The sequence below is a fragment of the Paenibacillus brasilensis genome (genome assembly GCF_009363115.1).
Lineage (GTDB): Bacteria > Bacillota > Bacilli > Paenibacillales > Paenibacillaceae > Paenibacillus > Paenibacillus brasilensis.
Genome location: NZ_CP045298.1, coordinates 1,233,357 through 1,291,027 on the forward strand (window position 1 = coordinate 1,233,357; position 57,671 = coordinate 1,291,027).

The window sequence follows — 57,671 nt, forward strand, 5'->3', positions numbered from 1 at the left end:
CCTGCGCACAGAGTAGACCCAGTTTATACGTCTCTAACGCATCTTCCCAGCTACGGTGACCGCCATATTCACGAGACTGCCAGCGGTTACCAATTTTTTCTTTGAATAACTTGTTTTGCTGATCACTCAGCTGAACGGTAGAATGCTCTGTCGAAGTAAAGCCACAATGAGGACAGACCCGGACAACGTAAAAGTCGGGATTTTCATTTTTGTAATACGCACAAAAGTCTGAGTCAGTACGAATGGCCTTTTTCAGGCTTGGTCTGACCCGGGATGTCTGAAAATCTTGTTCACAATGCGGGCAAACGATTTTAATCTGATATAACGGTTCAAGTTCCAATGTGTTTACAACCCTCTCCAAAATTCGGCAATCCCCGTAAGCTTACGGGGTATTTACAAAATGATGCGCAGGACCAGACAAACGGTTAAGTATAATAGAACGAAGCGGCTCCTCAATGCCCGCATCCGTTAACGCACCCGCCATACAAGACAACCATGCCTCTGCTCGCTCCTCCGTTACGGGAAACTTCATATGTCTAGCACGTAACATCGGATGACCATATGCATCGGAAAACAGTGACGGTCCTCCAAAAAACTGGCTCAGGAACATGAACTGTTTTTCCTTTACAGGTTCCATGTCTTCAGGGAACAGGGGACTTAACAACGGATCTTTATAAACTCTCGGGTAGAAGGCTTCAATAATAGCACGAACGCCTTCCGCTCCCCCAAGGTTGTCATAAATGCTCAGGCTAGGATTCACTTTTCCCCAACTTTCTGTGCTATGGTAATAAATATACACCCGTATTATAACAAAAAACAAAAAATGACGCTAAAATAAGCGCCATCTTATCATTTTTCTCATTCTACTAATAACTTCGCCAATCCTCTTCACCGGGATGAACGCGAGAGACACGAATAACATACACAAAAGCACATACAAGCAAACCGGCAACGATACTCATCCTGATCACTCCATCCTTAAGATTATGGATCGTTGTTTTCCTATTTTAGCATACTCTTTACAAAAATACAGCCTTCCATGAAATCGCTTTCTTTATTTTTTTGTACTCTTTGTCCAGCCCAAACATAGGAATAATAGTACAACTCCAAAGGAGGGGCCTCTATGTCGCTGTACCGTCGTTACTCTCTTCCTCTGCTCATTCTTGCATTGCTATCCCTATTTGTGCTTATGGCCGCGCACCCGCAGTCTTCACTGAATGCCGGACTTCGGGGTCTTGCAATCTGGTGGGACGTGCTTTTCCCTTCTTTATTCCCATTTTTTGTAATTTCCGAGCTACTCCTCGGTTTCGGGATTGTTCATTTCATTGGTGCACTGCTGGACCCGCTAATGCAGCCTTTATTCCGCGTACCTGGCTGCGGAGGTTTTGTTGCTGCTGTCAGCTGTGCATCCGGCTACCCGATTGGGGCCAAACTAACAGCTAAGCTGTGGGAACAAAAATGGATTACCCGCATTGAAGGAGAGCGCTTGGTCGCATTTACGACTTCCTCTGATCCCATCTTTCTGATCGGCGCGGTTTCCGTTGGCTTCTTCCATCAGCCGGAAATTGCACTCGTGCTGGGCGCAGCCCATTACGGTGGTGTGCTGCTCATCGGCCTGCTCATGCGCTTCCACGGTAGCCGTTCAGAGAATGCCGATATTCATAGCAGGCAACCTAAACCAGCGTTCGGCAGCATCTTGGAAATAAAGACAAAAGCTTCTCCGGCACAGCGGCCTGGGCAGATGCGTCAAGCCCTGTATGCCATGCATGCAGCACGCTTGGAAGATGGGCGTCCGTTTGGCGAGCTGCTCCGTCAGGCGATTACTTCCTCACTACGTCTTATTATTGTCGTAGGGGGGCTGGTTGTATTCTTCTGCGTCATTCTGGAGGCTTTGACGAACTCAGGTTTAATGAGCGGGCTTCGTCTGCTTACGGCAGGCTTATTGACTGCATGCGGTCTTCCTCCTACGTTAACGGAGTCCATTGTGGGTGGTATTTTCGAGGTTACGCTAGGGGCACAAGCCGCAGGTGAAGCCACAGGAGCGGCGTTACCGTTCAAGGTAGCCGCAGCAGCCTTTATTCTCTCCTGGGGCGGGCTGTCCGTTCATGCGCAGGTCGCAAGTATTTTAAATATGACGAATCTGCGGTATATGCCGTTCCTGCTGGCTCGGGCTGCGCACGGTGTTATCTCGGCACTGCTGGCTCTCTTGTTATGGCGTCCACTAATGGGCCAAGGAAGCTCGCCTGTGTTTCACCCGATATATGATATCGCATGGTCTCCCGGCTTTTCGTCTGCCATGCTGTTGCAAAGCCTTCTGTTCCTTGCCTGCCTGCTGGCAGGGATGCTGACCCTCTCCTGCTTGAGCGTCGGAACAAGTCACTTATTCGCACGGCTCAGAAGAACATACAGGCAATGAACGATTGTGTTCTTGCTCATAATTGATTATGATCGGTATATATACCCATGACAAAGGAGCTTTTCATCTTGAGATATTATGTTCTGGATCGCGGGGATCAGCACTCCATGGACTTGAGTCAGCAATTTCACCGTCTTGCCCAAGAAAAGAATTTCAAGCTGGATGCCGAATCGCCGGAAATCGTCGTGTCTATTGGAGGCGATGGTACGATGCTTCATGCATTTCATACCTTCATCGACCGAATTCCGGATATTGCCTTTGTTGGTGTACATACCGGTCATCTGGGCTTTTACGCTGATTGGCGTGCGGACGAGCTGGAGGAGCTAATCAACCTCATGAGCCAAAGCGGATCTAAGGGACCGCTTAACCCGAGAATCGTCAAGTATCCGCTGATTGAATTGGAAATTCACAAAAAGTCTGGAAATGCCTCTTTTATCGCCTTGAATGAATTTACGTTAAAAGGCGTAGATGGCACTGTTGTTGCCCAGGTAGATATTAACGATATTACCTTTGAAATGTTCCGTGGTGACGGTATATGCGTTTCTACGCCTTCCGGAACGACCGCCTATAATAAAGCACTCGGCGGAGCGATGGTTCACCCAACCATTGAAGCATTGCAATTAACGGAGATCGCTTCCATTAATAACCGTGTGTATCGCACGCTGGGATCTCCTTTGCTTCTGCCCAAACACCACCATTGTGATATTTTTTCGCGAAAGGATCAGCGTCTTTTATTGACTGTAGATCACTTGAACTTTCCTGTGGACGATCTGATCTCAGTTCGCTGTCAGGTTTCAAGTCAAAAAATCAGCTTTGCCCGTTATCGTCCTTTTCCCTTTTGGGATCGGGTACGCAACGCTTTTCTCAACTAGAACCTGTAAAAGAGCCGACTTCGGCTCTTTTTTTAATCGAGTAGGAGGTTCGGGACTTTCACCCTAAAGATATCGCCCTTACTTACAAACAAAACGGTTCCTGAAACTCAGGAACCGTTTTGTTGTGGAGCTATGAATGTTTTATTCTTTTTGCTAATCTCAGCTTTTTCGACTCTGACAGCAGACTCCGCCTGACGTTGGCCATCGGAATCACGCAAAACACGGGATTGACGCCCCTCCCTGTTTTCCTTGGATTGGCGCTCAAAGCGTGATCCACGGGCTTCCTTCTTATCGAAATTCCCTTGCTGACGCTGTTTCCGTGGCTCCCGAGCCTGCTGGCCTTCTCCCGGATTACGTCCGTCCTTTACTTCACGCGGTTCTCTCGGCTGACGCAATTCACGTGCTTCACGCTGCCGGTTTCCTTCACGACCTTCTCTGGGTAGGCGACTTTCGCGAGCTTCACGTGGATGCTCCGCTCGCAGCTCCTCCGTTATCGTGGAATCCTGCTGCGATGGCGTCCATTCCCGTTCTCCAGCTGTATGCTGCAATATTTCTTGCTGCTCTTCGGCTTCTATCGTTCCCGCTTGTTCCTTTTGAGCATCCACCAGCTGTTGGATATCTGGGGAAATGGATTCTTCATTGCTTTCGTTCTTGTTGAGCACCTCACGGCTTTTTTGCAGCACAAAATAGGCACAGCCGAAATTGCAGTATTCATTAATGTAATCGTCCAGTACCACTATGGATGTATCCTTATTGGCTTTGGGATGCCCATCTCGATAAAAACCCTTCAGACGCAGCTGATTGTAACCCCAATCGCCAATAATATAATCATAACGGTCCAGCACTTCACTATATCGATCACGAAACGCTTCGGGATTCCACCCGTTCTTGTGATCCTGCAACACTTCATAGTTTTTACCACCGATTTGAAACAAGCTAATCTAACCGCCTTTCCCGGATCAAGCCTGCGAAAGGGCGCTTTTTTCCTTATGCTGAGCGGCGGACTTCACCTGCTCATGCGCTTGGTAGGAGCTGCGGACCATCGGACCGGATTCGACGTGGCTGAATCCCCGCTGTAATCCCTCTTCCTTTAACTTCGCAAAATCTTCCGGTGGATAATATTTTTGTACATATAAATGTTTTTCGGTTGGTTGTAGATATTGTCCAATTGTCATAATATCACAATCAACTTTTCGCAGATCATCCATGGTTTGCAGGATCTCGTCCCACTCTTCTCCGACACCCAACATGATGCTTGATTTGGTCGGAATGGACGGATTTAATTGCTTTGCACGTTGGAGCAGTTCCAGAGAGCGATGGTATTTGGCTTTGGCCCGTACTTTGTCGGACATACGCTCCACAGTTTCAATATTATGATTCAAAATATCCGGCTTGGCATCCATAACGATCCGCAGCGATTCAATATCGCCCATAAAATCGGGAATTAATACTTCTACACTGCATAAAGGCAGTCGGCGGCGAATGGCACGAACTGTCTCTGCAAATATAGTGGCGCCCCCATCCTTCAAATCGTCGCGAGCCACACTGGTTACAACACAGTGCTTCAAGTTCATGTTTTCAGCTGCTTCCGCAACACGTTCAGGCTCCTGCAGGTCCAGCTCCGTAGGCATCCCCGTATTCACTGCGCAAAAACGGCACGCACGCGTACAAATATCACCCAAAATCATAAATGTCGCTGTCCTGTTGGCCCAGCATTCATATATATTAGGGCATCGTGCCTCCTCACATACGGTATGTAATGTCTTGGAACGCATCATGCTCTTGATTTCCTGGTAGTTATCGCCTGTCGTAAGTTTAATACGAATCCAGTCGGGTTTTGCTTCCTTCACTTTTTTAGACAATGGTATAGACCTTCTTTCTGGTGAGCTTAAGCTGTCATTGCCTTACATTATAGCATGAAAGCGATGGAAAAACCTCCATTCATTGTTCCCTATTTGATATAACATTGATGCCGGAAAAGTAAATTCTTTATATGGATAAAAGCAGTACATATGGCTCAATCTAAACCAAAGCGCTTCTGCTCATGAATGGATCATAATCAGAATTTACCAGGGTGATCAAACCCTCAATTAGGAGGTTGATTCACGTGCCTTATCTTACGCGGACAGCCCGCACTGTTCGTCTGTTATCACTGCTGTTATGTGCAATTACGCTGACAACATCCCGCCCGCTTCCTGCTTATGCCTATGACGAGCAATTACAACCATCGTCATCTGGAAGTACCCCAAAAGCAACAGTGAATACTCCTCCATCTCAGTCTTCATTGTATACGTCAAGACTTGCCTTATATCAATCCATCGAAGCCCTGACAGGGATTCCTTGGTACAGGCTGGCTGCGGTCGATCAATATGAACGTACACTTACGGTGGCTCATCCCAAAGATCGCAAGCATATGGAACGGATCACGGGTATTTTTATTACAGGACCTATCTGGGCCGGCCTGATGAACCCCGATTCGGATGATCAAAATCCGCGCTCCATTGAAATATTTTCAGGGCTGGGACAAGATGGTTCAGGCGATGGGATTGCTGACCGCGATAATGACAAGGACTTACTGTATAGCATCGCTTCTTATCTCGGAAAATATGGGAACAATGAGGATGAATTTGGTATTGCCGTATGGGAATATTACCATAACAGCCGCGCAGTGCAAAGAGTTCAGCAGTTTGCCAAGCTATATCGGACCTATGGCAGGCTGAATCTGAACAGTCAAGCTTTTCCGCTTCCTTTAAGCAGCCTCTACAGCTATCGCAGTACTTGGGGAAGTCGTCGCAGTTGGGGCGGTTACCGTATACATGAAGGGACTGATCTGTTTGCTGGCTACGGAGTTCCGGTTCGCAGTACCTGCTACGGCGTAGTGGAAATGAAGGGCTGGAATCCATTCGGAGGATGGCGGATCGGTATTCGAGATCTCAACAACCGCTATCACTACTATGCACATCTTTCTGGCTTTGATAAAACTATCCACAAAGGGGATATCGTTGAGCCTGGGCAGACGGTTGGCTGGGTCGGAAGCTCGGGCTACGGAAAGCCGGGTACCCAAGGCAAGTTTCCACCGCATCTGCACTATGGTATATATCGGGACAATGGCTGGAACGATTGGTCCTACGATCCGTATCCGTTATTAAGACAGTGGGAGCAGACCGAGCGCAAAGCACAAACAGGAAAAGTAAAAGGGGCCTCCTCATAAGGCCCCCTCTGCTTTATGGTGTTTGAGACTGACGGATGGAATTTTCCTCTTCCTGTACCGCTGGAACACTCTCTATACCGGAATCTGGAGTGCCGCCGCTCTCTATCGTATGTGGAGGTAGCGCCAGCTGTGGAGCGGATGTATCATTTTTACCAATGGGCTTGCCCTGATTGTCATAGTAATACATCGGAACATTGCCCACCACCAGCAAATAAGATACCGGGATTTCTGTCTCCACAATCTGAGGCTGCATCTCAAACGGGATGACTACAGACACCTCCGTCGTAATCCGAATGTACACCTCCACCAAGATCATGTTAATCCCCGCATCCTGTTGACGCGTGTCTAAATCCACCTTGATTGCTCCATGCGGCTCCACCTTTAGTGGAACCTTCGGGCCATATGTGGCCAGCAGCGGACTGCCCAATGCCTGACCGATTGGAACGCTCTCCTCAAAATGGCTCATGCTGTCCATAGTGGCCTTGACTGCTTTGAGCGTATTTGACGTAATTCTCATATGCTCCGCATAATTCAGAGAAAAACCGGACGTTCTCCCTTGTGCATCCGTTCTCCATTCGATCAGATGATCAGCCGTCTCGCCCTGCTCTACCTGTGCCGTAATCGCTGAATTGATAGCCTCTGTCGCCATTTGCTTGACCCGTACTTTTGCCAAATGCATCATGGGCGGCTTCAAATGCTGCTCCACATAAGCAGCGGCCTGTATGATCACTACCAGCAGCGCCAGTACCACAATAAAAAATCCTCTGCGTCTGCCGCGTCGCCTTCTGTTGGGTCCGCTGTACCATTGCGGTCTTCTCATCATTCGATCCCCCCGCAGCGATGAACTTACCCTACAAGAATATGCGAACGACACACAAAAAAGAAGCCGCCCGTCCGGCAGCTCCTGTGATGGAAAAATATATGCTTGCTGAGAATGTTAATAAGAGTCCAGCCTGTTATTTGAAAATGTGATCAATCTTGTCGATATCTGCCTGACTCAGTTGGACATTCAATGTTTTCAAATTCTCCAGCACCTGCTCCGGCTTTTTCGCCCCTGGAATGAGGGCATCAATCGAGTCGCGCGTCAAATACCATGCGAGCACAACATGAGCCACCTCAGCATGTAATGCATTGGCAATCTGCCGCACCTGCTCCACCTTTTCCAGATTGCGGACAAATGTTTCTCCCTGGAACAATGGATTGTTCACTCTAATATCCGTGAAGGTTGTATCCTTCGTATATTTCCCACCCAGCAAGCCGGCTGCCAACGGGAAATAAGGCACGAATGAAATGCCATTAGCCTTGGTGTAAGGCAGCAGTTCCTTTTCCGCTTCACGTTGGAGCAAATTATATTCGGATTGAAGCACATCTACATAGCCGTCGCTATTGGCATTCTTCAGCTGTTCAATGGAGAAATTAGATACGCCAATCGCTTTAATCTTACCCTCGTCCTTGAGCTTTTTCAGTTCTCCGACCGCTTCTGCCTTCGGCGTTGTTTCGTCCGGGAAATGAATATAAAACAAATCAATATAATCCGTTTGCAATCTTTTCAGACTGGATTCGACTGAGTTACGCAAAAATGCCGGTGAGTTGTCAAAAACAACCTGTCCATTCACAAATTTGTGTGCTCCCTTGGTCGCTATCACCACTTCATCACGATTACCACGTTCTTTCAATACCTCACCAATCAACCGTTCCGAGTGTTCAGGTCCGTAAAAAAAAGCCGTATCCAGAAAATTGATGCCGTTATCCAAAGCTGTGCGAACGACCTCTTTGCCCGTTTCGTCGTTCAGACCGGAAAAAAGATTATGTCCTCCCACTGCATTTGCACCCAAACCGATTGGTTTTACATATAAATCTGTTTTGCCAATACGCACTTGCTCTGCCAATTCACGTCATCTCCTTTTCGAAAGTTACTTCCATTTTAATATTAGATTCCAGAAAAAGCAAAGTGCGTATCCGACTGCTGCTCCTATCCTTTAATCCTATTTTCTTTTTCGCTTCATATTACGAATGATCGTTTTGGTTGCCTGATCCACCCGGTATGATTCTGTGATCTTTTGCAGTGCTTTATTGAACGTAAAATCATCCAATGTACTGTTTTGCAAGTAATTCATCGTAATCTCCGGCAGCTTGATAAAACAGATGGATATCGCCCATGCTACCGCCATTTGTACATAATAATCCTCACGATGTGTCTGATCCAGTAATTCAAGCACCTGGTTAATATACGGTTCCTCAATATAAAAATTGAGAAGCATGACCACGCCAAACCGGATTTCATACTCTTTCTTGGAGAATAAATAGGGCTGTATAAACTCCCATACCCGTTCCTTATGGTTTTTCGTAAACTTCAATCCGGCACAAAAGCTGTCGCATACTGACCAATTGTCAATTTTAGGAACAAACGTGGTAACATAACTTAACGCTTCCTCTATATCCGTTTTCACATAGCCAATAACCATACCTTGCAGCATCACTTCTTCAAAATATTCACTTTCAGCAGTTTTCAGGTAAAGACGCCAATCTTCTTTAGCAATATCCTGAGCCAGCTTACGCAGCACAGGAAGACGTACGCCCAGTACATTATCAATGGTCGGAAGCAATGCAGCCGTGAATTTCTGAAAGTCCGTATCTACGTATGACAGTATTTGTTCTCTGATTGTTTTTTCCAATAATCTCCGCTCCCTGATCCTTAAACTAACGAAATGAAATGCTCCACAAGTAAATCGAGGCTACCGACCCATAGGGCGAATAAACTCTTCTATACTCCTCGAACTGATCCTTGGTAAGCGTATCCAGATTGTACAGCTTCATCATTCCCCGCCGAATAGCGATATCGCCCCAACTGACGACGTCTGGACGCTCCATACAATGAATCAGCATCATTTCAGCCGTCCAAGGGCCTATCCCCTGCAGCGAGGACAGCTTTTGGATCACCTGCGTATCGGAGAGTTCATATAATTCCTGTAAATCCAGTAAGCCCTGCTCTATCGTTTGGGCTATGTTCAGGATACATATGGCCTTTTTCATGGTTATGCCACAGCTTTGAATATCCTGAGCGGCCTGGATGGCTATATTTTGTGAAGTCATCGCGCCTAACTTCTCCTGCATTCTTGCCCATATGGTTTCAACTGCCTTGGCAGAAATAAGCTGTCCAACAATGGCATGAACGAGCGCGGCGAACAGATCGGGAATGACCAACCGTTCCACCTTACCCATTTGCGACATGGCTGCACCAAGTATGGGATCGGCGTTTTGTAAATAATGGATTTCCTTTTGCCCATAGTCAAAGTTTTTGGTCATTACGGTTTGCATCGGTTCCCCCTCTTCAACCCAAATCAGGTATAAATCCTTCCTTGCTCACGTAGAGCTGCTCTTCCCGGAAAACATGAAGAAAACGCTCATACACCGTCTTATAGGCGGCCGGGTGATACCAGTCTTCCAGCCCCAATGACTCGTATAACGCACCGATATTTAAGCTTCGTGTCCGCCTTCCCCCACTGCCGTCTCCCATAAAGTAATCATCAATACAGACACGGTTGACCAGAGGCAAAAGCTTATCGGCAAAATGCTCACTGCTTGGAAGCATCGGAGCGATTGTGGCCTGTGCCGGTACTCCTGCTTCCTTTAACAGCTGCAATGTTTTAAAACGGGCCTGAATGGGAGGCGCATCCGGTGTGAAATGCTTGCGGATATCTTCGCGATCTGTTTCAATCGTCATGCTCACCCGTACGCGGCCTTCTAATCGGTGCAGCAAATCAATATCCCGCCGTACCAGTGGACTGCGCGTCTGCACAAACAGGAAATCCGGCGGATCTTCCACCATCACCTTCAGTAATGAACGGGTCACCTCTTCCTTGTACTCGACAGGTTGGTAAGGGTCTGTGCTGGATGACATAAAAATCGTGACTTTCCCCTTCGATTTGGCCCTGCGAAGCTCTTTGCTAAAAATATCTGCAGCCTGATTTTTGATATCTACCCAAGTCCCCCAAGCCTCCTTCCGGAACGTGGAGACTGGCAACTGGCGCACATAGCAATACGAGCAGCCAAAGGTACAGCCTGTATACGGGTTCAACGAGTGTGTATACCCTGACAGGAAGCCTGTCCCTTTATTCAGAAGCGTCTTGGGATTTTTGTAAAAATACTTATTTTTCATCATTAGCCTTGTTCAAGCTGCAAAAGCTTTACCTTCATGTCCAAACCGCCACGATATCCGGTCAAAGCCCCATTTTTGCCGATAACCCGGTGGCATGGAATGGTAATCAAAATCGGATTAGCACCGATAGCAGCTCCCACCGCACGAACAGAGGCAGGCTTTTGGATCGCATGGGCAATGTCTGAATAGGATTGTGTCTCCCCATACGGAATATTACACAGGGCGTTCCAAACCGCCATTTGGAATGCAGTCCCCTGAAAGTCAAAAGGAATGGTAAAGCTTGTACGCTCTCCTTGGAGATATTCAATCAGCTCCTTGGCGTAGGGCTGTAAGGACGCAACGTCCTCGACTAAAGAACTGCCGGGAAACCGATTCTCTGCCCATGAAATCAATTCAGCTACAGGTTGATTGGGCGAGCCTACATAACATAATCCTCCAGATGTAGCTGCAATATATAAATTCCAATCCTCATGGGTCAACAATGACCAATAGATTGTCTTATTCGTTTTTTGATTTGCCATACTGTATACCTCCATTTTGTGCTTGTTTGGATTGGAGCTGACGATATTGCAAAGGAGTGCAGCCCATGTTCTTTTTAAATAACGTAATAAAGTAAGGAGTATTGGACAAACCTACGCTCTTCCCTACCTCCGCCACGGACTTATCCGAGCCAATGAGCTGCTTCTTCGCTTGCTCCAATCGGGTTTTCTGAATGTATTCCATTGGGGTTTTATGCATAATCCGCTTGAAGGTACGGTGTAAATGATACGGGCTTCCATGACTCATCTCAGCAAGAATGTGCAATGTCAAATTTTCCATATAGTGAGAATTCACATATTCTGTAACCCATACTATCCATTCATGATCAGGCAAACGTTGTCCTGTTGGTTTGCACCTTTTGCATGGTCGAAACTGTTCCGCCAAAGCCTGCTCTGCTGTTTTAAATAAACGAATGTTTTCTCTTTTGGGAGGGCGGGATTTGCAGGAGGGACGACAAAATATTCCTGTTGTCTTCACGGCGTACCAAAATACGCCGTCATAAGACTTGTCATTTTCCACAATAGCTCTCCACTTGTCGTCAGTTATAGACAAATTGGATATTGCCATTAAAATCACCTCTCTCGTGCAATGTGGCCTCCACATATCTATGTCTAAATTATAAACCAAATGGTGAACATATGTACCCCTTTTGGAATGTAAAGGCAAGATAACGAAAAAAGATGACTCCAATGGAGCCACCTTTGACTTGTTTTAGGATGAACATGGGCCATTTGGCCTTATGGTCGGAAACGAGATATGCCATATTTGTTTCAGCGATATAATAATAAGAGATAATGGTTGTGAACGCGAAAAAGAACAATGTAATCGCCAGCAGACTGGAGCCGAAGCCCGGAAATACCGACTCAATAGCAGCTTGCGTATATTGGGTCCCCTCTTCAACACCGGGAAGATTTTGCACAATAAAATGACCGCCGGGTCCCTTTACGTTGTACATACCTGTAAACAAAACCATAAAAGCCGTAGACGTACAGACCAAAAAGGTATCTACGTACACAGAAAATGCCTGAACCAGCCCCTGTTTTGCCGGATGGGAGACTTCCGCAGCGGCCGCGGGATGCGCACCAGAGCCTTGACCGGCTTCGTTAGAATAAATCCCCCGCTTTACGCCCCAAGCAATAGCCGTTCCTACCATACCGCCGAACACAGAATCCACACCAAAGGCACTGCGAAAAATCAGCGAAAATACTTCGGGCAACGCAGTAATATTCGTCATCATAATATAGAAAGAAACGAGAATGTAGCCGAGTGCCATAAACGGAATGACAACCTGAGCGACATTGGCAATCCTTTTTACACCGCCAAAAATAATAAGCGCCAGCAAAATGACCAATAGAACCCCTGAGACTTTCATATTCATTCCAAACGAACTATGGAATGCTACGGCAATTGAGTTCGATTGGGTTCCCGGCAAAAGCAAACACATAGCCACCAACGCGACAACCGCAAAAATGACGGCAAACCATTTTAAGCCTGTTCCTTTTTCGATATAAAAGGCTGGGCCGCCACGGTACAGACCATCGCGCTTTACCTTATATATTTGAGCCAGTGTGGATTCAACAAAGGCTGTAGCCGATCCGATAAAAGCCATGACCCACATCCAAAATATCGCCCCCGGTCCGCCCATGCCGATAGCCAAGGCAATACCTGCTATATTACCCGTCCCTACACGACCCGATAGCGCCATTGTAAAAGCCTGAAAGGAGGATACACCTGCCTCGGAACTCTTTCTTTTGAATACCAAAAGGATCATTTCTTTAAGATGCCTGATTTGAAGGAAGCGAGTCATAATTGAAAATAACAATCCTACTCCCAAACAGACATACACCACTGGATTACTCCAGATGATGCCATTCACTGTCTCTATCCACTTCTCTAGCATTCCTTGCAATTCCCCCCGCTAAATCGATTGCTTTCTAGTCTTTGTTTACATAAAATTTTCATAATTACAAAAAATTATATAGCATGATCACGGGAACAAATCAAGGGCAATTACATATGGTTTGATTTGGAAAATACCGGTCATCAATTTTTTCAATTATGGTTTATAAATCTTGAGACACATGCACCAGAATGCGACCAAGAGTTTTAGATTTCAAAATATCGGAAAACGCCTCAGGCAGTTCCTGCAGAGATACCTCACGATCCACCAGCGTTTCCAACCGCTCCGGTTTTAAATCTTGCGCCATGAGTTTCCATAAGTTGGTTCTTCGTTCTGCAGAGCAGTAAACGGAGTCGATACCTAAAAGATTAACTCTACGTAAGATGAACGGCAGAACAGTTGTCGGCACTTCTGTCCCTCCTGTCAAGCCACTAACAGCAACGGAACCTCCATACTCGATTTTGCTCAAAATAGTAGCGAGCATATTACCGCCTACAGAGTCAACAGCAGCTTGCCATTGCTGTTTATTGAGCGGCTTGCCGCTGTTTTCGACAACATCTTCGCGAGAGATAACATCGCTTGCTCCGAGCGATTTCAAATAATCAGTAGCATCCAATTTCCCTGTGCTGGCGACTACTTGATAGCCTTTCTTATGCAGCATGGACACAGCTGCACCGCCAACACCACCAGTTGCTCCCGTAACCAAAATCTTTCCTTTGTCGGGTGATACTCCATTATCCTCCAGACGCATAATGGATAAAGCCGCAGTAAAACCAGCCGTTCCGTAAATCATGGCTTCTTTTAATGTCAATCCAGCTGGAAGGGGCACAATCCAATCTGCTGGAATACGCGCATATTCGCTAAATCCACCGTAGTGTGATACACCTACTTCGTAACCGGTGACCAAAACCTGCTGTCCCTCTTGAAATCTAGGGTCAGAGGAGGAAACTACGTAACCTGACAAATCAATACCTGGTATGAAAGGATACGACCGAACAATTTTTCCTTCCGGAATACTTGCCAAACCATCTTTATAATTTACACTGGAATATGCTACTTTTATCAAAACTTCTCCTGCAGGCAATTGCTCGAATGAAACTTTTTTGACACCGACTGAGAATGTGTCGTTTTTTTCAACAACTAATGCTTGAAACGTTGCAGTCATAAAATCGTCTCCTTTGTATAAATTGCATTAACTTAGTTATACAAAATTTATTCTGACCGGTCAACTTTTATTTGTAGTATAATAAGACTAGACACATAGAAAGGAACCGATTTCGGAAATGAACAAACACTCAAAATGCTTTCAAATGATGGGGACAATTATTAATTTGTGCATTTATCATGAAGATGGGGATTACTTGCTAAATCAAGCTCTAAATATATTAAGAAAATTTGAATCTCGTTATACCATCAACAAAACTTACTCTGAACTGATTGAAGTAAATCAAAACTCTGGCATTCAAGCTGTAACAGTTGGTGAAGATTTATACGATTTAGTTAAATTAGGAAAAGAGGTAAGTATTAATTCTGATGGTATTTTTAATATTGCTATTGGTCCTTTAGTAAAGTTATGGAATATTGGATTTAAAAATGCAAGGTTACCCAGCAAAGAAGAAGTTCGTGATTGTTTATCACTAATAAATCCCCAAAAAATTGAACTGAACGATTCCCAACACTCCATTTATTTAATGGAAAAAGGTATGGTTATTGATTTAGGCGCTATTGCTAAAGGATATTTTGCTGATCAACTAAAAAGATACTTTATTGAACACGGAGTTAAAAATGGGCTTATTGATTTAGGCGGTAATGTCCTATCCATCGGATCTTCACCGGTACAGAGAGATGGTTATTGGCATGTAGGCATTCAAAATCCCTTCAAAAGTAGAGGGAATATTATTGGAGCTGTACTAACTAAGGATCGATCCGTGGTCACTTCAGGTATCTACGAACGTTACTTTCATCAAGAAAATAATAAGTATCACCATATCCTTGATTCAAAAACTGGTTATCCATTAGAGAATGACATTGCAAGCGTAACAATCATCTCCGACAATTCTGTTGCCGGCGAGATTTGGACAACGCTGGGATTTGCCGATTCAGCCAATATAAGCATAAAACGATTGAATGCCGAAAAAAATATTGAAGGAATTATCATAGCAAAAGACGGAAAAATGTTTGTCACTTCGGGATTAATAGCTGATCATTCAGTTGATACTGAGCAGGCTTCTAAATTTTTGTATATTTAGTGTCTGATGAATCATCCTTTCAAAAAGATAAACCGCAAAGCAGCCTGACCAGGATTAGCTGCTTACGCGGTTTGTTTTGTATTGAATGAGTTTATTTTAAATCTGCCGCATTTTCACCGGCAATACGCCCATACGTAAAGATATCAATTAAAGCGTTCCCTCCGAGACGATTCCCGGCATGTATCCCGCCAGCAACTTCGCCAGCAGCATATAACCCAGGAATAACATCTCCATCCTTATTAATGACATGAGCTGCTGTATCAATTTTCAGCCCGCCCATAGTATGATGGACAGCCGGCTTCCGTGGCGTTGCATAGAAAGGAGCCTTTTCAACTTTTAAATCAAAGGCGCTTTTATGAAATTCCGGATCATGACCAAAATCGACATATTGATTATACCTCTTGATCGTCTCGACCAGAGCCTCACCAGGCACGCCAATTTGAACGGCCAGCTCTTCCAGCGTATCTGCTTGATAGATAACGCCTTCCTGTATTTCACGCTCTATTTTCTCATCAGAAGTGTTGGCCGCTGTCTTGCGGATTTGTTCATCGGCAATCATGTAGACCAATCCGCCATGATCTATGAAAGCTTTTGACAAAACATCTCTGCTTTCGCATTCGTCCACAAAACGTTTACCCTCGTGATTAACAAAGACAAAATTGGCTGGTGGAACAATCAGTCCTGTCAGCAAAGCCCCTGACTTTGGATCAGAAACAGGCATTAGTTGGGCAAAGCCCATACCAACCAAATCAGCACCAACTTCTTCCCCCATCCGTATCCCATCCCCCGTAATAGCCGGAGAATTTGTCGTTTTAATTTCAGCAGGGATATCCTCCCAATAGGTATTGTATTGTTGAAGCATTTTTATATTGGCGCCAAAACCGCCGGATGTTAAAACCACAGCATTATTTACATGCAGAATCACTTTTGTTCCATTTGATTTGCTAGCTTCAACGCCCACTACTTTTCCAGCTTCAACGATTAAGTGTTCGGCCTTGGTATCGGTCATGATTCGTCCATTTTTTTCAACTACATTTCTCTGCAATACCTCAATAAATTCAGCACCTTTGGGCCGTTTTGGCTTGTGACTGCGACGCCATAATGCTCCGACAGGGATGTCAACAACGCTTGTGTTGAAGTCAACGCCCTTATCGGATAACCAGTTCACAGACTCCATGGCGCGATTCGTTAAATTTTCCACCAGATCGTATTGACCACTTATTGTATTTCCTTTTAAATCCGTTCGTTTCCCACCAAGGTAGGTTTGGATTCGATGCAATTCTACTGAATCAAACAAGTAATTGCGACCTTGTTCTACGTCAGCCAAATAGCTCGCGATTTGTTGCTGCAGCACTTTGAAATCACCTAAATATCGTCCGTTGAACTCAGAATAAGGGGTGTTAGCCAATGCTGCTAATGTTTCTTTTTCGCCGTCCAGACTTGGAAAAGTTTTTTGCCATTCAGGTTGCGCAGCATTCACCCAACCGCCAGTACGAACCGTATTTCCACCAATGGCTGGAAATTTCTCTAACAAAACAACAGATTTTCCTTTGTCCAAAGCCGCCACAGCTGCGCTTAGTCCAGCACCACCTCCGCCTACAATAACAATATCCGCCATTTCTTCAATGACTTCATCTGAGTGCTCAACAGCAGGTTTTGGTCGGTAACGTAATACTTCAGAATTTCCACCAGCTTTGTTTACTGCTTCGGCAACGCCATCAATCACCCCCTGACTGGTTACAGTAGCTCCAGAAATCACATCCACATTTAAGGTTTGTCCATCAACAATCAATTGCGGCAATCGTTCAAAGGCAGGGTTCGCAATTCCTTCTGATTCTTGACGGTCATCAACCACGATACTCATAATTTTATCTTCAGAAAAAGTCACTTCCATAGGTAAACTACCATTGTGTCCCCGAGCCGATACGAAATAAGTACCCGGAACAAAACTTACTTTGACATTTTGCAGTTCTTTCATGCGTTGGCGCTTTCGCTCTTCTTCTTGACTGTCAATGATCAAACCATCCATAATATCCCATAAAGGTGCCGGGATTTTCAGTTTCTCCCGCTCAGTAATATCAGCATAAATCTTACATTCTTCATTATTTCTTACTTTCGTAGCCCATGCAGGTTCAACCAAATAAGCCTTTCCAAGGCTAACTACATCATACCCATCCTCTAATGCTTTTTCTGCATCAGCTTTCTGATGAATACCCCCAACTCCATAAACAGGTATTTTAGCCAGATTTGCAGTTTGTTGTTTACGATACTTATGAATTAATAATTCTTTGTCTTCTGTATCTACAATAGATGATCTTTGCCAGTTATTCATAGAGAAATGGAAATAATCAGGAGTGTAGGCTGCTAAGGTATTTAATAGATACATTGTATCTGCAAAGCGAATACCCGGTTCTTCAATTTCTTCGGGCGAAAAGCGATACCCAATAATAAAATTGTCAGCCCGCATTTCTTTTACTACTTTTTGAACCTCTTCCAATACAGCAATCGGAAATGCCGTGCGTTTTTCACGACTACCGCCCCACTTATCCTGACGACGATTGGAATGTGGTGAAAAGAATTGCTGGATTAAGTACGTGTTTGCTCCATGGATCTCCACACCATCAAATCCGGCCACGATCGCCCGTTTCGTTGCAGCTCCAAAACGATAGATCATCTCCTCAATTTCTTCAGCAGACATTTCCAACGGAGTAACCGCTCCATCGCGCAGCGCCGCTACCGAACTTGCGGAAATAGGCTGGGCTCCGCCATTAAGTTCCGGACTTCCCATTCGGCCTGCATGATAGATTTGCAGGATAGCCTTGGATCCTTTTTCCTGAATCGCACTCGAAAGCTTACTTAACCCTTCGATTTTAGCATCGGTATCAACACCGAGGGCTCCGTGAAAACCACGCCCATGATTCTCAACAAACGCGCTTTCTACAATGATTGCCGCAGCATCCCCTGAGCGCAGTTCATAATACTCTATCATTTCATTCGTCACCCGACCGTCGTAAAACGCTGATTGAATCGTCATCGGCGACATGACTATACGATTTTTTAAAACAGCCCCATGATGTAACGTTAAGGTACTAAACAAATTACTCATATAAATCCTCCTCGAAAATAGTTTGTACATGATTTCATAACTCTGGATTGTGAAAAAAATCACGTAAATTTCAAAAAAAATAATATCTAAACTTCTCTTATGAAACATTCAATCACCATTACGACCGAACACTCTTTCCTTCTGGGATACGTTTGAAACGTCGCAGTCATAAAATAATCATCTCCTTATGTATGAAATTGCTTCAACTCATTTATACAAAATATATTCTGACTGGTCAACTTTTTTTGTGAATACTTAACGAAGCATAACCCTATTGGGTCAGCAAAAAAGAGCTAAGAAATAAGTTTTTCTTAACTCTAGATAATATATTTATGCCTTAGGCCAGTCATTAAAATTCAAAATTTTTGAACCAAAATGATTCCTCCAATCACCAAAAGCGCTCCTAATAATCGAGGAAAGCTCAGAGCATGCGTATGTGCACCAATTAAACCAAAGTGATCAATTAAAATGGAGGCCACTACTTGCCCTGCCAGAATATATCCAACTGTTGCAGCCGCGCCTATTCTAGGCATAAGTATAGTGGTTGCCAGCACATAGGAAGCGCCCAACAATCCTCCTGTCCACATCCACCAAGGTGCTTCAAACCATTCTTTCTTAATATAAATTCCTTTTCCAAATAACGATACGATGATTAAAGCCACGGCTCCAACCATAAATGAAATAGCAGAAGCTATAATTGGCGAGCCCACTACAGTTCTTAATTGTGCATTAACGCTAAATTGGGTGGGGAGAGCCATCCCTGCCAATATTGCAAATAACATTAATAAAATAGCCATACATAATCTATCTCCTTATAAAAATTAAAGTAGTATCTCCTTCTTATACAGCAATTATTCTGACTGGTCAATATTTTTTCAGCTCAATGAAGTGAGCATGATGAATGTTCGAAATTTTGTGATATACTTAGATTATATTCAATACAGGAGTTTCTGGAGGTTGTATGGTTCGCTATAAAAAATCTGAAGAAAAACAAAAAATGATCCTTTATGCTGCCTTTCAAGCGGTTTCTGAGCTTGGATTTGATTCCGTAACGCTTCAGGTTATCGCTGATTATGCAAAGGTGAGTAAAGGAGTTGTTCATTATTATTTCGAGAGTAAAGAAACGGTTCTTATTGAACTGTTGAAATGGCTAACAGCGAAAATTTATAAAAAGGAATGTGCTTCTATAGAGCTTGAAAAATCCGCCGTCAAGAAGCTTCATGCGTATATCAGCTCTGCATTTGTTTCTCCCGAGAAGAATCGCACATTTTATCGGGTGTATTTGGACTTTCTAGCCAAAGCAAGCCGAAATCCGGTTTATCGTGAAATTAATCAACAGTTTTATGATAATTGCAACGCTATAGGGAAGGAAATCATCCAATTGGGCCAAAAGGAAGGGATTTTTGATATAAATCTCTCTGCTGAGCAGACAGCTCCGAAGATTCGTGCAGTTATTGACGGCTACCTGATCCAATGGCTAATGATGGATCGGGATGATCTTCATAAGTTCTATCGGGAAGCATGTCTGCAAACAGTCATAAGCATGCTGAACAATTCCAGTTTCTTTGAACTAAGGAAGTAAAATTCTCCCCCCTTGAGCCTCCCTCTCATACGGAGCAATCCGAGGAGGAAAATTAAAATCACAGAAGAACAAGCACTTTAAAAACGCTCGAACCTTTTAGGTCGATAAGAGCGTTTTTCTTTTTATCCGCTTTAATCAGTAACTATAAAAATTCTGAATTCCGTAGTATTTAATAACTTGCTTCACCCTAAAAAATGTTGACCGGACAGAATATTTATTGTATAAAAAGAGAGTTTGAGGATTTTTTAAGATACACTCTCCTACTGCCTTTATTTCAACATCATTTTACTGAGAAATCCATTATTCAAGCAATATTTTAGGGAGTGAGCAATATGAGCAATAGACTGGGAAAGACCGGTGCATTCTCGGAACTGATGGCAATTCGTTCTGGTGATAAGCTTGACCCAAACGAGGTTTTTCTGGTAAAAATCCGTTGTTTAAATCCCCCTTTCGTATCGGTGAGACGCTGGCCGATGCATTAGCAGCAAGAGCCGTTGCCGCTAATGATCTGTGGCAACTTCGCATGGGCCGACGGCAAACCATCAATGTTGATGTGAGAGCTGCTGCCGCAACATGTCTGGGCGGTGAAGACATGACGCTCATACGTGATGCAGATGGACAGTATCGTCCTGCCCCGATCTCGGAATCTGTAGAGCATATGGTCGCTTTAACCCAGCCTTGGCAGACAGCAGATCATCGCTGGTTTGTGCCACACTTCAACCTCCCGCATCTTGAGCGTCGGGTCTTGGATGTGTTGAAATGTGAAAATACGCCGGAGTCCGTTGCTCAGGCCGTACGTCGCTGGAAGGCAGACGACCTTGAAGAGGCTTTGGCGGCCGTAAACGCATGTGGCGGGGTTGTTCGCACGCCGGAAGAATGGCTGGCACATCCTCATGGGGCCTACTTGGCATCGCGTCCCGTAGTAGAGATTACAAAAATTGCTGACAGCGCCCCAGAACCGCTTCCTCCTGGAGCTCAGCCATTATCCGGAGTGAGAGTATTGGATTTAACCCGCATTTTGGCTGGGCCGACGGCGGGAATCGGAATGGCTGAGCACGGTGCGGATGTTCTAATGGTCACCGCTCCTCATCTACCTCAGGTGCCTCCTTTCGTCCGCGACACTAGTCACGGCAAACGTAGTTGCTTCCTTGATTTTAATCTTGCTGATGAAGCGGCCCAACTTAGAGATTTAGTACGGGAAGCTGATGTGTTCATTGAGGGATATCGCCCACACCGTCTCGAAGCTCATGGCTTTGGAGCCGATGATCTAGTAAAACTGCGTCCGGGATTGGTATACGTAAGCGTGAACTGTTATGGTTCTGGCGGACCATTTGCTTCGCGCGCTGGTTGGGATCAGGTCGCTCAGGCGGTGACTGGGGTAAGTTTTACGCAGGGAATTGCGGATAAGGCCGGTCAACCTAAGTTGACACCCGTATACTTGTGTGACTTCCTTACTGGATTTCTCGCAAGTTTTGGAGCCATGATTGCGTTGGCACGTCGTGCCCGTGAGGGAGGAAGCTATCGAGTACAGGTTTCGCTGTGCCAATCCGCAATGCTCCTTCAAAGACAGGGATTGCTGGAGAACTTTGAACACGCCCCAGGCCGGCTGTCCGATGCAGAGTTTGAATCTTATGCAGTATGCGACAATAATACAATCTACGGCGATCTGAAGAGTTTAGGCCCAGTAATCCGTATGTCGGAAACTCCTCCGCGCTGGTCTAATACAACGCCCGAGCTTGGCAGTGACAAGGCTGAATGGTTGCCACGATAAAGACACTTTCCCCACTGAAAGTGAAAATAACGGTTGCTTGCTGCAGGATTTTGTCCTTCAGCAGCCGCCAATTCTTGTTACCGTTCGGTTTCAATTTGTGGCTTAAACAGACAAACTTCCTTCACCACTTTTAAGTAGTAAAGGAGGTTTTTTTACTTAATAAGCACAGATTCAAAACATCTTTTATTGATCATACCACCGGGTGAGATCGAAGCGACGAACAGCTAGAATGAACTGCAAAATCAATTGTTGTCTGCAATCTTTATTGAGTTTGCCGTCTTGTCTTGAATACTTGTTGATTAACGGTTCGTAAGGCTCATCAACTCAGCTTCTGCCTGTCTATCTCCACTTTGAGCTAGCTGAATCAAATCAATTACTTACGCTTAATCCAGCGATCTAGAGCCGAGGCTGTGAGGCCATATTCTTCCACCAAATCTGCTCTGGACTTTCCGTTCTCGTATAATTGCACCATTTGCTTCTTACATGTGCGTATTCCTCTTACGAAAGTGCACACTTAGGAGTTTCCAGTTGTACATCTACTCTTGTAGGCATCGTCACCAACTCTTTTTACGATTGTTTCTACGATGTCAAAAAGACATTTGTTATGGCGTCCTGATTGTAATTAAGACGGATGTATCTGCGGATTACCACTAGCCAATTCGAACCCTACGCTTCCCGATGGCCTACAAATTAACTAAAAAGGGGCTAAGAGATTATAAACATTATATAGTAACTTTATAGCGTCCACTGAGTTTACACAAGTTGTTTTCCCCATAATCCCTTTTTCACCAAATGTTCAGACACGATCTTATTTTTCACAATATTCATCCGGAAGAAAACTGCAAATCGTTCGTTTCTTTTCCTCTAATTCCTACCGCTACGAACCTTCTACAGATGCGGATCGGTGTACGACAACAAATTTTTTCCGGTGACTCATTATCTCATTCAGAGACATTAGAAAAACTGACCATATCCTGTATAGCATTGATATTTATTAATTCACGTGGCTTTATGTCCCCAGACCTCCGCCATTTAGCGCTAACTTTGTCTGCAGACGGTTACTTAAATCTTCAGAACGTCATCTATGACTTGACTCAGTTTTTCCTGCATGGTCTGGATATTCCGATTCCTGACGATTTTACATCAATAACTTCTATTAACTTATGTAATACTCCCAATGTCACGTAAGATTGATGGCGTACGCCATTTCCGGAACTTTTCCGGTTGATTTCTTCAATCATCGACGCGTCTTCGAGTAATGCGCACCATCGATTGTTTGGACATGACATGAAGTTCACACCTGGATTGTTAAGGGCTAATTTCGGCTAGCTTGATATCCTTGGGCAAGAAATGCTACCGAAATAGCTTTACCAACCAGAAGGGAAATCACAGGATGTCCTGCTAGACAAGCCATGCATATACGTTAACTGCGGGTGCACAAGCAAGTGGAGTACCGAACAACTTCTTCAAAAACCATACACTTGGCTTGGGACATCGACAATAGCAACAATTCTATTTTTATCTTACTCGATCACTTAACGGATGCATTTTGCAATCGCCAACCTTCCTCTAGTCCGACTTCACCATTACGTACTCGAGGAAAACGATTATATGGATTAGGAACAACTGAATGTAACGGACCTGAGACTCTCCTAATTGAACGTCTAAAAATAGAACAGAAAGAAGTTCCGTTTTTGGTTTATCCACTCCGGTTAAAGCTGTAAACCAGATTCTGAGGAAAAATAGAACTCTCTATTCTTTCTCTCCCGTTTCTTATCAAACTGTGCGATATAATCAACGATACCCATTTTGCTCGCAGTGCCGATAATTTCGGATTGAATTTTCATTCTGACCTCATTTTTCATAAATTGAACAATGTCTGCTGGAAAGCAGCCATAGAAAATAATGCAATTAAATAAAAAAAGAAAAATAATCTTATATTTTGCTTTTATTGGATATTCCCACTCTGATCTATCTATTCATTCCATATTTCAATTAACATGAAATGAAACCACTCACTGGTCATACCATCTTTCAGTCTATTCTTTTTCAATATCTTCATTTTGCTTTAAATAATAAGTCTCTGAGCACCACTTAATTTGAGGCTCTCTATTCTTTTCATAAATTTTTATTAGTTGATTTAAAACAAAAATCTTTTGTACAATATTTTCACTAAAAAAATTAAGCTGTCGATAATAAAAATTAATATCCTTTTGATAAGGATGGCGATCCTTTTGGTTCCTCTCATATACATCAAGAAGCTGAATATGTAAATTATATATATCTTTATAATTAATCTTAATCTCCTCCCTTTTTATTTTCATAACCAGCATAGCCATATAGCAAACGAAATAGACATATGATATCTGTTCGGTGAAAATAAAGTATTAGACGCCCATGCCGCTAACGCAGCACCAACAGATGATGAAAATGGTAGGTATGCGATATAATTTACTTACGGCTGGCGAAGGCAGGTCGGCAGTCAATGGTGCTTCGAGCCCGAGTATTAGACTGACCCTAACGACCAGGTGCACCACAGATTGTTGCTCCGAATTTGGAAGCACGCAGGATAGAATAACCATATGTGGTTGTTGCACCAGCCCCTTCAATCTTGCTGCCGTAAGGAGAAGGCTACGAATGGACGTTGTTTACAGTCATGTGTGCGGACTTGACGTTCATAAAAAGAACATCGTTGCCTGCACCATCACGCCTGAAGGTAAAGAAATCCGTACGTTTGGCACGATGACCGACGATTTAATTTTGCTTGTAGATTGGCTCAAAGTCAAGGAATGCACTCATGTAGCGATGGAAAGCACTGGAGCATATTGGAAACCAATCTACAACCTGTTGGAGCTTGAGGAGATTGAGACTCTTGTTGTGAATGCCCAGCACATCAAGAATGTTCCGGGACGCAAGACTGACGTCAAAGACGCGGAATGGATTGCTGGATTGCTCCGGCATGGTCTATTGAAGGGTAGCTTTATCCCAAATCGCGAGCAAAGAGAGCTGAGGGAATTGATTCGCTACCGCCGTAGTCTCATCGAAGAGCGAGCTCGGGAAGTCAGCCGCATTCAAAAGGTGCTGGAAGGAGCAAACATCAAGCTTTCCTCGGTTGCCAGCAATGTGCTTGGGAAATCAGGACGTGCAATGATTGAGGCGATGATTGCTGGCGAAACCAATCCTGAAGCTTTATCTGATCTTGCAAAACGAAAGTTGAAAAGCAAAAAAGCGGATTTGAAGCGAGCATTGAACGGCTTAATGGGCCCTCATCAGAAACTGATGCTGGGAGCTCAGCTCCGTCACGTCGATTATTTGGACGAAGAGATTGGCAGGTTGGATGAGGAAATTAAAAAGCGCATGCTCCCTTTTGATGAAGACTTGGAACTGCTTGACACCATCCCAGGTGTGGCACGAAGAACAGCAGAGACTATTCTAGCCGAAATTGGCTCTAATATGAATCAGTATCCTTCCGCCGCCCATTTATGTTCTTGGGCAGGGCTGTGTCCGGGTCAGAATGAAAGCGCCGGAAAACGATTGTCCGGCAAGACGCGAAAAGGAAATAAGAAACTCCGAAGTACGCTTGTAGAAGCTGCGAAGGCTGCGGCTAGAACAAAAGAAACGTATTTATCCAGCCAGTATCATCGGATTTCCGCGCGTCGGGGAGCTAACCGAGCGACGGTTGCAGTAGCACACAGTATATTATCTATGGTTTACTATATTCTTAAGCGGAAACAACCCTACATCGAGCTAGGTCCAACCTACTACGAGGAACGAAAACGGGATGTGATCATCAAGCATTCCATTAAGAAACTGGAGTCATTAGGTGTATCAATTACTGTGAATACGGCAGCTTCCTGATCGTTATGCAAACCATACATTACTAATGCCCCTGGCTATTTTTTGTTTGCCGGAGGGTCGCTTTCTTGTTGCCTTTTTTAGGTGTTCTACGGAGCGATATTTTCAGGATAGACTAGAGTTGTTGATTTAGCGAGGTTTTTGAACTGAAGAATCGTCAGCTTTTGAAAAATAAGTTTTCGACTGAACAATTAATATAAAGCAGCGGCAGACCAAGACTTGATAAATAAAGCCTTAGACTGCCGCTGTTGTCATTCAACTAACAACCACCTATTCTGAATTATCAGCTACCAATAACTTTTCGATTCCATCCTCTTGTAAATGTCGGATTAGACAAATGCACAATCAGCTGGACATCCCAGGTTCTCGAAAACTGTGCGCGCAGCAGAATCTACCGGCAGGAAAACCTCAATTTGCGGATATAAGCGGCCGCCTGCGGAAATCGAAACCTGTCTGTAGCGTACGGGAATAAGGTCTCCGGAGCTGTCCATTCTGGCTAGAATTGTTTGTATTTGATCAACATTTCCCCCTACATCCGGCACACTCAGATATTCGCACGCGTTATATTTCTGAACTCTATCCAGCAATTTTTGATACCACGCATCATAACGCGAGAGCATGTGCTCACTCTCAAAGGCTTGTATTCCGTTTATGATGTGCTCCTCCCACTGCTTAAACGACGCCTTGTCAAACGTGGAGCGGGACCGGATAGGAAAACCAGAATTAAAATGTAAATCGACCCTATTCATTAAACCGTCATATGAACGGTCGAGAGGGATTTCGAACAATTGATGAAACGGCTCATTTAATCCCTTGATGTCCTGAGTATGTGTTACGACCATGGCGGGAAAAGGAATACTCCTCATCGTTTGCTGAGCCCACTCTAATGCACGCTCTAACGACCGTCCATACAATTCGGTCTGAATTGGAAGAAAACCGGCTGCCAAAAGCAAATCGTTACGCTCTTCGGATGTACACTCAAGATATTCTGCAATATTTATTATCGTCTGGCGGGTCGGTATACGGCGGGTACGTCCAACCAGCAAATTTTTATACGAAGGAAAAGCCTCGTCGTTTAGCTCTTGTTGAGTAAATCGTTTCAAGGACGGTTGAGGTTGATCGACAAGCTTTTGCTGGCGTTTTATCCGCAGGGCTTCAATTTCTCCCATTACGATTCTATGTCTGGAATTCTCCGTATCTATATCCATCTTCTCTTCCCTTCTCTTATGAAGTGTAGTTCTACACTTGGGCCGAACCTTTATCTAAAGTATACTCCTCATTGAAATGAAGGTCATCTAATGACCATAACCAACATGGAGGAAAACCGATATGATTCGTACTATTGTTGTTGATCCGCATGCCCCGTCTCTTTTGGCCTTCAAGGAAGTTGACGCCCCGCAGCCTAAGCCATGGGAAGCGCTTGTGCAAGTGAAGGCCGTCTCACTCAACCGCGGTGAAGTGAGTGACGCTAAAAATCAGGAAATATCTAGCCGTCCTGGCTGGGATTTCGCCGGGATTGTCATCGAGCCGGCAGAGAACGGCGCAGGACCGCAAAAAGGGGCCAGGGTTGTTGGTTTGCTCCCGATGGGAGCCTGGAGCGAGCAAGTGGCTGCTCCCGTATCGTTGTTGGCCGAAATCCCAGACAAACTCACTTTTACGGAGGCGGCTACCCTCCCCGTAGCAGGGCTCACGGCTCTTTATGCACTTCGAAAAGGCGGCATGCTGCTTGGCAAACGGATTTTCATTACAGGCTCTAGCGGCGGAGTTGGGTTATTCGCCCATCAGCTTGCAGTCCAATCCGGCGCATACGTTGTAGGTACGGCAAGCACGGAAGAGAAGGCTGAGCTTGTTCGGGAGGTCGGATCCGACGAAGTGATCATTGGATATTCCACAATTTCATCAGCCAGCAAATTTGGGCCGTACGATCTGATCATCGATTCAGTAGGCGGCAATGCACTGGCGGCGTTGCTGCCGCAGCTAGCGCCCCAAGGGATTTGCGTTGCGGTAGGATTTTCCTCTTCAAATACCGCAATGATCGATATGAAGAATATGGTGACCAGCGGAGGAAGAACCTTGTACAGCTTCTTTTTAGGTGAGGAACTCACTCGTCAATCAGCCGCGGACGATCTGAGTTTGCTGGCCCGGCTGGTCACAGATGAGCGGTTAATCCCACGAATCCAAGTGGAGGCGCCTTGGACCGAAATTGACACCGTTGCCCGTAATCTTATGGAACGGAAATTCTCGGGCAAAGCCGTGCTTCACTTAGATTGATTATATAAGTTTGCAACTATAATCCCAGGAATCTAAAAACGAATCTGAAAAAGAAACGGCAGTAGTACACCCTTACTCGTTTGAGTGGGAGTACCGCTGCCTTTCAATGAACCCGGCTATTTGACCTTTATATTTCGTATAGTAATCCATCCAGCTTTAATATCAACACAGTTATTCCTCTACCCTCAGTGGCACCGCTTTAAGAATGTTCATTTTCTCTCACTATTCTGCCAGTTGGCTTAATGAAATGCTCACCAGTCTATCCTGAAAATATCGCTCCGTAGAACACCTAAAAAAGGCAACAAGAAAGCGACCCTCCGGCAAACAAAAAATAGCCAGGGGCATTAGTAATGTATGGTTTGCATAACGATCAGGAAGCTGCCGTATTCACAGTAATTGATACACCTAATGACTCCAGTTTCTTAATGGAATGCTTGATGATCACATCCCGTTTTCGTTCCTCGTAGTAGGTTGGACCTAGCTCGATGTAGGGTTGTTTCCGCTTAAGAATATAGTAAACCATAGATAATATACTGTGTGCTACTGCAACCGTCGCTCGGTTAGCTCCCCGACGCGCGGAAATCCGATGATACTGGCTGGATAAATACGTTTCTTTTGTTCTAGCCGCAGCCTTCGCAGCTTCTACAAGCGTACTTCGGAGTTTCTTATTTCCTTTTCGCGTCTTGCCGGACAATCGTTTTCCGGCGCTTTCATTCTGACCCGGACACAGCCCTGCCCAAGAACATAAATGGGCGGCGGAAGGATACTGATTCATATTAGAGCCAATTTCGGCTAGAATAGTCTCTGCTGTTCTTCGTGCCACACCTGGGATGGTGTCAAGCAGTTCCAAGTCTTCATCAAAAGGGAGCATGCGCTTTTTAATTTCCTCATCCAACCTGCCAATCTCTTCGTCCAAATAATCGACGTGACGGAGCTGAGCTCCCAGCATCAGTTTCTGATGAGGGCCCATTAAGCCGTTCAATGCTCGCTTCAAATCCGCTTTTTTGCTTTTCAACTTTCGTTTTGCAAGATCAGATAAAGCTTCAGGATTGGTTTCGCCAGCAATCATCGCCTCAATCATTGCACGTCCTGATTTCCCAAGCACATTGCTGGCAACCGAGGAAAGCTTGATGTTTGCTCCTTCCAGCACCTTTTGAATGCGGCTGACTTCCCGAGCTCGCTCTTCGATGAGACTACGGCGGTAGCGAATCAATTCCCTCAGCTCTCTTTGCTCGCGATTTGGGATAAAGCTACCCTTCAATAGACCATGCCGGAGCAATCCAGCAATCCATTCCGCGTCTTTGACGTCAGTCTTGCGTCCCGGAACATTCTTGATGTGCTGGGCATTCACAACAAGAGTCTCAATCTCCTCAAGCTCCAACAGGTTGTAGATTGGTTTCCAATATGCTCCAGTGCTTTCCATCGCTACATGAGTGCATTCCTTGACTTTGAGCCAATCTACAAGCAAAATTAAATCGTCGGTCATCGTGCCAAACGTACGGATTTCTTTACCTTCAGGCGTGATGGTGCAGGCAACGATGTTCTTTTTATGAACGTCAAGTCCGCACACATGACTGTAAACAACGTCCATTCGTAGCCTTCTCCTTACGGCAGCAAGATTGAAGGGGCTGGTGCAACAACCACATATGGTTATTCTATCCTGCGTGCTTCCAAATTCGGAGCAACAATCTGTGGTGCACCTGGTCGTTAGGGTCAGTCTAATACTCGGGCTCGAAGCACCATTGACTGCCGACCTGCCTTCGCCAGCCGTAAGTAAATTATATCGCATACCTACCATTTTCATCATCTGTTGGTGCTGCGTTAGCGGCATGGGCGTCTAATACTTTATTTTCTAAGTCTAAAACTTTATTTTCCGAGTTTATCAAGAGCTAAATATAAAAAAGTCAGATATAATAAAGGGTTCCGCATATTAGTCATGAACAATATGTGGAACCCTTTTTATTTAACTATCGTCTCCCGTTAGCGTAATAGCCTAATGCTGCAGTCACATATAATTCGTTTTTTGTTAATTACCCCTCATTCAAAGCGAAGTCAACAGCACATTCAGCATGAAGTCTTGTTGTATCATAAATCGGTATACTGCAATCGTCTTGTGAAATGAGAAGCGTAATTTCTGTACATCCAAGAATAATAGCTTCTGCTCCCTGTTGAACAAGACTGTTGATGATTTTTAAGTAGGATTGCTTAGACTCTTCTTTTACAATTCCAAGACAGAGTTCTTGATAAATGATGTCATGTATAACCATTCTTTCTGCTTCATTTGGAACAATAACCTCAAGTCCAAAGCGTTCAATAAGTCTACCTTTGTAAAAATCTTGCTCCATAGTAAAAGCAGTCCCCAGCAAAGCCACCTTCTTAATATCATCCTTAACAATTTCGATTGCTGTTGAATCTGCGATATGAATTAAAGGGATAGATATCGATTCTTCTACTTCATGCGCCATTTTGTGCATCGTATTGGTACATATGAGTATTAAATCCGCTCCACCATTTTCTAGCTTTTGTGCGGAGTCAATCATAATTCTAGTGGCTTCAACCCAATTTCCTTGATGTTGTAAAGTCTTAATTTCTTGAAAATCTACCGAATACATGAGACTTTTAGCGGAGTGATGACCGCCTAACTTTTCTTTTACACGTTGATTGATTATTTGGTAATAGAGCAAAGATGACTCCCAACTCATTCCACCAATAAGACCTATAGTTTTCATGTGATTAGTACCTCCACTAAGTAATTAAAGCATTATTTCACACTAAGCTTTACAATGCACTCTAAATTTCTATTACAACTTAGAATAACTTTGGAATTGAAGGTATCGGGATACTATTTCCCGATATTTATTAAACTAACCTGCCCGTTAGTTGAGCAAAGAACCGTAATAAGACTGATTCTTCGGTATTTCAACTTGTTGCTCAAGTATCCTACCTAGTTCAGCTCAAGAGCATTGTGTCAGATCTTTTGATAGACCTCCGCATAGGAAAACTTAAGTTGTTCTCACAACTTATTATTTTCTTCTTCGAGCTTCTTCATCTTACGTTTTAGCGAAGCAATGATGGCGTCCTTATTGTTTTCATCCATCTCTTGCTTGATTTGTTTTGGTGACGGCATTTGAGCTTGCTGCTGACGAAGCGATTCAATGCATACACGTATCTCGGGATTGTTATAGAGTGTTGCTTTGCTAACTCCAGCATCAACTGCCACGCTATTAAAATTGATGGCCTCCTTAGTCTTTATAAGCCGTCTAATCGACTCATCCACTCTTTGTATTGTCTTTGCTTTGCGAGCCTCATGAACCTGCTTTAAATGCGCTCTGCGATCGTAATCAGACATGTTTTACACCTTGCTTTCCTTTGATACGCTCCATTCGCCCAAAGACGATGTTGCCTTTCCTGATCGTCTCATAGATGCTGGTCAGACGATCAAGGTTCTTTTGGTTTTTCTCTGCAATTTCGTCGCGCCGTATTGTTTGGCAACTTCTATCATTTTTGAGGTAGATTGAATATGAATTTATTCACGTTACTACAATTAACCGAGTCTAGTACTTTATTTTTCAGTCTAACACTTTATTTTCTTCGGACAATATCAATTTAATATTTCTCAGAATTAATCAACAAATGAGATAAATGATGGGTACCGTTTCGCCTCAGCTTAACAATACAATCTAAAAACAGGTTTGCTAATTATCTAAATATCCTCGAAAGCTAAAGACAAACTTTGCCTGAGTATCGACGGATGTAATCCTCCAAAAAGCAGAAAGAGATTTGAATGGGAATAGCAATTTCCCAAAAACGGGTTATCATTTCACCTACCATCTATAACGTAAAAACAGCCCCGAAATAGAAAGCTTTTCATCGGGACTGTTTAGGTTAGATATTAAATTGTCCTGTAGGTAAGAATATATATAACAAAATTTTATTGTAGCTGAGAAGAGGTTATTTTCCCTTTAGATAATGTTTGTCTTACTTCTTGTTATAAAAAATAGGCTGTCCTTTTTCACCATAAAATAAGAAAACTTAGATTAATCAATAACAGATAATTTTGTATTTACTTAGCCTTAATTCCCGATTTTATTGGGTTTTCGGGGACCTTGACTGTCTCATTTAGATGGTATAAACAGTCTCATTTGATAATATAATTAGTCTCATTTGATGTTATAACCCACATTGGACAGGAATTTTTTATTGGTTAAAGCCGCGCTGCCTCATCGCCTCAAATAATAGCACTGTAGAGGCCATCGCTGCATTTAGCGATTCTGCTTGCCCCTGCATCGGGATGAATACCGATTCATTGACCATGCGTGCAGTCGCATCGGAAATGCCTTGGCCCTCGTTGCCAATCACGAGCCAGGTGGAAACACGCAAATCTACGGCATAGCATGACAGGCTCGCGTCCAGCGAGGTGCTGATCAAGCGGGCCCCCTTGCCTTGAGCCTGCGGCAAAAGCTCCTCCAGGCTGCCCTCGATCACGGGCAGGTGAAACAACGATCCCATGGTGGAGCGGATCGTTTTCGGGTTGTACAGGTCGGCGCAGCCATGACCCAGAATAACGCCAGCAGCTCCGGCGGCGTCCGCACTGCGAATGATGGTGCCTACATTGCCGGGGTCCTGCACCCCGTCCAGCACCATCACCAGCGCATCCGGTTGCTCCAGCAATGTCGCAAATGCGCTGCGCTCCTCCTTACGCACGATGGCGAAGACGGACTGTGGCGTCTTCGTGTCGGTACATTTGGCAATGACCGCCGCCGACACGGGAATCCATTCCACCGGCTGGTCGGCTTGGTCCAGGCCATTCAGCTCGGCGGGAATGCCCTTGTCCAAATCATAAGCGATGCTTTCAACAGCCGCGTTCGAGCGCAGCGCTTCCTGCACCAGATGAATACCCTCGACAATATATTTATGCTGCCGGGTGCGATGCTTTTTTTCCAACAGCTGCGCCCATTCTTTTACACGCGCATTGTTCGGTGAGATAATTTCCATACGTTATCCGTCCATTTCTTCGATAATAAATGAGGCTTCACTTATACATAAATACCAGCCTCTCCTATGCAGCAAAAGCCAGCTCCAGCTTGGTTAGATCATCTTTATGACCCACAATAATCAGCACATCCCCCGATTCCAGCCGATCTTCCGCATAAGGCGAGATGTTCATTTCCTGATTTCTACGAATCGCCATTACATTGCAGCCGAAGCGTGCTCGTATATCGAGCTCCTTGAGATTTTTTCCGATCATGGAATCAGCAGCTCTCATCTCTAAAATACTGTAGTCCTTGGACAGCTCGATATAATCCAAAATGTTGGGAGATGTTAAATGATGGGCTACCCGCAGCCCCATATCCCTTTCAGGGTAAACAACCTTATCTGCACCAATTTTGTGCAGTACCTTCCCGTGCAGTTCGTTTTGTGCTTTGACCACTAGAGTCGGTACACCCATATCCTTAAGGATCAGTGTCGTCAGAATACTGGCTTGTATATCTTCGCCAATCGCGACTACGACCACGTCAAAATTACGAATACCCAGCGCTCGCAGCGCCTCCTCATCCGTCGAATCGGCAGATACGGCATGCGTCACAATATTTGACATCTCCTGTGTACGCTGCTCGTCCGAGTCAATAGCCAGCACATCAAAACTCATCTCACTCAGTGCGGTGGCAATACTGGAACCAAAACGTCCCATACCAATGACCGCATACTGTTTTTTTGCCATTCCTTCTTTACCTCCCGATCACCATTCTGTCCGTCATAGTATAGCATAACACGCTACAAACATAAATTTTGACATACCTATGCCAAATGCTTCTTTATGTATACCCAACAGTAGCCCAAGCCATAATACACCTGATAACTACTACAACATACGGGGAGGTACACATGCCCATTACACTGGATTTACGACAAGCGATTGTTCACAAAGTTCACGGCAAATCAGAAGCTGATCTTACAGATATGATTATGGGGTCAGTGGATGGACCAGAGGTCGCTTTGCCCGGATTGGGTGTCATTCTTGAGGTTGCCTGGAAGCATATGAGCCCAAGCCAACAGCAGGAATTCGTCCATTTGGCACATGAACAAATTGATAAAATCAAACCCGTTCCACTGACCTAGCTCCTGCCTGCCGTGCTTATTATTCTGCTCGTATTTGAAAATGAGAATAGTCCACTCGCTGTAACCTCGAGTGGACTATTCGTTGTTATAGATCAAGCTAAGCTCAGTTTGAAATGCTGATTAAGCCCTTATGGAGCCATCTCCAAAAACTTGGCTGTCGGATTTTTCTCTATAGCCGTACGCATGGCATACTCGTTTTCGAACAAGGCGACATAATTTCCTTTTTTATCTTTTACCAGCGTAGAGTTAATACGGAACTTGCTCGGATCAATCTGTTCATCCACGATCCAGCGTGCAAATTGGAACGGCATACGCTGGAGCTGTACGTCTACTCCGTATTCGCCCTTCATGCGGTATTCAAATACTTCAAATTGCAGTTGGCCTACAACACCCAATAGCGTATCGTCGAAGCTTACCGTGCGGAACACCTGGATCGTGCCTTCCTCGGTAAGCTGATCAATCCCCTTCTGATACTGCTTGTGCTTTAAGGCATTTTTCACGGTAACCTTGGCGAAGATTTCAGGCGAGAAGGTCGGCAATTCATCAAATACGACCTCACTGCCTTGACTGAGTGAATCGCCAATACGGAAAATACCCGGATCAAACAATCCAATAATATCGCCCGGGAAAGCCTCCTCGACAATATCACGATCCTGTGCCAGAAACTGCTGCGGCTGGGACAGCTTAATCTCTTTGCCCATCCGTACATGCTTCACACTCATCCCGCGTTGGAACTTACCAGACACGATGCGCAAAAATGCGATACGGTCCCGGTGAGCCGGGTTCATGTTAGCTTGAATTTTAAATACATAACCGGTAAATTTCTCGTTTGTTGGCTCGATTTCCCCCGCTGTGCTGCGACGTGGCTCCGGTTTGGGAGCAAGCTGAAGGAAGTTTTCCAGGAACGTTTGCACACCGAAATTATTGATTGCACTACCGAAGAATACAGGTGTTAATTCTCCGCGCTGCACTTTCTCCATGTCAAAAGGGTCACCCGCTACATCAAGCAGCTCCAAATCCTGACACAATTGGTCATGCAGATATTCACCCGCCATCTCGCGAATGATCGAATCATTGTAATCCTCCACTTTTTGTACCTTAATCGTGGAATGATCATCTCCCTGAAACAGTTCGACCTGATTCTTGACACGGTCATAGACACCACACAGATCCCGCCCTGTACCAATCGGCCAGTTCATAGGAACCGAACGGATACCAAGCACCTGCTCCAGCTCTTCCATCAGATCAAAGGGGCTGCGCCCCTCACGGTCCAGCTTGTTAATAAATGTGAAAATCGGTATACCACGCTTCGCACATACTTGAAACAGCTTGATCGTCTGCGCCTCCACACCTTTCGCCACGTCAATCAGCATGACCGCACTATCTGCGGCTGTCAACGTGCGATACGTGTCTTCACTGAAATCCTGGTGACCCGGGGTATCCAGAATGTTAATACGATGTCCCATATAATCAAATTGCATAACGGAGGATGTAACCGAAATCCCCCGCTGCTTTTCAATTTCCATCCAGTCACTCGTCGCATGCTTGCTTGCTTTACGCGCTTTAACTGTACCCGCAAGACGAATGGCGCCCCCGAACAACAGCAGCTTTTCCGTTAGTGTCGTTTTCCCCGCATCCGGGTGAGAAATAATCGCAAACGTGCGCCGTTTGTCAACTTCCTGTCGAAGTATATCTGTTGTTTTACTCATTTCACATATCCCTTCATGATCAAATCCATTCATTCCTTGCTCAAGCTATTCATAAAAAGGCCATGATGCACGCCTATTTTCATAAGTTCATTGGTGCTACCAGCTTCAATACTGCTAGCTCCAGTATTCGGCGTACTCCGTCACCGTATTCATTATAAATACGATCTTATTTACATGTTTTAGCCTGCCTTTAACTTATAATCAGTTGCAAACTGAAAACCTCAGACTAAGCTATTATAGCATACTCCGAACGCAAAGCATCCCCTTACATCCTGAAGAGGACATAGGGGGATGCTGGACAAATCGGGATTATTGAGCGCCGCCTACCCGCCAGATGACATTATCTTCATCCTGACCGCTGACCGGCCACCACTTGAAGCCGTCCTGCTCCAATAGCTTGTGGGCACCTTCCGGTCCCCATGAGCCGGCAGCATAGGTCTCCAGCGTGTCCGGGGTTTGCTGCCAAGCCTTGGCAATTCGGTCGACGAATCTCCAAGCTGTGGCAACCTCATCCCAACGCGTAAAGTACGTCGAGTCACCCTCAATCGCATCCATCAGCAACCGTTCGTAAGCCTCCGGTGAGTTAATGCCCACCATGCAGCTTTGGCAAAAATCCATAGCCAGCGGCTCAATATCTGATTCGGAGCCAGGCTTCTTGGCATTGATTTTAATGTAAATGCCCTCCATTGGATTGACCCGAATGACGAGCAAGTTCGGCTCCAGCGTATGCTTTTGACCGAGATACACATTTGTAGGCATGCTCTTAAATTCCACAACGATCTCCGTTGTTTTAACCGGGAGACGTTTGCCAGTGCGAATGTAGAACGGTACACCTGCCCAACGGAAATTATCTACAAACACGCGTGATGCAAAATAAGTCTCTGTGTTCGACTGTGGATCAACCTTATCCTCTTGACGATATCCGGGCAGCTGTTGGCCACGATAGCTTCCTTCAGTGTATTGACCACGTACCACATTGGTTTGCACATCCTCAGTCGATTCAAAAGGACGCAGGGAACGCAGCACTTTTACCTTTTCGTCACGGATATCTTCAGGCAACAAACGACTAGGCGGCTCCATCGCAATCATCGTCAGCATTTGCAGCATATGGTTCTGTCCCATATCGCGCAGGGCTCCGGAATGATCGTAGTAACCTCCGCGTTCTTCCACGCCTACCGTCTCACTAAGTGTAATTTGCACATTGGCAATATGCTTATTGTTCCACAATGGTTCAAAGAAGGCGTTTGCGAAGCGGATAACCTCGATATTTTGTACCATTTCCTTACCCAGATAGTGGTCTATCCGATAAATCTCTTCTTCGGCAAATACTTCTCGTATTTCAACGTTCAACTCTTGGGCAGATTCGAGGTTGTAACCGAACGGCTTCTCAATAACCAGACGATTCCAGCCCTTGCCATCCATCATGCCGCCTTCTTTCAGGCTTTTCGACACGCTTCCGAATAGCTCAGGAGCCAAGGCCAAATAAAACAACCGATTCCCCGGAATGTTAAACTTGTTCTCGATAGACTCCGTCTGCCGTCTCAGCTCATGGAAGCCCTCAACATTGTTGATATCCAGCGATTTATATTCAAAATGCTCGGCAAACGCCTGCCATTCTTGACCATTTTCTGCCTTGTAGCGACTAAACTCTTGTATGGAAGCGTACAAGTCATTGCGGAATTCTTCCTCTGTGCGAGGGCGTCTTGCTACACCAATAACGGCGAAATCTTCAGCGAGCTTCCCTTCACGGTACAAACTGTAAATTGCAGGAAATAGCTTGCGGCGAGCCAAATCGCCAGTAGCACCAAAAATAAACAAAACTGCACCTTGCGTCACAACAGATTCTTTAACAGGTATGTCAGCCATGAAGTACCTCATTCTTCCCATGTCAAGATTCCGCAATCCACAATCCTCGAAATCCGCATGTAGTATTGTGTATATTTAAACAAGCATACTTGATTTTCGAAATACATGGAACTAAAGATTTGATGACATTTTAACATATCCCGCATGGATAAGCTATCCGATGAATCATAAATTTACCTTATAAGTCAGTACTCTATTGTAATAAGTGGAAAACCGAGGGTAATACGTGTATTATGCTCTTCCCCATCTTCATGCACAGCCATCTGCATGTGTATTCGATGTTCACCGCTTTGAATACTCAACGGTAGCTCTGGAGCTTCATAGGATACAGCCGCCGTAGTTGCATCTGTGTATCTTTCTTTGGCCTTCATGGAGAGTTTGGTTGATAAACCCTCCTCAGTTAGCTTCATCAGCTGATTTACGGATTTCCCAGAATGCAGTGAATGCTGAAAGGCTGTGTTCCACTGCGCTTGTACTCCCACAGATTTTAATAGTTTAGCGCAGAGTTTATGGAGACGGACCAGTTGCTCACGTCCTGCATCGCTACTATCCAGTTGAACGACCACATACCATTGCTCAGCCTGCCGTTCCATCATGTTTAAACGTATATTAAGGTTTTTACTGTCACGAACAGAACGATATACTGTGTGCCCATTTTCTACACCCCTGTTTACGGCAGGCATATTCAATTGAGCAGCTATCTGTGCCGCTATAACCTCTGGATTTTCACCGTTAGCAATCCAATCCCCTTGCCATTTCACAACCAGCTTATCCAGCCTACCGAGGGTCTGATCCGAGACGATTAATAACGAGCGCAATGACTCTTCTGCCTCGCGGGAATCATATCGGGTCGTCTGAAGCGCTCCATAACGCCAGCCAGCCAGTACCAGCACCGCCCCCAAGACTACCATAGCAATCATCCCTTTTTTAATCATCTCTGCTTTTAGCATCGTCGTTCCTCCCGGTTCTTAACCATCCGTTCCCAAATACACTCTGGATATGTCCTTTTTCGGCTGGTTTAAAATCTATTAATCTATCAATAGCATTCCCATTACCGGAGGTTCTATACGCACCAAGATACATCAATTTCTTTTTAAAATATTCATCTTCCTGATGGGTGTTCGACCATACATCGTAGGTCCCGTGAGAATAGACTATGATCACAACGCATCTTATCCCAAAAGAGGTGAAATCATGTATCCCATCTATCCTGTAAATGAAGCTAGCGTGGCACCTCATGGCGGACGCCTGGTGTGTGCGGTTATGAATGATGGTACACGACACGTCGGCATCTTAAGCGGGTGTAGCAAAGGCAAGTTAATGTTGAACGGATATCCTTCCTTCTCACCCGGCAGTCTTTATGCCGGCAGCTATAATAACAAGCGGAAACAACAAGCCAAGAAGGTATCCTCTAAGAAGAAAAAAAGAAATTCAAAAAACAAGGCAAATTCCTCTGCCAAACTAAATTCCTTAATTAAACCGCCCGACCAACCGCTAACTCCAGCTTACCCTTATAACGAGGGGGGGCTACCTGGGAGTGGTTACGGTGGATATGGAAGTGGTGGATCAGGCTATAGCGGCGGGTACAGAGGGTACGGCAGATACGGCAGATACGGCGGATATGGCTATGGGGCAGGGCTTGCACTTGACTTGGCTTTAATCGCCTTTTTATTCCTACTTATCTAAGCATTGTGCATAGAACGAAAAAAACCGGAGGACTCAGCTTGCCCTCCGGTTCTTTGTCTTCGTTTATTAACCATTCTACTCTGCTAATCCGTTTTTGTAGGCATAAATTGCCGCCTGTGTGCGGTCCTCCACGCCTAATTTGGCTAGAAGGTTCGTGACATGGAATTTCACCGTCTTAATCCCGATTATTAGCTCATCTGCGATATCCTGATTGGATTTCCCTTGTGCCAACAAGCGGAGTACCTCCATTTCTCGATCCGTCAGTTCCGCATGCGCGGGTGCCTCAGCCTGTGGCTGGCGGAATCGATTCATCATCTTGGAGGCGACCTGCGACTCCAGCACAGACTGCCCTCGTGCAGCTGCACGGATTGCATCCGCTATCTCGGATGCACGAGACGTTTTGAGCAGATAGCTGAATGCACCAGCTTCAATAACGGGATACATTTTTTCGTCGTCCAAATAACTGGTCAGCACAATAACCTTCGTCTCTGGAAGCAGGCGCGTCACTTGGCGTGTCGTTTCGATACCATCCATGCCATCCATCACCAAATCCATCAAAATCACATTTGGCTTGTATTCCGAAGCCAACCGTATGCCTTCTTCCCCGCTCCCAGCCTCGCCAACCACTTCTATGCCCTCTTCCGTCCCCAGCACCGCCGCAAGACCAATCCGCACCATTTCATGGTCGTCTACCAGCAGTACGCTAATCGGTAATTCCGTTTCCATGATCATCGTTCCTTCCGCTTTCATCATTAATGACTGGCACCGACACCTCAATTCGTGTCCCTTTTCCCGGAGCCGTTATATACTGAATAGCTCCTCCAATCTCGCTGACCCGTTCCTGCATTGTCGATAATCCATATGAAGTCTGCTTTTTCTCATCCAATTCAAATCCAACACCGTTATCCCGAATCGTCAAACGGATGGAATCCGGCCGTTGCACGATACGAATCTCCATGCGGCTTGCTTTGGCATGACGCAGCGTATTAGACATGGCTTCCTGGACAATACGAAACAGGTGGTTCTCAATGCCTTTAACCAACTGTACTCCGCTCTCCATCTCAAAATCAATCTCCATCGGCACTTTAGCCTGCAGCTCCTGTATCAAATCACGCAAGCCTTGCTCCAATCGTTTCCCTTCCAGATAGACAGGCCGCAGATGAAGCAGTAGCGCCCGCATTTCGGACTGCGCCACGGAAGACATTTCTTCAATCAGCGCGACTTGACGCTGCGCTTTATCAAAATCCTTATCCAGCGTTCTGCCCACAGCTGTCGCGGTCATGGAGATAGCGAACAGTTGCTGGGATACAGCATCATGCAGCTCTCTGGCCAACCGTTGCCGTTCCTCGACAATCGCAGTCACCCGGGCCTGCTCTGCCAGTTGGGCATTATTCGTGGACAACCGCTGCAAAGACGTGACCTGCTCCTGCCATTTGCGCCCGATTCGCTCCAACTGCTCACCCAGCCTGCCTAGCTCATCATGACCCAATGGCGGCAGCTCACGTGCGGGGGTTCCCTTTTCCCACATAAGTAACGTCTCTCTCAGCATTTCCAGCCTGCTTTTAAAGCGGTAGCTCTCATAAAATCCGTACATGGCCCCTGTCCCGATCAGCACCAGTATTACAGCTCCTGCAAATTTCAATATCATTCCCCAGGTCGGGAACGACTTCACATATCCATATGTATACAGCATATAAAAGACAACTACGCCCACAACAACACACAGGAGGATACCTTCACCCATACTGCGGGTTACCATGTTGGACGTTTTTTTATGATTCATCCCGGCTCCTCCTGATCAATAAAATCGGACGCGTACATCGCCCGCCAAATATGAAATGACAAACTTCACTTTATATTCACTCTGTGTATAATTGGGTGATTTCCAAACCAGACGGTTGAGCATACCCGCCTCATGATCACGGTCAAACTGAATCTGTCCGAACAACACGAACATTTCCACCTCTACACCGTAATTATCAGGTAACGTGATGTCAATATCACCGAAGATTCCCTGCAAAAATATAACGGGCTCACGTTCTTCCGGAAGAGCCAACGTCAAATCAGCATCCACATCCCCAACCACATGCCAAATACTCGTGCTGCGCAAGCTCCACGGCACTTCGTCCCATTTATGATTAGATATAAAATTGTGTTTGAATATGGAACTTTGACCTTTATGCAGCTTTCTGGAACGTGAATAGAACACAGCCAACGAGGCCAACGTGATCACCACAAACAAGAACAAATGATCCAGCACCAACAGCCCGGCACCGATTGCGAGCATCGTATAGCCCTTTTTGATTTTAGAATTGCGAATCTTGTATATTCCAGCCAACATCAGGATCAATGCAATCACGGAGAGGAAGCCAATCCACTGACCGAATAATATAATAACTCCGACGCTGATCCCTGCCAGTGCCAAAGCTGATTTTCTTCTCTCCATGCTGCACCCCCTTTTTGTTTATACAGGAAGGAAAAGCCATAGTGGCGCGATATACCGCCATATGGCTTCTCGAACCGTACAGATTAAGCACCCTCATTGGCCAGTGTCCATCTATACAGCATATCATAATGTCTTGTTTCCGAGTAGTCAGTCCTTCTTAATATCTACTGGTTTAGCGCCTGCTTCGATTTTGGACTTCAACTGTTGGAGCTGCTCATCCACTTTGAACTGTTTCTCAGCCTCTGCCGGGTTGACATATGCTTCCCCCGGTGCTTGACGGTAAGGGGCACGCAGTACATCAGCTTCTGCCTCCATTTGCATGATTTTTTCTTCCATGCGGTGGAAGCCCAGCGATGCAGACCCGCTTTCAATCGTGTGCAAGCTGTTGATTTGCGACATTTGCTTTTTGGCTTTCGCCATTTGAGCGCGGGATACCAGCTCATTGCGCTTATTACGCATTTTGTAGAATTCATCCTTCATGTCGTGCAGCTGCTGTACCAATTCCTTGGCCTGAAGCTCAGCTTGTGTATGCAAGTCACGATATTCATCCTGCTTTTGCACAAAATAAATCTTCTCGCCCAGCAGCTTGCGTGCTACTTCTTCCTGACCATTCCGCAATGCAGATTCGGCTTGCTTTTCGCGCTCATTGGATACACGAACTGCTTCCTCCAAGCGTTGTTTCATACGACGTTCATTTGCCATTTGCTTGGCAACTGTTACCTCAGCCTCGTGAATTTCTGCCTCCATATCGCGCAAATACTGATTTAACATAATAATCGGATCTTCCACTTTATCCAACACTTCATTCACCGATGCTCTTGTCATATCCTTCATTCTTTTAAAGATTCCCATTATTTACGTTCTCCCTTCTCGAATTGCTCTACTTTTTTACGTAACTCTTCCAGTTCCTTTTTCATTGCTTTTCTCTCGATATCTTCCATCATTGAATCAAGATCATCGTTGCGAGCTGTGTTATATTTGGATGAATGGCGAGCATCTTGACCAAACGGGCTTGAATTGCTGTATGCTCCACCCTGATTGTAACCAGTTCCCTGTCCATATTGCGATCTTGTACTATTACCGCCATAATAGCGTGGGTCCTGTTGGGTATAGGGACCGCTATCCGGGCCAAACCCTCCATCAAAAGGAGATCTTGGCTCCTTGGAGATCACCAGCGCAGCGATCACATAAATCATAAATGTGGTGCCTGCTGTAATAAAGAAACTGATCACAACCAGAATACGTATCCAAGTTGAGTCCATTCCTGTTGCGTCAGAAAGACCGCCACATACTCCCGTTAATACTCTATCCCGGCTTGATCTGTAAATTCGGGTCATAATCAACTTACTCCTTCCCGCTGTTGTTCAGCTTACTTTTCAATCTTGCCCACTCTTGTTCGAGCAGCGATCCACCGCTTTGATCATCCTGTACATGGCCCTCACCCCGACGTAAATCACGCAGACTCATTGTTTCTGCTTCCATATCGGCTACCCGGTCTTCCAAGCGGTTGAACATTCGGGGAACATTTCGTCCGCCGTATGTACCTGCCCGTTCGTTCATCTGCTGCTGGAGTCTCAATGTTTGTACACGTGCGGCATAATACTGACGCTTACTGTGTACCGTTTGATATTCTGTCTTTAATGTATCCAGCTGCTGCTCCAATTCACGTAGTGATTCACGGCTTTGCTCCCACAGTTCTCTATACTGTTCTTCTTTTTCTGCATACAGCATTTTTTCCTGAAGAGCCAGCTTTGCCACGTGTTCTTCATCTGCTTTCAAAGCCAGTAGCGCCTGTTCCTCCCGTTTGGTCTGCATGGACAATGCATGATCCAACTGCTGCTTCATCTGTCTTGTATGCACTGCGTACTGCTGATGGAGTTTTTCCGCTTCGGCGATTTCCTGGCGGGTATTATATAAAAACTGGTCAATCAGTTGCACCGGATCTTGACTTTGTTCCAAATGCTCATTGAAGGTTGCTACCGTAATATCACGCATTCTTCGAAACACACTCATTGGCGTCTGCTCCTTTCACACTTCGTATTTTCAACATTTTAACACTCGTTGTTTTCCTACAATTTCTTCATTCATCAAGCTGCTAGATCAGTAGCGTCTTCTGCGGTCACTCAGCATGGAAACCCCAAATATGATTAACCCAATTGCTAGCAGTGGCCCAATAAGCCAGGACAGTTTGCCGAGTAAAATCAGTATGCCGAGCACAAGTACGATCCAGCCGAAGAGCGCATTTCCTCTTTTCACACCATAGTAGCCCAGCATGATCATGGCTATCGGAATTAAGTAACCAATCAGATGTCCTACAAAGTGACCGAAAAACGGAGTAAACTTACCGAGCAGCATAATCGAACCTAACACGATCAATACAATTGCCAAGCTATTCCCTTTGTTAACTCTCATCATCTCTCACCGCCTTTCACTGTGTCTTGCTTATGTCCTTATTGTACGCTGATCAAGCGTTCGGCAAAACGGACTCCAGACGGTTTTCGAACCTAGACCTAAGTCTGGGATATATACAGACCTGCGGCTATCAGCCTCTACGTTGTTCTGCTGCACGAGCTGTTGATCTTGGTTCTCCCGCTTGCTTATAGCGGAGTGAAAGAACGAGACACACCAATAATGCTACCGCTGCAACCATATAAGGCATATTTATATGAACATCAAACAGTAGCCCTGCAATCAGCGGTCCAATCACATTCCCCAAACTTGTATAGGAAGAGTTCATTCCTGCCACAAACCCTTGCTCATCCCCGGCCTGTCGCGATAGAGAAGTGCTTACTGCCGGACGAAGGATATCCATAGCCAGAAAAATAATGAAGGTCGTCAGCATGATCATCACATACTGTTCAGCAAACAGCGTTAGAAAAATGAACAATCCCCCAACAGCCAAACAGCAGTGAATTACTTTTTTCTCTCCAAAACGATTAATGATCCAGCCAAATATAGTTGCTTGAACAACCGCACCTAAAATAGAGCCTGTCGTAATAATGATCGCGATATCCATCGGTGTAAAACCATATTTATGATCAACAAACAGTCCAAATACCGTTTCAAAGTTTGCCAGTCCAAATGCAACGACAAACACAATCAGTAAACCCATGAAATAAGGAGAACGATATGACTTGGCAAATTGCTGAAAAAGATTTTCACTTTGACGTGGAAGCTCTCTATTGTATTGCTGCTTTTCCTTGCCTAAGGATTCGGGCAGCACCAGCCAGGACAAGATAGCAGCTATCCCCGCAGCTCCTGCGGCTGCAAAAAATGGAATACGTATTCCATGTGTGGCAAGCAGACCGCCAATCCCTGGCCCAATAATAAAGCCTGTGTTGATTGCTGCATTGATCATACCCATTCCCTTTCCTCTTTCTTCGAATGAGGTCACGTCAGCGACATAAGCCATAATAGAAGGAGTAAGAAGCGCTGCTCCTACCCCGCCCATGATTCGTGCAACAAACAAGATTGGAACAGAACTAGCAAGTCCGAAAACAAGCTCAGATAACATAAAAACGATCATGCCAGAGACAATCAATTTTTTACGTCCATAACGATCAGACCACTTTCCCGATGATGGTGATAATAAAAGCTGTGTCAACGCAAAAGCTGCAACCATCAGCCCCATCGATGAGCCATTCATCCCTAACTCACTTATAAACTTAGGTAAAACAGGCACAACCAAGCCGATCCCCATAAATGCCAAAAAAATATTAAGCATCAACAAAAGCATAGCTCCCCGGTTCCTCGTCAGTATAGACATATTCCACCATTCCTTTTCTGTATCTCTTTTATTTATGTTTCTTAAACTTGCTTACGGTATGTTCGAAAACAATAAAACTAAAAATGTTTTGTTAGTTTTATTATAAAAAAATAGCCTCTTCAAATATGTAACATATCATAGAGGCCATTTTCTATTTTTCCACCAGTCCGAATAACAAAATATCTACAATAGAATAAATAGCATCCTCTACCGTGACGCTGTTATCCAGAAAAAAACGCTGATCGAGCGTTAAATTTATAGAATCAATGATAAGTCTCATGATGAGAGCCTCATTTTTGTTTACAATAATCCCTTCTCGGATGCCCTGCTGTATTAATGTTCTGATCTGGGGCCAATCATTCAAATCGTTATGCACTTTTTTCCAGTGCTCAGGGTAATATTTCTTCATTTGATCCAGTATTCGTAGATCATAAAACTCATAATACTGTGGTATAACCCTAATCGACTGCTTAATCTTCTCTAACAAAGTTAATTGATCATTTCCGACAATTTGCTCGGTTTTTCGAATCATATCATCATTCGTCCGCTCTATGAGCGTTTCTAAAATGAGTGTTTTAGACGAAAAATGTTCATATAAGGTGCGCTTACTAATAGCAAGTCTTTTCGCAAGATCATCCATGGTAAACTTCAAACCATTTTCATGCGCTTCCTCTACAAAAGCTTCTAAAATCCTTTCCTTCATACTCATCCCTCATTCCTTTTACACTCAATAAAACTAGAAATGTTTTTTCAGTACCATCATCTTACTAACTAATAAGGACCCGTCAAATTTAATATCCATATTACTCTTATTATCAGAATCATAAATACGAATAATAAAAAGGATGATAAAAATGCTAATAAGCACTTTTATCATCCTTTTTGTATACCGGCGAGAGGACTCGAACCTCCACGGTTTCCCACTCGATTTTGAGTCGAGCGCGTCTGCCATTCCGCCACGCCGGCATATTCAAATTATGGAGGCGCCACCCAGATTTGAACTGGGGAATAAAGCTTTTGCAGAGCTTTGCCTTACCACTTGGCTATGGCGCCAGAGTATAACAAAGCGGACGACGGGAATCGAACCCGCGACCCTCGCCTTGGCAAGGCGATGCTCTACCGCTGAGCCACGTCCGCATAAAGATGGCTGGGGATATAGGATTTGAACCTATGCATGACGGAGTCAAAGTCCGTTGCCTTACCGCTTGGCTAATCCCCAATACTAAAGGGCGGCCGATGGGGCTTGAACCCACGAATGCCGGAGTCACAGTCCGGTGCGTTAACCACTTCGCCACGACCGCCACAGGTAATGAATATTTGGCAGGGGCAGCAGGAATTGAACCCACACCAACGGTTTTGGAGACCGTTGTTCTACCTTTAAACTATGCCCCTATAAAACTGGTGGAGGATGATGGATTCGAACCACCGAACCCGTAAGGGAGCAGATTTACAGTCTGATGCGTTTGGCCACTTCGCTAATCCTCCAAAATGGTGCCGGCGAGAGGACTTGAACCCCCAACCTACTGATTACAAGTCAGTTGCTCTACCAGTTGAGCTACACCGGCACAAAAAAATATTCACTTAAAAGTGGCTCGGGACGGAATCGAACCGCCGACACGAGGATTTTCAGTCCTCTGCTCTACCGACTGAGCTACCGAGCCTTATAATAAGGCTCTTCTTCAAACAATGTATTACTAATGGCGGAACTGACGGGATTCGAACCCGCGATCTCCTGCGTGACAGGCAGGCATGTTAGGCCTCTACACCACAGTTCCATAATAAAATTTAATTGGTTGCGGGGGCAGGATTTGAACCTGCGACCTTCGGGTTATGAGCCCGACGAGCTACCGAACTGCTCCACCCCGCGTCAGTAAAAGAGATATCTTTTAAATTATTAATGGTGGAGGCTGAGGGGATCGAACCCCCGACCCTCTGCTTGTAAGGCAGATGCTCTCCCAGCTGAGCTAAGCCTCCACAATTGGAACACTTCTCATATTATACCATAATGAACTTTTTATTTCAAGCTCTTTGTGGATTTTTTTTAATGACCCGTAGGGGATTCGAACCCCTGTTACCTCCGTGAAAGGGAGGTGTCTTAACCCCTTGACCAACGGGCCATACAATAAAATAATTCTGGCGGAGAGAGAGGGATTCGAACCCTCGAGACGCTTTTGGCGCCTACACGATTTCCAATCGTGCTCCTTCGGCCAACTCGGACACCTCTCCATATGGCTCCCCGAACAGGACTCGAACCTGTGACAACTCGATTAACAGTCGAGTGCTCTACCAACTGAGCTATCAGGGAATATTAAGCATTGTTTCAAGGTTACACCCTGAAAACTGGATCCGAAACTTCATTGCGTTTTATCTTTAGGATAAGCCCTCGACCGATTAGTATTGGTCAGCTCCATGCATTACTGCACTTCCACCCCCAACCTATCTACCTCGTCGTCTTCAAGGGGTCTTACATACTGGGAAATCTCATCTTGAGGGGGGCTTCACGCTTAGATGCTTTCAGCGCTTATCCCTTCCGTACATAGCTACCCAGCGGTGCTCCTGGCGGAACAACTGGTACACCAGCGGTACGTCCATCCCGGTCCTCTCGTACTAAGGACAGCTCCTCTCAAATTTCCTACGCCCACGACAGATAGGGACCGAACTGTCTCACGACGTTCTGAACCCAGCTCGCGTACCGCTTTAATGGGCGAACAGCCCAACCCTTGGGACCTACTTCAGCCCCAGGATGCGATGAGCCGACATCGAGGTGCCAAACCTCCCCGTCGATGTGGACTCTTGGGGGAGATAAGCCTGTTATCCCCAGGGTAGCTTTTATCCGTTGAGCGATGGCCCTTCCATGCGGTACCACCGGATCACTAAGCCCGACTTTCGTCCCTGCTCGACTTGTAGGTCTCGCAGTCAAGCTCCCTTCTGCCTTTGCACTCTTCGAATGATTTCCAACCATTCTGAGGGAACCTTGGGGCGCCTCCGTTACTCTTTAGGAGGCGACCGCCCCAGTCAAACTGCCCACCTGACACTGTCCTCGTACCGGATCACGGTACCAAGTTAGAACCTAGATACGATCAGGGTGGTATCCCAAGGATGCCTCCCTTCAAGCTGGCGCTCAAAGTTCTACGGCTCCCACCTATCCTGTACAGATCGTACCCAAATTCAATATCAAGCTGCAGTAAAGCTCCATGGGGTCTTTCCGTCTTGTCGCGGGTAACCTGCATCTTCACAGGTATTAAAATTTCACCGGATCTCTCGTTGAGACAGCGCCCAAGTCGTTACGCCATTCGTGCGGGTCAGAATTTACCTGACAAGGAATTTCGCTACCTTAGGACCGTTATAGTTACGGCCGCCGTTTACTGGGGCTTCGGTTCATAGCTTCGCTCCGAAGAGCTTACCACTCCCCTTAACCTTCCAGCACCGGGCAGGCGTCAGCCCGTATACTTCGCCTTGCGGCTTCGCACAGACCTGTGTTTTTGCTAAACAGTCGCTTGGGCCTTTTCACTGCGGCCCCCTCGGGCTATTCACCCTACCGAGGCACCCCTTCTCCCGAAGTTACGGGGTCATTTTGCCGAGTTCCTTAACGAGAGTTCTTCCGCGCGCCTTAGAATTCTCTTCTCGCCTACCTGTGTCGGTTTGCGGTACGGGCACCTTCTCCTGGCTAGAGGCTTTTCTTGGCAGTCTGAGATCATGACCTTCGCTACTATAATTTTCGCTCCCCATCACAGCCCAGCCTTACGATGTGCGGATTTGCCTACACACCAGCCTCACTGCTTAGACGGACATCCATCAGTCCGCGTCACTACCCTACTGCGTCACCCCATCGCTCATAACGGATTACGGTGGTACAGGAATTTCCACCTGTTGTCCTTCGACTACGCCTATCGGCCTCGCCTTAGGTCCCGACTTACCCTGAGCGGACGAACCTTCCTCAGGAACCCTTAGGCTTTCGGCGGATCTGATTCTCACAGATCTTTTCGTTACTCATACCGGCATTCTCACTTGAATGCAGTCCAGCGCTCCTTCCGGTACACCTTCAACCCGCATTCAACGCTCCCCTACCCCTGATGCAAAGCATCAAGCCATAGCTTCGGTGGTGTGTTTAGCCCCGTTACATTTTCGGCGCAGAGTCACTCGACCAGTGAGCTATTACGCACTCTTTCAATGGTGGCTGCTTCTAAGCCAACATCCTGGTTGTCTGTGCAACTCCACATCCTTTCCCACTTAACACACACTTGGGGACCTTAGCTGATGGTCTGGGCTGTTTCCCTTTTGACAATGGATCTTAGCACTCACTGTCTGACTCCCGGAACTAAATCTATGGCATTCGGAGTTTGACTGAGCTTGGTAACCCTTGCGGGCCCCGCACCCAATCAGTGCTCTACCTCCACGATTCTTCTTTCCGAGGCTAGCCCTAAAGCTATTTCGGGGAGAACCAGCTATCTCCGGGTTCGATTGGAATTTCTCCGCTACCCCCACCTCATCCCCGCATTTTTCAACATGCGTGGGTTCGGGCCTCCAGTGCGTGTTACCGCACCTTCACCCTGGACAGGGGTAGATCACCCGGTTTCGGGTCTACGTCCACGTACTCATTCGCCCTATTCAGACTCGCTTTCGCTGCGGCTTCAGCTCTTCACCTTAACCTTGCACGGGAACGTAACTCGCCGGTTCATTCTACAAAAGGCACGCCATCACCCATAGATCGGGCTCTGACTTCTTGTAAGCACACGGTTTCAGGATCTATTTCACTCCCCTTCCGGGGTGCTTTTCACCTTTCCCTCACGGTACTGCTTCACTATCGGTCGCCAGGGAGTATTTAGCCTTGGCAGATGGTCCTGCCGGATTCATACGGGGTTTCACGTGCCCCGCACTACTCGGGATCCGTCTCGGAGGGAACCAGTTTTGAACTACAGGGCTTTTACCTTCTCTGGCGGGCCTTTCCAGACCTCTTCATCTAACCGGTTCCTTTGTAACTCCATGTGAGACGTCCCACAACCCCAGGGAGCAAGCTCCCTGGTTTGGGCTAATCCGCGTTCGCTCGCCGCTACTGACGGAATCACTATTGTTTTCTCTTCCTCAGGGTACTTAGATGTTTCAGTTCCCCTGGTCTGCCTCTCACTCACCTATGAATTCAGTAAGTAGTGACTGTCGATGAAGACAGCCGGGTTTCCCCATTCGGACATCCCCGGATCAAAGCTTGCTTACAGCTCCCCGAGGCTTTATCGTTGTTCGCCACGTCCTTCGTCGGCTCCTGGCGCCTAGGCATCCTCCGTGTGCTCTTTGTAGCTTAACCTAGTATTTACATCGTAAATACGATTTGCTTTGAATTTCGGATCGACACGAATGTGTGAATGAAATCCAAGGCTGCTACCTTTATTTCACTTGTTTACACAAGATCAGCGTAAAGGAATATTCTAAAACGCAATTTCGTTTCGGTATCCAGTTTTCAAGGTGCACGTTCTCCGATGTAAACCCGGAAAAAGATCATATCATGTTCAACTGTACTTGACTACAAGCACATGTTGGAAATGATACTTGAGAGTTTGAGCTCTCAAAACTGAGCAACGAGTGAGTAACAGGCCGAGACCTGATTTGGAAGCTTGCGCTTCATATTTGAATGTTTCCATCGCAGGAAACGATTCTCCATAGAAAGGAGGTGATCCAGCCGCACCTTCCGATACGGCTACCTTGTTACGACTTCACCCCAATCATCTACCCCACCTTCGGCGGCTGGCCCCCTTGCGGGTTACCCCACCGACTTCGGGTGTTGTAAACTCTCGTGGTGTGACGGGCGGTGTGTACAAGACCCGGGAACGTATTCACCGCGACATGCTGATCCGCGATTACTAGCAATTCCGACTTCATGCAGGCGAGTTGCAGCCTGCAATCCGAACTGAGACCGGCTTTTCTAGGATTCGCTCCAGATCGCTCCTTCGCTTCCCGTTGTACCGGCCATTGTAGTACGTGTGTAGCCCAGGTCATAAGGGGCATGATGATTTGACGTCATCCCCACCTTCCTCCGGTTTGTCACCGGCAGTCTGCTTAGAGTGCCCAGCTTGACCTGCTGGCAACTAAGCATAAGGGTTGCGCTCGTTGCGGGACTTAACCCAACATCTCACGACACGAGCTGACGACAACCATGCACCACCTGTCTCCTCTGTCCCGAAGGAAAGGTCTATCTCTAGACCGGTCAGAGGGATGTCAAGACCTGGTAAGGTTCTTCGCGTTGCTTCGAATTAAACCACATACTCCACTGCTTGTGCGGGTCCCCGTCAATTCCTTTGAGTTTCAGTCTTGCGACCGTACTCCCCAGGCGGAATGCTTAATGTGTTAACTTCGGCACCAAGGGTATCGAAACCCCTAACACCTAGCATTCATCGTTTACGGCGTGGACTACCAGGGTATCTAATCCTGTTTGCTCCCCACGCTTTCGCGCCTCAGCGTCAGTTACAGCCCAGAGAGTCGCCTTCGCCACTGGTGTTCCTCCACATCTCTACGCATTTCACCGCTACACGTGGAATTCCACTCTCCTCTTCTGCACTCAAGCTCCCCAGTTTCCAGTGCGACCCGAAGTTGAGCCTCGGGATTAAACACCAGACTTAAAGAACCGCCTGCGCGCGCTTTACGCCCAATAATTCCGGACAACGCTTGCCCCCTACGTATTACCGCGGCTGCTGGCACGTAGTTAGCCGGGGCTTTCTTCTCAGGTACCGTCACTCTTGTAGCAGTTACTCTACAAGACGTTCTTCCCTGGCAACAGAGCTTTACGATCCGAAAACCTTCATCACTCACGCGGCGTTGCTCCGTCAGGCTTTCGCCCATTGCGGAAGATTCCCTACTGCTGCCTCCCGTAGGAGTCTGGGCCGTGTCTCAGTCCCAGTGTGGCCGATCACCCTCTCAGGTCGGCTACGCATCGTCGCCTTGGTAGGCCTTTACCCCACCAACTAGCTAATGCGCCGCAGGCCCATCCACAAGTGACAGATTGCTCCGTCTTTCCTCCTTCTCCCATGCAGGAAAAGGATGTATCGGGTATTAGCTACCGTTTCCGGTAGTTATCCCTGTCTTGTGGGCAGGTTGCCTACGTGTTACTCACCCGTCCGCCGCTAGGTTCGTTAGAAGCAAGCTTCTAGTAAACCCCGCTCGACTTGCATGTATTAGGCACGCCGCCAGCGTTCGTCCTGAGCCAGGATCAAACTCTCCAATAAAGACCAACCGAGGTTGGTTATAGAAAGAGCGATTAGCTCATTTGAAACTGACGAGATAAAATATCTCAATGTTGATTTTGCGAACAAAATCATTTACTCACTCGTTGTTCAGTTTTCAAAGATCAAACCTGCATTATTGACTTACTTTTGTTCTTACTTTGTTTCACCACCGCGTCTCAGCGGCGACTTAAATAATGTAACACATAACCTCATTTTTCGTCAAGCACTTTTTTTAAATTTATTTTTTCACTTCATTTTTTTGCTTGATTGCAACACGCTTATCCTGCTTTAATCAGTTCTAAATTATTCATGCTGCTTCATGGGGCGAGTTATAACTTAGCACATATTTAATATACTCGTCAACCTAAATTGATAATTTATATGTTTTAAGCCACTTATAACTTTATCCAAATGAAAAAAAGGAAGAAAAGTCAGCTTAACGACCTTTCTTCCTGACAAAACTGATCTTGCTCAATCAAATAAGAGAGTAACGCAGCTCACGACGATGCGTGCGATCTATAAAGCCCCCAGCACTTGATTCCTTAATGAGTGAACGGTACACCAGTTTGCGAAGCACGACGGTAAGATCCAGTTGGAGATTTTTTAGCTCAGGATGATTAATGAGTTCATCTATAGACCAAGGCTCACGTCTGCTACCTAATATGCGGAATAGCGGGGAAGAGCACTCTTTCATTTTAGACATAACTGAAAATTCGCAAGCAAGCAGTACCAGTTCAATCCGCTGCTCCAAAGTTTCCATACTCAATGTGAGCTCGTTATACAGCTTATAGACTGTTCGATCCAACGGCTGTACCTGAAGCCATAAATGTACCTTCGGATAAATCCCCCGCTCAATGAGTTCAATTGAGGCCCAATGATCCAACGCCTTCAAGACACTTTGATACGCGTCAATGGTTCGACCTTCTCGTATTGCTCTTTTACCATGAACGTAATTGACCAGGAAGCGAGAAAACTCATGAAACCTCTTTTGCTCCCGCAGCGGTTCATTGAATTCGACAATTTCCTGTCTTAAAAGACGGACCCTGTCATCTCTCTCCCAAACGATACGTCCTTCCAGCAAATAATCTATAACGTTGGCATATTCACCAGCGATAATCCAGCCCTTCAAACAAGCAAGTGATACATGCAACACCTGACATCTTAATCCATCAATAAGTAAATGCTGTATGAACCTGGCTGGTTGCTGGCCTTCTCCAATAATTAGAATAAGTTCATCAAAGTCGTACAACATCGCTCCGTGAAAAAACTCTCCCGGTTTCCTGTACGAAATAACACCTATCGAATTTTTCTGCAACAATTCATCATACATCAAGTTTAATTTGGTTTGCTGCACTTCTCCCTCCATACCTGCAAGGCGGCTTAACCGCTAAATTTGGATATATGTGAACACTTCTACATAAAGAAACAACTTCCTTCTTCAATTGTATAATTTTTTATGCTTATTTACTTATTTCTTTTAAAGTCTCCCATGCGTTTTTATCTGCAAAGGACCGACTCCACACACCAATTCCTCCGAGTTTCAGGGATTTGGCAAGTTCCACTCTCGCCTCCAGAGACACCCGATCCTCCAGCCAAATCTTTTTGACCACACCGTCTTCAGTATACTCCACATAATTTTGACCTTCGGAAGCTCTGAATTTAGGCTTTAATTTAAACTTTTCTACGATGGCCGCTGCTGATTCCATACCAAGTGATTTAGAGGTAACCTTAATCTTCCCTTTGTCAGGAGTCTCCGACCAAACACGGGTATATAACGGAATTCCCAGCACTACTTTTTGCGACGGGACTTCGTCCTCCTGAAGAATTCGCTTCATTGACGCTTCCGTCCACGGCAGCGAGGCCACAGAACCTGCCTTGGGACTGGCAGCCCAATGTTCATCATACGCCATTACCATAAGGTAATCTGTAATACTCCCCAATGATTTTCGATCTAAAAAAGCAGACCACATCTCACTCTGAGATTTGGGCGTAACATCAACGGATAATATCAAATTATGTTCCCGAGCCATTGGCTTAAGCTCCCGCAAGAATTGGGTAACATTAGGTCCGTCCTTCATATGAACATTTTCAAAATCAATATTAATGCCGTCCAGGTCATATTCTTGGGCATATGAAATCATCTGATCCACAATTGACTTTCGCCGTTCAAAGGTAGACAATGCTTCTGTCGTTAGTTCGGGATTAAAGCTGTTGCTCAGTAAGCCCCATACCTCCATCCCCTGACGATGCGCCCAACTGACATAAGCCGAATCAGCCTTGCTTTCTACAGTACCCTCCTGATCAACGACACTGAACCATGTGGGACTCACTACATTGACCCCGGGCATAGGATCAAATGTAGAAGGATTGGGCTTACGATTATAGACAGCCTCCCAAGCTAGGTTAACTGGTCTACCCTCCCAATGCTTCTCCGAGATGGACAAAACGTCCTTAACTGAAGGCACCGCAAGCTCTCCACCTTCAGAGACATTGTCTACCTTGACGTATCCTGCATAGCCATTATCCAATTGCACAAAATACCAATCGCCCTGTTTGGACCAAATCCGCACCTTCGTTTGCTGAGATATATCTGTCAAAATAAAAGATAGGCTAGAGGCATCTTTACGCAAAGCGATTTTATCATCCTGCCCCCCATCTTTCTTTTCTACACTTCCCAATTTGACCTTATCCCCGGCTCTCATCAGGATGACTGCACCTGTCACCGGATCTTCGTGAACGGACACACCATATACTTCACGAACAGCTTGTATCGGGATGTACAATTCACCGCTAATCACTTGCGGGGTTGCGGTCAGCGCATATGCTTTACCATTTAGCTCTCCTTGCGACTTCGAAACGTTCATATGGAGCAGGTTTTGTCTTGTCGCCAAAATGATGGTCTGGTTCTCATCCTCATACCGAATAGTAGGATCAATTTGATTTTGTACTAGCTTGAGGGGAATCAGCATATTCTTGCCGGAGTTCTGAGCCTCATACCCTGTTAACTTGCCCTGAATAAAAATAGGACGCACACTGCCTTGCCAATCGGGTTTCTCATGCAAGGGATTACCATACCTTACGACAGTAATTGTGCAGATGATCGCTGCAAACAATAACAAGCCTGCCGCTCCTTTGAATCGTGAACGCTTACGACGACGTCTGGAATGATTTCTGACCAATATTAAACCTCCATTATATAAACTTTGGATTTCTGGATATTGTAAACTTGATAGATTACATAAAAAAGTGAGTTAAACAAAAAAACGCGGTAAATCCCCACTTATGGGGAATTCCTCACGTTTCCAATCCATTACAATATATGCATGCTCATCAAAAAGCTTCTATTCCTACGTTTGTTTGTTATTACAATCTTTGCATACTCCGTATAACTCCATACGGTGTCCACGTACCTCGAAGCCTGTCTCCAACGCGGCATGGCCTTCCACCTCAGCCAAATAAGGATAACTGAAATCCTCAATTTTCCCGCATTTTTCGCAAATGATATGATAGTGCTCCGAAACATTGGCATCGTAACGACTGGCGTTATCTCCATAGGTCAACTCATGTACCATACCCGCTTCTATAAACATCTTTAAGTTATTATAAACCGTAGCCACACTCATGCTTGGAAACTTGGATTCGAGCGCTCGATATATTTCATCTGCGGTCGGATGCCCCATAGATTCCATCAAATAGTTTAATATGGCATGGCGCTGGGGTGTTATGCGTACACCTGTCTTCTTCAGAAGTTCCAAAGCATGCTGGACGCGTGCTGCCATATATGTCCACCGCCTTATCCCTTACTTACGATCCTATCCATGTATAATCCATCTATTTACAGCCCATCTAGACATACTCACATTGTACGGTCTACCGAAGTTTCTTGTCAACGCGCTGTAGTATCGCCGGATGTGTCTGTGGAGGTATCTGTAACAGAGGCTTCCGGTTCAACTAGAGAGCCTTCAGATGGATCAGGCACAGTCGGACTCCCAGCCCCATTTAAATCAGGCAACGTCAGCATTAGTAATCTTTTAATCATTAAATTACTGTTCCCCTCTACGTTGATCAAATATTTGCCTGTCCCGTTTTGGCCCGAAATACTTTTACTGTCTATCTTAAATGGAAACTCGGATTGCAGATTACCATAACTGCTGGAGCCCTCTAACTGAAAATCTCCGTTCGACGGAAGATCTAAAGCAATATCACCGACGGCGCTGTATATTTTCCAATCTCCACCCACCTGCTCGCTATGCACCTTGATCGCACCATTAAGCGAATTTGCATTCAGCTTGGCTGTAGAGTTCAGCACATTAATATCACCATTTTGCGTATCCGTCGTGATATCTCCTTTTGAGCGTGCGACTTGAACATCACCTACTACCGTGTACAGCGCCACAGCTCCTTCAATATCCCCTGCCTGCATGTCGCCACGGTTTGTTCGCATATCTACATCTCCGGTAATCCGGTGCAATTTAACCTGACCGTTCAGGGTGGACCCTTTGACATTCCCGATAGCATCATTGACGATGAGATTCCCATTGCCGCTCTCAAGCCGGATGCTGTCGATGGCATCTACTCCGTTCAAGGTAATATTCCCGTTGGAGGTTCTGATCTGCATATTGAAGCGCCGATCCTCCGGTACTGTAATCAGCATATTCATACGGGGCTGGCGCTTGCTGGATGCTCCATATGACTGAACCTCCGGACGGATCTGAATGGTCTTGCCGTCGGTAGAAGTCAGTGAGGAAGCCTGGGCAATCTTGTCCGCTTCAGCGGCAGGTGCCTGATCCACCCACAGGGTCCCACGCACCTCTATATTAGACACAGGCCGTCTGATCAGCGTTATATCACCATTAACCGAATCAACCACTAAATCGGACGTCTGCATGGTTACAGGCACCAGCATACCGCCCATATCAAATCGGTTCTCTTTAG

At 45.6% G+C, this 57,671-nt stretch carries 48 protein-coding genes, 15 tRNA genes, 2 rRNA genes and 1 pseudogene (2 of these 66 cut by a window edge); 9 read left to right on the forward strand and 57 right to left on the reverse strand.

Going from position 1 to position 57,671, the window contains the following annotated elements; all coding sequences use genetic code 11:
- Together GCU48_RS05725 and GCU48_RS05730 are read right to left on the reverse strand one after the other, a co-directional pair.
- Positions 1 to 340 carry the 5' end (the start) of a DUF2225 domain-containing protein gene (locus GCU48_RS05725; RefSeq protein ID WP_208811957.1) on the reverse strand. Its footprint begins 371 nt before the window's first position, so only the first 340 of its 711 coding nucleotides appear in the window; its start codon is at positions 338 to 340; its stop codon lies beyond the left edge, outside the window.
- Between the two features lie 42 nt (positions 341 to 382).
- On the reverse strand, positions 383 to 760 hold the full coding sequence (locus GCU48_RS05730; protein ID WP_152379375.1) for a globin domain-containing protein: 378 nt from the start codon (positions 758 to 760) through the stop codon (positions 383 to 385).
- Positions 761 to 1,123: 363 nt separating this feature from the next.
- Between GCU48_RS05730 and ylbJ the strand changes: the two genes are divergently transcribed.
- Both ylbJ and GCU48_RS05740 read left to right on the forward strand, forming a co-directional pair.
- Positions 1,124 to 2,416, forward strand: a complete 1,293-nt coding sequence (ylbJ, locus tag GCU48_RS05735) for a sporulation integral membrane protein YlbJ (RefSeq protein WP_152379376.1) — start codon at positions 1,124 to 1,126, stop codon at positions 2,414 to 2,416.
- A 68-nt stretch (positions 2,417 to 2,484) separates the two neighbouring features.
- On the forward strand, positions 2,485 to 3,288 hold the full coding sequence (locus GCU48_RS05740) for an NAD kinase (protein ID WP_152379377.1): 804 nt from the start codon (positions 2,485 to 2,487) through the stop codon (positions 3,286 to 3,288).
- A 107-nt stretch (positions 3,289 to 3,395) separates the two neighbouring features.
- On the opposite strand, the gene GCU48_RS05745 is transcribed toward GCU48_RS05740, so the two are convergent.
- Together GCU48_RS05745 and lipA are read right to left on the reverse strand one after the other, a co-directional pair.
- Positions 3,396 to 4,223, reverse strand: coding sequence for a YutD family protein (locus tag GCU48_RS05745; protein ID WP_152379378.1), 828 nt, complete (start codon positions 4,221 to 4,223; stop codon positions 3,396 to 3,398).
- Positions 4,224 to 4,247: 24 nt separating this feature from the next.
- A complete protein-coding gene (gene lipA / locus GCU48_RS05750; RefSeq protein ID WP_025720001.1) occupies positions 4,248 to 5,150 on the reverse strand; it encodes a lipoyl synthase in 903 nt (300 codons plus the stop codon).
- 245 nt (positions 5,151 to 5,395) lie between these two features.
- Between lipA and GCU48_RS05755 the strand changes: the two genes are divergently transcribed.
- On the forward strand, positions 5,396 to 6,499 hold the full coding sequence (locus GCU48_RS05755; RefSeq protein ID WP_152379379.1) for a M23 family metallopeptidase: 1,104 nt from the start codon (positions 5,396 to 5,398) through the stop codon (positions 6,497 to 6,499).
- A gap of 13 nt (positions 6,500 to 6,512) precedes the next feature.
- On the opposite strand, the gene yunB is transcribed toward GCU48_RS05755, so the two are convergent.
- The 9 genes and pseudogenes from yunB to GCU48_RS05800 form a co-directional block, all read right to left on the reverse strand.
- A complete protein-coding gene (gene yunB / locus GCU48_RS05760) occupies positions 6,513 to 7,319 on the reverse strand; it encodes a sporulation protein YunB (protein ID WP_370881032.1) in 807 nt (268 codons plus the stop codon).
- Positions 7,320 to 7,455: 136 nt separating this feature from the next.
- Positions 7,456 to 8,388 (reverse strand): aldo/keto reductase, encoded by a 933-nt coding sequence (locus tag GCU48_RS05765; RefSeq protein ID WP_152379380.1) that lies wholly within the window; start codon positions 8,386 to 8,388, stop codon positions 7,456 to 7,458.
- Positions 8,389 to 8,484: 96 nt separating this feature from the next.
- Positions 8,485 to 9,174, reverse strand: a complete 690-nt coding sequence (locus GCU48_RS05770; protein ID WP_025719988.1) for a DNA alkylation repair protein — start codon at positions 9,172 to 9,174, stop codon at positions 8,485 to 8,487.
- A 25-nt stretch (positions 9,175 to 9,199) separates the two neighbouring features.
- Positions 9,200 to 9,817 carry a DNA-3-methyladenine glycosylase family protein gene (locus GCU48_RS05775; protein ID WP_152379381.1) on the reverse strand — a complete coding sequence of 206 codons (618 nt, stop codon included), beginning with the start codon at positions 9,815 to 9,817 and terminating at the stop codon, positions 9,200 to 9,202.
- A 13-nt stretch (positions 9,818 to 9,830) separates the two neighbouring features.
- Positions 9,831 to 10,658: an SPL family radical SAM protein gene (locus GCU48_RS05780; RefSeq protein ID WP_152382115.1), complete on the reverse strand. Its 828-nt coding sequence runs from the start codon at positions 10,656 to 10,658 to the stop codon at positions 9,831 to 9,833.
- 2 nt (positions 10,659 to 10,660) lie between these two features.
- The gene (locus GCU48_RS05785; protein WP_152379382.1) at positions 10,661 to 11,179 is read right to left on the reverse strand and encodes a methylated-DNA--[protein]-cysteine S-methyltransferase; all 519 of its coding nucleotides are present in this window, start codon (positions 11,177 to 11,179) and stop codon (positions 10,661 to 10,663) included.
- Entirely contained in the window at positions 11,157 to 11,765 is a 609-nt protein-coding gene (locus GCU48_RS05790) for a bifunctional transcriptional activator/DNA repair enzyme AdaA (RefSeq protein ID WP_152379383.1), read from the reverse strand. Before GCU48_RS05790 ends, GCU48_RS05785 begins: the two co-directional genes overlap by 23 nt.
- Before the next feature lie 136 nt (positions 11,766 to 11,901).
- Positions 11,902 to 13,098: pseudogene (locus GCU48_RS05795) on the reverse strand (alanine/glycine:cation symporter family protein); the annotation flags it as partial.
- A gap of 163 nt (positions 13,099 to 13,261) precedes the next feature.
- Positions 13,262 to 14,263 carry an acrylyl-CoA reductase family protein gene (locus tag GCU48_RS05800; protein ID WP_152379384.1) on the reverse strand — a complete coding sequence of 334 codons (1,002 nt, stop codon included), beginning with the start codon at positions 14,261 to 14,263 and terminating at the stop codon, positions 13,262 to 13,264.
- Positions 14,264 to 14,381: 118 nt separating this feature from the next.
- Between GCU48_RS05800 and GCU48_RS05805 the strand changes: the two genes are divergently transcribed.
- Entirely contained in the window at positions 14,382 to 15,347 is a 966-nt protein-coding gene (locus tag GCU48_RS05805; protein ID WP_152379385.1) for an FAD:protein FMN transferase, read from the forward strand.
- Between the two features lie 91 nt (positions 15,348 to 15,438).
- On the opposite strand, the gene GCU48_RS05810 is transcribed toward GCU48_RS05805, so the two are convergent.
- The gene (locus GCU48_RS05810; RefSeq protein ID WP_152379386.1) at positions 15,439 to 18,453 is read right to left on the reverse strand and encodes a flavocytochrome c; all 3,015 of its coding nucleotides are present in this window, start codon (positions 18,451 to 18,453) and stop codon (positions 15,439 to 15,441) included.
- A gap of 356 nt (positions 18,454 to 18,809) precedes the next feature.
- On the reverse strand, positions 18,810 to 19,250 hold the full coding sequence (locus tag GCU48_RS05815; protein ID WP_152379387.1) for a DMT family transporter: 441 nt from the start codon (positions 19,248 to 19,250) through the stop codon (positions 18,810 to 18,812).
- A 164-nt stretch (positions 19,251 to 19,414) separates the two neighbouring features.
- Between GCU48_RS05815 and GCU48_RS05820 the strand changes: the two genes are divergently transcribed.
- Positions 19,415 to 20,035, forward strand: a complete 621-nt coding sequence (locus GCU48_RS05820) for a TetR/AcrR family transcriptional regulator (RefSeq protein ID WP_152379388.1) — start codon at positions 19,415 to 19,417, stop codon at positions 20,033 to 20,035.
- Between the two features lie 433 nt (positions 20,036 to 20,468).
- The gene (locus GCU48_RS05825; RefSeq protein WP_208811961.1) at positions 20,469 to 21,806 is read left to right on the forward strand and encodes a CoA transferase; all 1,338 of its coding nucleotides are present in this window, start codon (positions 20,469 to 20,471) and stop codon (positions 21,804 to 21,806) included.
- A gap of 183 nt (positions 21,807 to 21,989) precedes the next feature.
- Here the strand turns inward: GCU48_RS05825 and GCU48_RS05830 are convergent, their stop codons facing one another.
- The 3 genes from GCU48_RS05830 to GCU48_RS05845 form a co-directional block, all read right to left on the reverse strand.
- The gene (locus tag GCU48_RS05830) at positions 21,990 to 22,106 is read right to left on the reverse strand and encodes a hypothetical protein (protein ID WP_238533486.1); all 117 of its coding nucleotides are present in this window, start codon (positions 22,104 to 22,106) and stop codon (positions 21,990 to 21,992) included.
- A gap of 73 nt (positions 22,107 to 22,179) precedes the next feature.
- Positions 22,180 to 22,278, reverse strand: a complete 99-nt coding sequence (locus GCU48_RS29065) for a helix-turn-helix domain-containing protein (RefSeq protein ID WP_081473686.1) — start codon at positions 22,276 to 22,278, stop codon at positions 22,180 to 22,182.
- Positions 22,279 to 23,845: 1,567 nt separating this feature from the next.
- A complete protein-coding gene (locus GCU48_RS05845; protein ID WP_152379389.1) occupies positions 23,846 to 24,130 on the reverse strand; it encodes a hypothetical protein in 285 nt (94 codons plus the stop codon).
- A 313-nt stretch (positions 24,131 to 24,443) separates the two neighbouring features.
- On the opposite strand from GCU48_RS05845, the gene GCU48_RS05850 reads away from it, so the two are divergent.
- Positions 24,444 to 25,664 carry an IS110 family RNA-guided transposase gene (locus GCU48_RS05850; RefSeq protein ID WP_152379390.1) on the forward strand — a complete coding sequence of 407 codons (1,221 nt, stop codon included), beginning with the start codon at positions 24,444 to 24,446 and terminating at the stop codon, positions 25,662 to 25,664.
- Between the two features lie 326 nt (positions 25,665 to 25,990).
- On the opposite strand, the gene GCU48_RS05855 is transcribed toward GCU48_RS05850, so the two are convergent.
- Positions 25,991 to 26,869, reverse strand: coding sequence for a hypothetical protein (locus GCU48_RS05855; RefSeq protein ID WP_152379391.1), 879 nt, complete (start codon positions 26,867 to 26,869; stop codon positions 25,991 to 25,993).
- Between the two features lie 121 nt (positions 26,870 to 26,990).
- On the opposite strand from GCU48_RS05855, the gene GCU48_RS05860 reads away from it, so the two are divergent.
- Complete coding sequence (locus GCU48_RS05860; protein WP_152379392.1) at positions 26,991 to 27,932, forward strand: zinc-binding dehydrogenase; 942 nt, start codon at positions 26,991 to 26,993, stop codon at positions 27,930 to 27,932.
- A gap of 370 nt (positions 27,933 to 28,302) precedes the next feature.
- Here the strand turns inward: GCU48_RS05860 and GCU48_RS05865 are convergent, their stop codons facing one another.
- The 5 genes from GCU48_RS05865 to GCU48_RS05885 all read right to left on the reverse strand — a co-directional run bounded on the left by GCU48_RS05865 (position 28,303) and on the right by GCU48_RS05885 (position 33,654).
- On the reverse strand, positions 28,303 to 29,523 hold the full coding sequence (locus tag GCU48_RS05865; protein WP_152379390.1) for an IS110 family RNA-guided transposase: 1,221 nt from the start codon (positions 29,521 to 29,523) through the stop codon (positions 28,303 to 28,305).
- Between the two features lie 439 nt (positions 29,524 to 29,962).
- Complete coding sequence (locus GCU48_RS05870; RefSeq protein ID WP_064796717.1) at positions 29,963 to 30,661, reverse strand: aspartate/glutamate racemase family protein; 699 nt, start codon at positions 30,659 to 30,661, stop codon at positions 29,963 to 29,965.
- Positions 30,662 to 30,945: 284 nt separating this feature from the next.
- Positions 30,946 to 31,281 (reverse strand): DUF6262 family protein, encoded by a 336-nt coding sequence (locus tag GCU48_RS05875; protein ID WP_152379393.1) that lies wholly within the window; start codon positions 31,279 to 31,281, stop codon positions 30,946 to 30,948.
- 848 nt (positions 31,282 to 32,129) lie between these two features.
- The gene (locus tag GCU48_RS05880; RefSeq protein ID WP_152379394.1) at positions 32,130 to 32,927 is read right to left on the reverse strand and encodes a TrmH family RNA methyltransferase; all 798 of its coding nucleotides are present in this window, start codon (positions 32,925 to 32,927) and stop codon (positions 32,130 to 32,132) included.
- A 64-nt stretch (positions 32,928 to 32,991) separates the two neighbouring features.
- Entirely contained in the window at positions 32,992 to 33,654 is a 663-nt protein-coding gene (locus GCU48_RS05885) for a potassium channel family protein (protein ID WP_025720318.1), read from the reverse strand.
- 164 nt (positions 33,655 to 33,818) lie between these two features.
- Between GCU48_RS05885 and GCU48_RS05890 the strand changes: the two genes are divergently transcribed.
- Complete coding sequence (locus GCU48_RS05890) at positions 33,819 to 34,052, forward strand: small acid-soluble spore protein SspI (RefSeq protein WP_152379395.1); 234 nt, start codon at positions 33,819 to 33,821, stop codon at positions 34,050 to 34,052.
- Between the two features lie 128 nt (positions 34,053 to 34,180).
- On the opposite strand, the gene GCU48_RS05895 is transcribed toward GCU48_RS05890, so the two are convergent.
- From GCU48_RS05895 to GCU48_RS06060, 33 genes are all read right to left on the reverse strand, one after another.
- On the reverse strand, positions 34,181 to 35,761 hold the full coding sequence (locus tag GCU48_RS05895) for a peptide chain release factor 3 (protein ID WP_025720315.1): 1,581 nt from the start codon (positions 35,759 to 35,761) through the stop codon (positions 34,181 to 34,183).
- 309 nt (positions 35,762 to 36,070) lie between these two features.
- Positions 36,071 to 37,627 (reverse strand): glucose-6-phosphate dehydrogenase, encoded by a 1,557-nt coding sequence (zwf, locus tag GCU48_RS05900; protein ID WP_152379396.1) that lies wholly within the window; start codon positions 37,625 to 37,627, stop codon positions 36,071 to 36,073.
- A 185-nt stretch (positions 37,628 to 37,812) separates the two neighbouring features.
- Positions 37,813 to 38,577, reverse strand: coding sequence for a YwmB family TATA-box binding protein (locus tag GCU48_RS05905; RefSeq protein ID WP_152379397.1), 765 nt, complete (start codon positions 38,575 to 38,577; stop codon positions 37,813 to 37,815).
- 811 nt (positions 38,578 to 39,388) lie between these two features.
- On the reverse strand, positions 39,389 to 40,039 hold the full coding sequence (locus GCU48_RS05915; protein ID WP_149034273.1) for a response regulator: 651 nt from the start codon (positions 40,037 to 40,039) through the stop codon (positions 39,389 to 39,391).
- A complete protein-coding gene (locus tag GCU48_RS05920) occupies positions 40,017 to 41,096 on the reverse strand; it encodes a sensor histidine kinase (RefSeq protein ID WP_152379399.1) in 1,080 nt (359 codons plus the stop codon). Before GCU48_RS05920 ends, GCU48_RS05915 begins: the two co-directional genes overlap by 23 nt.
- Before the next feature lie 15 nt (positions 41,097 to 41,111).
- The gene (liaF, locus tag GCU48_RS05925; RefSeq protein WP_152379400.1) at positions 41,112 to 41,759 is read right to left on the reverse strand and encodes a cell wall-active antibiotics response protein LiaF; all 648 of its coding nucleotides are present in this window, start codon (positions 41,757 to 41,759) and stop codon (positions 41,112 to 41,114) included.
- Between the two features lie 147 nt (positions 41,760 to 41,906).
- Positions 41,907 to 42,611, reverse strand: coding sequence for a PspA/IM30 family protein (locus tag GCU48_RS05930; RefSeq protein WP_025718586.1), 705 nt, complete (start codon positions 42,609 to 42,611; stop codon positions 41,907 to 41,909).
- On the reverse strand, positions 42,611 to 43,096 hold the full coding sequence (locus tag GCU48_RS05935) for a PspC domain-containing protein (RefSeq protein WP_025718584.1): 486 nt from the start codon (positions 43,094 to 43,096) through the stop codon (positions 42,611 to 42,613). Before GCU48_RS05935 ends, GCU48_RS05930 begins: the two co-directional genes overlap by 1 nt.
- A gap of 7 nt (positions 43,097 to 43,103) precedes the next feature.
- Positions 43,104 to 43,772: a PspA/IM30 family protein gene (locus GCU48_RS05940; protein ID WP_025718582.1), complete on the reverse strand. Its 669-nt coding sequence runs from the start codon at positions 43,770 to 43,772 to the stop codon at positions 43,104 to 43,106.
- A gap of 87 nt (positions 43,773 to 43,859) precedes the next feature.
- Entirely contained in the window at positions 43,860 to 44,171 is a 312-nt protein-coding gene (locus GCU48_RS05945; protein WP_025718580.1) for a LiaF transmembrane domain-containing protein, read from the reverse strand.
- Positions 44,172 to 44,301: 130 nt separating this feature from the next.
- On the reverse strand, positions 44,302 to 45,525 hold the full coding sequence (locus tag GCU48_RS05950) for an MFS transporter (protein ID WP_152379401.1): 1,224 nt from the start codon (positions 45,523 to 45,525) through the stop codon (positions 44,302 to 44,304).
- 151 nt (positions 45,526 to 45,676) lie between these two features.
- Positions 45,677 to 46,228: a TetR/AcrR family transcriptional regulator gene (locus GCU48_RS05955; protein ID WP_152379402.1), complete on the reverse strand. Its 552-nt coding sequence runs from the start codon at positions 46,226 to 46,228 to the stop codon at positions 45,677 to 45,679.
- 184 nt (positions 46,229 to 46,412) lie between these two features.
- Positions 46,413 to 46,491, reverse strand: a tRNA-Leu gene (locus tag GCU48_RS05960).
- A 12-nt stretch (positions 46,492 to 46,503) separates the two neighbouring features.
- Positions 46,504 to 46,578, reverse strand: a tRNA-Cys gene (locus GCU48_RS05965).
- Between the two features lie 12 nt (positions 46,579 to 46,590).
- A tRNA-Gly gene (locus tag GCU48_RS05970) sits at positions 46,591 to 46,662 on the reverse strand.
- A gap of 7 nt (positions 46,663 to 46,669) precedes the next feature.
- Positions 46,670 to 46,744 (reverse strand) — tRNA-Gln (locus tag GCU48_RS05975).
- Positions 46,745 to 46,753: 9 nt separating this feature from the next.
- Positions 46,754 to 46,826, reverse strand: a tRNA-His gene (locus tag GCU48_RS05980).
- Positions 46,827 to 46,843: 17 nt separating this feature from the next.
- Positions 46,844 to 46,917: transfer RNA gene (locus tag GCU48_RS05985), tRNA-Trp, on the reverse strand.
- A 7-nt stretch (positions 46,918 to 46,924) separates the two neighbouring features.
- Positions 46,925 to 47,010, reverse strand: a tRNA-Tyr gene (locus GCU48_RS05990).
- Between the two features lie 4 nt (positions 47,011 to 47,014).
- A tRNA-Thr gene (locus tag GCU48_RS05995) sits at positions 47,015 to 47,090 on the reverse strand.
- Positions 47,091 to 47,113: 23 nt separating this feature from the next.
- Positions 47,114 to 47,186 (reverse strand) — tRNA-Phe (locus GCU48_RS06000).
- Positions 47,187 to 47,223: 37 nt separating this feature from the next.
- A tRNA-Asp gene (locus GCU48_RS06005) sits at positions 47,224 to 47,300 on the reverse strand.
- A 15-nt stretch (positions 47,301 to 47,315) separates the two neighbouring features.
- Positions 47,316 to 47,392, reverse strand: a tRNA-Met gene (locus tag GCU48_RS06010).
- Between the two features lie 31 nt (positions 47,393 to 47,423).
- Positions 47,424 to 47,499: transfer RNA gene (locus GCU48_RS06015), tRNA-Val, on the reverse strand.
- A gap of 71 nt (positions 47,500 to 47,570) precedes the next feature.
- Positions 47,571 to 47,642 (reverse strand) — tRNA-Glu (locus tag GCU48_RS06020).
- A gap of 17 nt (positions 47,643 to 47,659) precedes the next feature.
- Positions 47,660 to 47,751 (reverse strand) — tRNA-Ser (locus GCU48_RS06025).
- 3 nt (positions 47,752 to 47,754) lie between these two features.
- Positions 47,755 to 47,830 (reverse strand) — tRNA-Asn (locus GCU48_RS06030).
- Between the two features lie 66 nt (positions 47,831 to 47,896).
- Positions 47,897 to 50,824: ribosomal RNA gene (locus GCU48_RS06035) — 23S ribosomal RNA — on the reverse strand.
- Between the two features lie 356 nt (positions 50,825 to 51,180).
- A 16S ribosomal RNA gene (locus GCU48_RS06040) occupies positions 51,181 to 52,736 on the reverse strand.
- The 16S and 23S rRNA genes sit together here with 15 tRNA genes alongside, the layout of an rRNA operon.
- Positions 52,737 to 53,211: 475 nt before the next feature.
- Positions 53,212 to 54,090 carry a nucleotidyltransferase-like protein gene (locus GCU48_RS06045; protein ID WP_244316094.1) on the reverse strand — a complete coding sequence of 293 codons (879 nt, stop codon included), beginning with the start codon at positions 54,088 to 54,090 and terminating at the stop codon, positions 53,212 to 53,214.
- A gap of 106 nt (positions 54,091 to 54,196) precedes the next feature.
- On the reverse strand, positions 54,197 to 55,915 hold the full coding sequence (locus tag GCU48_RS06050; protein ID WP_152379404.1) for a glycosyl hydrolase family 18 protein: 1,719 nt from the start codon (positions 55,913 to 55,915) through the stop codon (positions 54,197 to 54,199).
- A 168-nt stretch (positions 55,916 to 56,083) separates the two neighbouring features.
- Complete coding sequence (gene perR, locus GCU48_RS06055) at positions 56,084 to 56,515, reverse strand: peroxide-responsive transcriptional repressor PerR (RefSeq protein ID WP_152379405.1); 432 nt, start codon at positions 56,513 to 56,515, stop codon at positions 56,084 to 56,086.
- Between the two features lie 107 nt (positions 56,516 to 56,622).
- On the reverse strand, positions 56,623 to 57,671 hold the 3' portion of the coding sequence (locus GCU48_RS06060) for a DUF4097 family beta strand repeat-containing protein (protein ID WP_152379406.1). The gene runs 355 nt beyond the window's last position; only the last 1,049 of its 1,404 coding nucleotides appear in the window; the start codon falls outside the window, past its right edge; its stop codon occupies positions 56,623 to 56,625.

Excerpts from the sequence above, each read along its gene's own strand:
- ylbJ (WP_152379376.1), top strand. The coding sequence starts at position 1,124 with ATGTCGCTGTACCGTCGTTACTCTCTTCCTCTGCTCATTCTTGCATTG.
- yunB (WP_370881032.1), bottom strand. The coding sequence starts at position 7,319 with ATGAGAAGACCGCAATGGTACAGCGGACCCAACAGAAGGCGACGCGGC.
- GCU48_RS05775 (WP_152379381.1), bottom strand. The coding sequence starts at position 9,817 with ATGCAAACCGTAATGACCAAAAACTTTGACTATGGGCAAAAGGAAATC.
- GCU48_RS05780 (WP_152382115.1), bottom strand. The coding sequence starts at position 10,658 with ATGAAAAATAAGTATTTTTACAAAAATCCCAAGACGCTTCTGAATAAA.
- GCU48_RS05785 (WP_152379382.1), bottom strand. The coding sequence starts at position 11,179 with ATGGCAAATCAAAAAACGAATAAGACAATCTATTGGTCATTGTTGACC.
- GCU48_RS05790 (WP_152379383.1), bottom strand. The coding sequence starts at position 11,765 with ATGGCAATATCCAATTTGTCTATAACTGACGACAAGTGGAGAGCTATT.
- GCU48_RS05800 (WP_152379384.1), bottom strand. The coding sequence starts at position 14,263 with ATGACTGCAACGTTTCAAGCATTAGTTGTTGAAAAAAACGACACATTC.
- GCU48_RS05805 (WP_152379385.1), top strand. The coding sequence starts at position 14,382 with ATGAACAAACACTCAAAATGCTTTCAAATGATGGGGACAATTATTAAT.
- GCU48_RS05810 (WP_152379386.1), bottom strand. The coding sequence starts at position 18,453 with ATGAGTAATTTGTTTAGTACCTTAACGTTACATCATGGGGCTGTTTTA.
- GCU48_RS05815 (WP_152379387.1), bottom strand. The coding sequence starts at position 19,250 with ATGGCTATTTTATTAATGTTATTTGCAATATTGGCAGGGATGGCTCTC.
- GCU48_RS05820 (WP_152379388.1), top strand. The coding sequence starts at position 19,415 with ATGGTTCGCTATAAAAAATCTGAAGAAAAACAAAAAATGATCCTTTAT.
- GCU48_RS29065 (WP_081473686.1), bottom strand. The coding sequence starts at position 22,278 with ATGGTGCAATTATACGAGAACGGAAAGTCCAGAGCAGATTTGGTGGAA.
- GCU48_RS05845 (WP_152379389.1), bottom strand. The coding sequence starts at position 24,130 with ATGAAAATAAAAAGGGAGGAGATTAAGATTAATTATAAAGATATATAT.
- GCU48_RS05850 (WP_152379390.1), top strand. The coding sequence starts at position 24,444 with ATGGACGTTGTTTACAGTCATGTGTGCGGACTTGACGTTCATAAAAAG.
- GCU48_RS05855 (WP_152379391.1), bottom strand. The coding sequence starts at position 26,869 with ATGGATATAGATACGGAGAATTCCAGACATAGAATCGTAATGGGAGAA.
- GCU48_RS05860 (WP_152379392.1), top strand. The coding sequence starts at position 26,991 with ATGATTCGTACTATTGTTGTTGATCCGCATGCCCCGTCTCTTTTGGCC.
- GCU48_RS05865 (WP_152379390.1), bottom strand. The coding sequence starts at position 29,523 with ATGGACGTTGTTTACAGTCATGTGTGCGGACTTGACGTTCATAAAAAG.
- GCU48_RS05870 (WP_064796717.1), bottom strand. The coding sequence starts at position 30,661 with ATGAAAACTATAGGTCTTATTGGTGGAATGAGTTGGGAGTCATCTTTG.
- GCU48_RS05875 (WP_152379393.1), bottom strand. The coding sequence starts at position 31,281 with ATGTCTGATTACGATCGCAGAGCGCATTTAAAGCAGGTTCATGAGGCT.
- GCU48_RS05880 (WP_152379394.1), bottom strand. The coding sequence starts at position 32,927 with ATGGAAATTATCTCACCGAACAATGCGCGTGTAAAAGAATGGGCGCAG.
- GCU48_RS05885 (WP_025720318.1), bottom strand. The coding sequence starts at position 33,654 with ATGGCAAAAAAACAGTATGCGGTCATTGGTATGGGACGTTTTGGTTCC.
- GCU48_RS05890 (WP_152379395.1), top strand. The coding sequence starts at position 33,819 with ATGCCCATTACACTGGATTTACGACAAGCGATTGTTCACAAAGTTCAC.
- GCU48_RS05895 (WP_025720315.1), bottom strand. The coding sequence starts at position 35,761 with ATGAGTAAAACAACAGATATACTTCGACAGGAAGTTGACAAACGGCGC.
- zwf (WP_152379396.1), bottom strand. The coding sequence starts at position 37,627 with ATGGCTGACATACCTGTTAAAGAATCTGTTGTGACGCAAGGTGCAGTT.
- GCU48_RS05905 (WP_152379397.1), bottom strand. The coding sequence starts at position 38,577 with ATGCTAAAAGCAGAGATGATTAAAAAAGGGATGATTGCTATGGTAGTC.
- GCU48_RS05915 (WP_149034273.1), bottom strand. The coding sequence starts at position 40,039 with ATGGAAACGGAATTACCGATTAGCGTACTGCTGGTAGACGACCATGAA.
- GCU48_RS05920 (WP_152379399.1), bottom strand. The coding sequence starts at position 41,096 with ATGAATCATAAAAAAACGTCCAACATGGTAACCCGCAGTATGGGTGAA.
- liaF (WP_152379400.1), bottom strand. The coding sequence starts at position 41,759 with ATGGAGAGAAGAAAATCAGCTTTGGCACTGGCAGGGATCAGCGTCGGA.
- GCU48_RS05930 (WP_025718586.1), bottom strand. The coding sequence starts at position 42,611 with ATGGGAATCTTTAAAAGAATGAAGGATATGACAAGAGCATCGGTGAAT.
- GCU48_RS05935 (WP_025718584.1), bottom strand. The coding sequence starts at position 43,096 with ATGACCCGAATTTACAGATCAAGCCGGGATAGAGTATTAACGGGAGTA.
- GCU48_RS05940 (WP_025718582.1), bottom strand. The coding sequence starts at position 43,772 with ATGAGTGTGTTTCGAAGAATGCGTGATATTACGGTAGCAACCTTCAAT.
- GCU48_RS05945 (WP_025718580.1), bottom strand. The coding sequence starts at position 44,171 with ATGAGAGTTAACAAAGGGAATAGCTTGGCAATTGTATTGATCGTGTTA.
- GCU48_RS05950 (WP_152379401.1), bottom strand. The coding sequence starts at position 45,525 with ATGTCTATACTGACGAGGAACCGGGGAGCTATGCTTTTGTTGATGCTT.
- GCU48_RS05955 (WP_152379402.1), bottom strand. The coding sequence starts at position 46,228 with ATGAAGGAAAGGATTTTAGAAGCTTTTGTAGAGGAAGCGCATGAAAAT.
- perR (WP_152379405.1), bottom strand. The coding sequence starts at position 56,515 with ATGGCAGCACGCGTCCAGCATGCTTTGGAACTTCTGAAGAAGACAGGT.